Origin of the sequence: Cumulibacter soli (assembly GCF_004382795.1) — a bacterium.
Lineage (GTDB): Bacteria > Actinomycetota > Actinomycetes > Mycobacteriales > Antricoccaceae > Cumulibacter > Cumulibacter soli.
In genome coordinates this window covers 403,700-459,841 of record NZ_SMSG01000004.1, presented here as the reverse complement: position 1 = coordinate 459,841, position 56,142 = coordinate 403,700, and the positions used below count along the sequence as shown (strand labels likewise).

General features: G+C 64.9%; 56 protein-coding genes, 4 tRNA genes and 1 riboswitch (2 of these 61 only partly in view). Of the genes, 35 read left to right on the top strand and 25 right to left on the bottom strand.

The annotated features are described in order from the left end of the window. The 4 genes from E1H16_RS11490 to E1H16_RS11475 form a co-directional block, all read left to right on the top strand. A protein-coding gene (locus E1H16_RS11490) for an NtaA/DmoA family FMN-dependent monooxygenase (RefSeq protein ID WP_134323998.1) crosses the window boundary here: on the top strand, positions 1-237 show its 3' portion. It extends 1,116 nt beyond the left edge of the window; only the last 237 of its 1,353 coding nucleotides appear in the window; its start codon lies beyond the left edge, outside the window; its stop codon occupies positions 235-237. Then, positions 234-947: an alpha/beta hydrolase gene (locus E1H16_RS11485; RefSeq protein WP_134323997.1), complete on the top strand. Its 714-nt coding sequence runs from the start codon at positions 234-236 to the stop codon at positions 945-947. The genes E1H16_RS11490 and E1H16_RS11485 overlap by 4 nt, the downstream gene beginning before the upstream one ends. Beyond that, positions 944-1,960 (top strand): LLM class flavin-dependent oxidoreductase, encoded by a 1,017-nt coding sequence (locus E1H16_RS11480; protein WP_134323996.1) that lies wholly within the window; start codon positions 944-946, stop codon positions 1,958-1,960. The genes E1H16_RS11485 and E1H16_RS11480 overlap by 4 nt, the downstream gene beginning before the upstream one ends. A gap of 134 nt (positions 1,961-2,094) precedes the next feature. Next, entirely contained in the window at positions 2,095-2,949 is an 855-nt protein-coding gene (locus E1H16_RS11475) for an Fpg/Nei family DNA glycosylase (protein WP_134323995.1), read from the top strand. A gap of 127 nt (positions 2,950-3,076) precedes the next feature. On the opposite strand, the gene E1H16_RS11470 is transcribed toward E1H16_RS11475, so the two are convergent. Next, complete coding sequence (locus E1H16_RS11470; RefSeq protein ID WP_134323994.1) at positions 3,077-3,964, bottom strand: alpha/beta fold hydrolase; 888 nt, start codon at positions 3,962-3,964, stop codon at positions 3,077-3,079. A gap of 127 nt (positions 3,965-4,091) precedes the next feature. Here E1H16_RS11470 and E1H16_RS11465 point away from each other — a divergent pair, with 127 nt between their 5' ends. Both E1H16_RS11465 and E1H16_RS11460 read left to right on the top strand, forming a co-directional pair. Further along, on the top strand, positions 4,092-4,418 hold the full coding sequence (locus E1H16_RS11465; RefSeq protein WP_134323993.1) for a rhodanese-like domain-containing protein: 327 nt from the start codon (positions 4,092-4,094) through the stop codon (positions 4,416-4,418). Positions 4,419-4,608: 190 nt separating this feature from the next. Further along, positions 4,609-5,157, top strand: coding sequence for a hypothetical protein (locus E1H16_RS11460; RefSeq protein ID WP_134323992.1), 549 nt, complete (start codon positions 4,609-4,611; stop codon positions 5,155-5,157). An 86-nt stretch (positions 5,158-5,243) separates the two neighbouring features. Here E1H16_RS11460 and E1H16_RS11455 read toward each other — a convergent pair whose 3' ends face one another. Further along, positions 5,244-6,878, bottom strand: coding sequence for a long-chain fatty acid--CoA ligase (locus E1H16_RS11455; protein ID WP_134323991.1), 1,635 nt, complete (start codon positions 6,876-6,878; stop codon positions 5,244-5,246). A 144-nt stretch (positions 6,879-7,022) separates the two neighbouring features. Beyond that, positions 7,023-7,391 carry a DUF3054 domain-containing protein gene (locus E1H16_RS11450; RefSeq protein WP_134323990.1) on the bottom strand — a complete coding sequence of 123 codons (369 nt, stop codon included), beginning with the start codon at positions 7,389-7,391 and terminating at the stop codon, positions 7,023-7,025. Positions 7,392-7,486: 95 nt separating this feature from the next. Here E1H16_RS11450 and E1H16_RS11445 point away from each other — a divergent pair, with 95 nt between their 5' ends. From E1H16_RS11445 to E1H16_RS18400, 3 genes are all read left to right on the top strand, one after another. Beyond that, positions 7,487-8,383, top strand: coding sequence for a DUF5926 family protein (locus E1H16_RS11445; RefSeq protein WP_134323989.1), 897 nt, complete (start codon positions 7,487-7,489; stop codon positions 8,381-8,383). 154 nt (positions 8,384-8,537) lie between these two features. Continuing rightward, positions 8,538-10,073, top strand: coding sequence for a glycerol-3-phosphate dehydrogenase/oxidase (locus tag E1H16_RS11440; RefSeq protein ID WP_134323988.1), 1,536 nt, complete (start codon positions 8,538-8,540; stop codon positions 10,071-10,073). A gap of 101 nt (positions 10,074-10,174) precedes the next feature. Next, complete coding sequence (locus tag E1H16_RS18400; RefSeq protein WP_166741695.1) at positions 10,175-10,339, top strand: hypothetical protein; 165 nt, start codon at positions 10,175-10,177, stop codon at positions 10,337-10,339. Positions 10,340-10,390: 51 nt separating this feature from the next. Here E1H16_RS18400 and E1H16_RS11435 read toward each other — a convergent pair whose 3' ends face one another. Further along, positions 10,391-11,620 (bottom strand): MFS transporter, encoded by a 1,230-nt coding sequence (locus E1H16_RS11435; RefSeq protein ID WP_134323987.1) that lies wholly within the window; start codon positions 11,618-11,620, stop codon positions 10,391-10,393. Positions 11,621-11,854: 234 nt separating this feature from the next. Between E1H16_RS11435 and E1H16_RS11430 the strand changes: the two genes are divergently transcribed. The 5 genes from E1H16_RS11430 to E1H16_RS11410 all read left to right on the top strand — a co-directional run bounded on the left by E1H16_RS11430 (position 11,855) and on the right by E1H16_RS11410 (position 15,764). Beyond that, positions 11,855-12,337, top strand: coding sequence for a hypothetical protein (locus tag E1H16_RS11430; RefSeq protein ID WP_134323986.1), 483 nt, complete (start codon positions 11,855-11,857; stop codon positions 12,335-12,337). After that, the gene (locus tag E1H16_RS11425; protein WP_134323985.1) at positions 12,334-12,831 is read left to right on the top strand and encodes a hypothetical protein; all 498 of its coding nucleotides are present in this window, start codon (positions 12,334-12,336) and stop codon (positions 12,829-12,831) included. The genes E1H16_RS11430 and E1H16_RS11425 overlap by 4 nt, the downstream gene beginning before the upstream one ends. A 197-nt stretch (positions 12,832-13,028) precedes the next feature. Beyond that, a complete protein-coding gene (locus tag E1H16_RS11420; RefSeq protein ID WP_134323984.1) occupies positions 13,029-14,078 on the top strand; it encodes a D-2-hydroxyacid dehydrogenase in 1,050 nt (349 codons plus the stop codon). 106 nt (positions 14,079-14,184) lie between these two features. After that, a complete protein-coding gene (gene pheA, locus E1H16_RS11415) occupies positions 14,185-15,114 on the top strand; it encodes a prephenate dehydratase (protein WP_243837829.1) in 930 nt (309 codons plus the stop codon). Further along, the gene (locus E1H16_RS11410; RefSeq protein ID WP_166741725.1) at positions 15,111-15,764 is read left to right on the top strand and encodes a histidine phosphatase family protein; all 654 of its coding nucleotides are present in this window, start codon (positions 15,111-15,113) and stop codon (positions 15,762-15,764) included. The genes pheA and E1H16_RS11410 overlap by 4 nt, the downstream gene beginning before the upstream one ends. A 328-nt stretch (positions 15,765-16,092) precedes the next feature. Here the strand turns inward: E1H16_RS11410 and E1H16_RS11405 are convergent, their stop codons facing one another. The 7 genes from E1H16_RS11405 to E1H16_RS11375 form a co-directional block, all read right to left on the bottom strand. Continuing rightward, on the bottom strand, positions 16,093-16,419 hold the full coding sequence (locus E1H16_RS11405; protein WP_243837828.1) for a co-chaperone GroES: 327 nt from the start codon (positions 16,417-16,419) through the stop codon (positions 16,093-16,095). A gap of 392 nt (positions 16,420-16,811) precedes the next feature. Next, on the bottom strand, positions 16,812-18,041 hold the full coding sequence (locus E1H16_RS11400) for an alpha-hydroxy acid oxidase (protein ID WP_243837827.1): 1,230 nt from the start codon (positions 18,039-18,041) through the stop codon (positions 16,812-16,814). A 332-nt stretch (positions 18,042-18,373) separates the two neighbouring features. Beyond that, complete coding sequence (locus tag E1H16_RS11395) at positions 18,374-19,357, bottom strand: glycine betaine ABC transporter substrate-binding protein (protein ID WP_134323982.1); 984 nt, start codon at positions 19,355-19,357, stop codon at positions 18,374-18,376. Positions 19,358-19,409: 52 nt separating this feature from the next. Then, the gene (locus E1H16_RS11390) at positions 19,410-20,273 is read right to left on the bottom strand and encodes an ABC transporter permease (protein WP_134323981.1); all 864 of its coding nucleotides are present in this window, start codon (positions 20,271-20,273) and stop codon (positions 19,410-19,412) included. After that, the gene (locus E1H16_RS11385; RefSeq protein WP_134323980.1) at positions 20,260-21,582 is read right to left on the bottom strand and encodes a quaternary amine ABC transporter ATP-binding protein; all 1,323 of its coding nucleotides are present in this window, start codon (positions 21,580-21,582) and stop codon (positions 20,260-20,262) included. Before E1H16_RS11385 ends, E1H16_RS11390 begins: the two co-directional genes overlap by 14 nt. A gap of 423 nt (positions 21,583-22,005) precedes the next feature. Further along, complete coding sequence (locus E1H16_RS11380) at positions 22,006-22,344, bottom strand: metallopeptidase family protein (RefSeq protein WP_134323979.1); 339 nt, start codon at positions 22,342-22,344, stop codon at positions 22,006-22,008. 39 nt (positions 22,345-22,383) lie between these two features. Beyond that, positions 22,384-23,841, bottom strand: a complete 1,458-nt coding sequence (locus E1H16_RS11375; protein WP_134323978.1) for a GuaB1 family IMP dehydrogenase-related protein — start codon at positions 23,839-23,841, stop codon at positions 22,384-22,386. A gap of 225 nt (positions 23,842-24,066) precedes the next feature. Between E1H16_RS11375 and serS the strand changes: the two genes are divergently transcribed. From serS to E1H16_RS11360, 3 genes are read left to right on the top strand one after another with little or no spacing between them, the layout of a single operon-like run. Beyond that, positions 24,067-25,338, top strand: coding sequence for a serine--tRNA ligase (serS, locus tag E1H16_RS11370; protein ID WP_134323977.1), 1,272 nt, complete (start codon positions 24,067-24,069; stop codon positions 25,336-25,338). Next, on the top strand, positions 25,338-26,237 hold the full coding sequence (locus E1H16_RS11365) for an HAD family hydrolase (RefSeq protein WP_134323976.1): 900 nt from the start codon (positions 25,338-25,340) through the stop codon (positions 26,235-26,237). Before serS ends, E1H16_RS11365 begins: the two co-directional genes overlap by 1 nt. Next, complete coding sequence (locus E1H16_RS11360) at positions 26,234-27,028, top strand: HAD family hydrolase (protein ID WP_134323975.1); 795 nt, start codon at positions 26,234-26,236, stop codon at positions 27,026-27,028. Before E1H16_RS11365 ends, E1H16_RS11360 begins: the two co-directional genes overlap by 4 nt. Positions 27,029-27,047: 19 nt before the next feature. On the opposite strand, the gene E1H16_RS11355 is transcribed toward E1H16_RS11360, so the two are convergent. Beyond that, complete coding sequence (locus E1H16_RS11355; RefSeq protein WP_134323974.1) at positions 27,048-27,668, bottom strand: bacterial proteasome activator family protein; 621 nt, start codon at positions 27,666-27,668, stop codon at positions 27,048-27,050. A gap of 26 nt (positions 27,669-27,694) precedes the next feature. Further along, positions 27,695-28,687 (bottom strand): NAD(P)H-quinone oxidoreductase, encoded by a 993-nt coding sequence (locus E1H16_RS11350; protein WP_134323973.1) that lies wholly within the window; start codon positions 28,685-28,687, stop codon positions 27,695-27,697. Positions 28,688-28,934: 247 nt separating this feature from the next. Between E1H16_RS11350 and E1H16_RS11345 the strand changes: the two genes are divergently transcribed. The 6 genes from E1H16_RS11345 to E1H16_RS11320 all read left to right on the top strand — a co-directional run bounded on the left by E1H16_RS11345 (position 28,935) and on the right by E1H16_RS11320 (position 31,156). Next, positions 28,935-29,252 (top strand): hypothetical protein, encoded by a 318-nt coding sequence (locus E1H16_RS11345; protein WP_134323972.1) that lies wholly within the window; start codon positions 28,935-28,937, stop codon positions 29,250-29,252. Between the two features lie 17 nt (positions 29,253-29,269). Next, positions 29,270-29,578: a hypothetical protein gene (locus E1H16_RS11340; RefSeq protein WP_134323971.1), complete on the top strand. Its 309-nt coding sequence runs from the start codon at positions 29,270-29,272 to the stop codon at positions 29,576-29,578. A gap of 106 nt (positions 29,579-29,684) precedes the next feature. After that, positions 29,685-29,769, top strand: a tRNA-Ser gene (locus E1H16_RS11335). 274 nt (positions 29,770-30,043) lie between these two features. Next, positions 30,044-30,835: a CPBP family intramembrane glutamic endopeptidase gene (locus tag E1H16_RS11330; RefSeq protein ID WP_208379009.1), complete on the top strand. Its 792-nt coding sequence runs from the start codon at positions 30,044-30,046 to the stop codon at positions 30,833-30,835. Positions 30,836-30,906: 71 nt separating this feature from the next. Next, positions 30,907-30,992: transfer RNA gene (locus tag E1H16_RS11325), tRNA-Ser, on the top strand. 90 nt (positions 30,993-31,082) lie between these two features. Next, a tRNA-Arg gene (locus tag E1H16_RS11320) sits at positions 31,083-31,156 on the top strand. A 536-nt stretch (positions 31,157-31,692) separates the two neighbouring features. On the opposite strand, the gene E1H16_RS18395 is transcribed toward E1H16_RS11320, so the two are convergent. After that, positions 31,693-31,851, bottom strand: a complete 159-nt coding sequence (locus tag E1H16_RS18395; protein WP_166741694.1) for a hypothetical protein — start codon at positions 31,849-31,851, stop codon at positions 31,693-31,695. 177 nt (positions 31,852-32,028) lie between these two features. On the opposite strand from E1H16_RS18395, the gene E1H16_RS11315 reads away from it, so the two are divergent. Next, entirely contained in the window at positions 32,029-32,736 is a 708-nt protein-coding gene (locus E1H16_RS11315; protein WP_134323970.1) for a hypothetical protein, read from the top strand. Between the two features lie 73 nt (positions 32,737-32,809). Here E1H16_RS11315 and aqpZ read toward each other — a convergent pair whose 3' ends face one another. After that, positions 32,810-33,535, bottom strand: coding sequence for an aquaporin Z (aqpZ, locus tag E1H16_RS11310; protein ID WP_134323969.1), 726 nt, complete (start codon positions 33,533-33,535; stop codon positions 32,810-32,812). Positions 33,536-33,764: 229 nt separating this feature from the next. Then, positions 33,765-34,742 carry a prephenate dehydrogenase gene (locus tag E1H16_RS11305; protein WP_166741724.1) on the bottom strand — a complete coding sequence of 326 codons (978 nt, stop codon included), beginning with the start codon at positions 34,740-34,742 and terminating at the stop codon, positions 33,765-33,767. Between the two features lie 64 nt (positions 34,743-34,806). Here E1H16_RS11305 and E1H16_RS11300 point away from each other — a divergent pair, with 64 nt between their 5' ends. The 4 genes from E1H16_RS11300 to E1H16_RS11285 all read left to right on the top strand — a co-directional run bounded on the left by E1H16_RS11300 (position 34,807) and on the right by E1H16_RS11285 (position 37,210). Then, the gene (locus E1H16_RS11300; protein WP_134323967.1) at positions 34,807-35,289 is read left to right on the top strand and encodes a nucleoside deaminase; all 483 of its coding nucleotides are present in this window, start codon (positions 34,807-34,809) and stop codon (positions 35,287-35,289) included. 56 nt (positions 35,290-35,345) lie between these two features. Continuing rightward, positions 35,346-35,432, top strand: a tRNA-Ser gene (locus tag E1H16_RS11295). Between the two features lie 243 nt (positions 35,433-35,675). Next, positions 35,676-36,542 (top strand): hypothetical protein, encoded by an 867-nt coding sequence (locus E1H16_RS11290; RefSeq protein WP_134323966.1) that lies wholly within the window; start codon positions 35,676-35,678, stop codon positions 36,540-36,542. 92 nt (positions 36,543-36,634) lie between these two features. After that, positions 36,635-37,210 (top strand): DoxX family protein, encoded by a 576-nt coding sequence (locus E1H16_RS11285; RefSeq protein WP_134323965.1) that lies wholly within the window; start codon positions 36,635-36,637, stop codon positions 37,208-37,210. Positions 37,211-37,241: 31 nt separating this feature from the next. On the opposite strand, the gene E1H16_RS11280 is transcribed toward E1H16_RS11285, so the two are convergent. Together E1H16_RS11280 and E1H16_RS11275 are read right to left on the bottom strand one after the other, a co-directional pair. Next, positions 37,242-37,619, bottom strand: coding sequence for a hypothetical protein (locus tag E1H16_RS11280; RefSeq protein WP_134323964.1), 378 nt, complete (start codon positions 37,617-37,619; stop codon positions 37,242-37,244). A gap of 99 nt (positions 37,620-37,718) precedes the next feature. Then, the gene (locus tag E1H16_RS11275) at positions 37,719-38,294 is read right to left on the bottom strand and encodes a hypothetical protein (protein WP_134323963.1); all 576 of its coding nucleotides are present in this window, start codon (positions 38,292-38,294) and stop codon (positions 37,719-37,721) included. 85 nt (positions 38,295-38,379) lie between these two features. Here E1H16_RS11275 and E1H16_RS11270 point away from each other — a divergent pair, with 85 nt between their 5' ends. Next, complete coding sequence (locus tag E1H16_RS11270) at positions 38,380-39,177, top strand: endonuclease/exonuclease/phosphatase family protein (RefSeq protein ID WP_134323962.1); 798 nt, start codon at positions 38,380-38,382, stop codon at positions 39,175-39,177. On the opposite strand, the gene E1H16_RS11265 is transcribed toward E1H16_RS11270, so the two are convergent. Next, positions 39,174-39,743 (bottom strand): histidine phosphatase family protein, encoded by a 570-nt coding sequence (locus E1H16_RS11265; protein ID WP_134323961.1) that lies wholly within the window; start codon positions 39,741-39,743, stop codon positions 39,174-39,176. The two genes, E1H16_RS11270 and E1H16_RS11265, sit on opposite strands and share 4 nt — an antisense overlap. 45 nt (positions 39,744-39,788) lie before the next feature. On the opposite strand from E1H16_RS11265, the gene E1H16_RS11260 reads away from it, so the two are divergent. Both E1H16_RS11260 and cobF read left to right on the top strand, forming a co-directional pair. Next, positions 39,789-41,231 carry a cobyric acid synthase gene (locus tag E1H16_RS11260; protein WP_134323960.1) on the top strand — a complete coding sequence of 481 codons (1,443 nt, stop codon included), beginning with the start codon at positions 39,789-39,791 and terminating at the stop codon, positions 41,229-41,231. Continuing rightward, the gene (gene cobF / locus E1H16_RS11255) at positions 41,228-42,007 is read left to right on the top strand and encodes a precorrin-6A synthase (deacetylating) (protein ID WP_134323959.1); all 780 of its coding nucleotides are present in this window, start codon (positions 41,228-41,230) and stop codon (positions 42,005-42,007) included. Before E1H16_RS11260 ends, cobF begins: the two co-directional genes overlap by 4 nt. Before the next feature lie 161 nt (positions 42,008-42,168). On the opposite strand, the gene E1H16_RS11250 is transcribed toward cobF, so the two are convergent. From E1H16_RS11250 to cobN, 3 genes are all read right to left on the bottom strand, one after another. Beyond that, complete coding sequence (locus tag E1H16_RS11250) at positions 42,169-42,936, bottom strand: adenosylcobinamide-GDP ribazoletransferase (protein WP_134323958.1); 768 nt, start codon at positions 42,934-42,936, stop codon at positions 42,169-42,171. A gap of 78 nt (positions 42,937-43,014) precedes the next feature. Next, positions 43,015-44,031 (bottom strand): nicotinate-nucleotide--dimethylbenzimidazole phosphoribosyltransferase, encoded by a 1,017-nt coding sequence (gene cobT / locus E1H16_RS11245; protein WP_134323957.1) that lies wholly within the window; start codon positions 44,029-44,031, stop codon positions 43,015-43,017. An 86-nt stretch (positions 44,032-44,117) separates the two neighbouring features. Then, positions 44,118-47,738 (bottom strand): cobaltochelatase subunit CobN, encoded by a 3,621-nt coding sequence (cobN, locus tag E1H16_RS11240; protein WP_134323956.1) that lies wholly within the window; start codon positions 47,736-47,738, stop codon positions 44,118-44,120. Between the two features lie 58 nt (positions 47,739-47,796). Further along, a riboswitch (cobalamin riboswitch) is annotated at positions 47,797-47,941 on the bottom strand. Here cobN and E1H16_RS11235 point away from each other — a divergent pair. Continuing rightward, the gene (locus E1H16_RS11235; protein WP_134323955.1) at positions 47,928-49,244 is read left to right on the top strand and encodes a cobalamin biosynthesis protein CobG; all 1,317 of its coding nucleotides are present in this window, start codon (positions 47,928-47,930) and stop codon (positions 49,242-49,244) included. Its footprint overlaps the riboswitch before it by 14 nt. Positions 49,245-49,266: 22 nt before the next feature. On the opposite strand, the gene E1H16_RS18605 is transcribed toward E1H16_RS11235, so the two are convergent. After that, positions 49,267-49,485, bottom strand: coding sequence for a PASTA domain-containing protein (locus E1H16_RS18605; RefSeq protein WP_208379008.1), 219 nt, complete (start codon positions 49,483-49,485; stop codon positions 49,267-49,269). Positions 49,486-50,018: 533 nt separating this feature from the next. Between E1H16_RS18605 and E1H16_RS11225 the strand changes: the two genes are divergently transcribed. Then, positions 50,019-50,690 (top strand): precorrin-8X methylmutase, encoded by a 672-nt coding sequence (locus E1H16_RS11225; protein WP_134323953.1) that lies wholly within the window; start codon positions 50,019-50,021, stop codon positions 50,688-50,690. 25 nt (positions 50,691-50,715) lie between these two features. Next, positions 50,716-52,317 carry a precorrin-3B C(17)-methyltransferase gene (gene cobJ, locus E1H16_RS11220; RefSeq protein ID WP_243837826.1) on the top strand — a complete coding sequence of 534 codons (1,602 nt, stop codon included), beginning with the start codon at positions 50,716-50,718 and terminating at the stop codon, positions 52,315-52,317. 58 nt (positions 52,318-52,375) lie between these two features. On the opposite strand, the gene cobM is transcribed toward cobJ, so the two are convergent. Further along, the gene (cobM, locus tag E1H16_RS11215; protein WP_134323952.1) at positions 52,376-53,116 is read right to left on the bottom strand and encodes a precorrin-4 C(11)-methyltransferase; all 741 of its coding nucleotides are present in this window, start codon (positions 53,114-53,116) and stop codon (positions 52,376-52,378) included. Between the two features lie 30 nt (positions 53,117-53,146). Beyond that, entirely contained in the window at positions 53,147-54,340 is a 1,194-nt protein-coding gene (cbiT, locus tag E1H16_RS11210) for a precorrin-6Y C5,15-methyltransferase (decarboxylating) subunit CbiT (protein WP_208379007.1), read from the bottom strand. A 230-nt stretch (positions 54,341-54,570) separates the two neighbouring features. On the opposite strand from cbiT, the gene E1H16_RS11205 reads away from it, so the two are divergent. Next, on the top strand, positions 54,571-56,142 hold the 5' portion of the coding sequence (locus E1H16_RS11205) for a magnesium chelatase subunit D family protein (protein ID WP_134323951.1). Its footprint extends 510 nt past the window's final position; 1,572 of the gene's 2,082 nt are visible here — the first part of the coding sequence; its start codon is at positions 54,571-54,573; the stop codon falls past the right edge of the window.

The following is a 56,142-nucleotide window of genomic DNA, read 5'->3' as shown; positions in this document are numbered from 1 at the left end:
GAGACCGTCGCGGCTACGCTGATCGAGTGGTTTGAGTCGCATGCCGCCGATGGCTACAACATCCACATCGGTCGGCCGTCCAACTTTGCCAGGTTCGTGAACGAGGTCATTCCGATCCTGCAGGACAAAGGCGTCTACCGCACCGAATACGAATCCGACACACTGCGAGGAAATATGGGCATCCCCATCCCGGAAAACCGCTACACCGCTGCTCGTCGTACCGGAGCTCAGCAGTGAGCGCCGCGGTGATCGGGACATGGGATGAACCCGAAGGTGCCACGGCCCGCGGCACCGTGATTGTGGTCCCCGGTCGTGGTGAAGACGGGGCCGCCTACCAGCGCTTCGGTCGACGCATTTCATCGGAGAACTGGAAAGTACGGCTCATTGCGCTGAACCTCGACGATCTGGTGTCGGCTCGCTCGGCTGTGCAGGAATTGATCGGCGATGAATCATTGCCGTCGCCGAAGGTGCTCGTCGGCGCGGACGCCGGCGCCGCGTGGGTGCGTTCTGTCGTTGATGAAGTGGGCGCGGACGCGGCGATCATCGCTGGCGTGGCTCTGGCCTCGTCGGTCGGCACCGACGATTGGGAATCCGAGATCGCTGCGCGCTCGGCGTGCCCGGTGCATCGCACCGTGCTGGAAGCGAGCGACAGCTTCGAACGTGGCGCGCTCAATCGGGCGCTGCCGGAAGAATTGACGACGGTCACGGTGCCGAGCACGCCGGTGTTGGTGCTGCACGGCGAGGCCGATCCGGTAACCCCGGTCGCCGAGGCAATCGCGCCGTACGTCGACGCTGCGCAGGCGCGGGTACGGGTGCTGCGCGGCGGCGTACACGATGTTCTCAACGACGCGATCCACCGCGTCGTCGCGGCCACCATCGTGCTGTTCCTGGAGTCGGTGAAGGCTGGACCTGATCTGCCTGACATCGTGATCGATCCCGCTCGGTGAGTGCTGGCAACCTGTCGGACGCGGCACACCGGTTCACGCTGATGAGCCTGATCCCACACGGCACGGATAAGAGTGTTCACCAGCGCTACGAACAGATCGCCGATATAGCTCAGTTCGCCGAACGTCTCGGTTTTGACGGCTTCGGTGTCGGCGAGCGGCATGACGTGCCCTACCTCAGTTCGTCGCCGGCAGTGTTATTGGCATACATCGCCGCACGGACCTCGAAGATACGACTGTTCACCGCCGCATCCACGATCGCGATGCACGATCCAGTGCGCGCGTACGAGGACTACGCAACGCTCGACCAACTATCCGACGGTCGGCTGCAGCTGATCATCGGTACCGGACTCGGCCCGACTGCGCAAAACCTGTTCGGGGTGGCGCCTGAGGAGCAAACCGACATCACCGTCGCGGCGTACGAACTCTTGCGGGACCTGTGGAACAACCAGGTAGCCACGTACGACGGCCCGCTACGGCCCGCGTTGGACGGTGTTGAGTTATCACCGCGCCCGCGGCAGCTGAGGATCCCGGCGTGGCACGCGGGTCTGTCTTCGCGTGAGTCGGCTGAGCGGCCGGCCGCGTGGGGTGAACCGCTGGTCAGCGGCAATTTGATCGGCACGATCGACGACGTCGCCGGGCACGTGGCTGTGTATCGCCAGGAGTGGGCTGCACGCGGTCACGCGCCTGAAGATGCCCAGGTTGGGGTCGGCGTCGCGGGCGCACACGTTGCGGTGACCAGCCAGCAGGCGATCGAGGAGTTTCGTCCGGCATTCGCCGCGCAGATGGAGCAATTCGCGAAGATGCGCGGGCAGGCGCCGTTCGGCGACCTCGACACCTACCTGCGGGAAGGTACGGCGCTGGTCGGTAGCCCTGCCCAGGTCCGCGAGAAGTTCGAATATCTGCGGGAGCGGTGCGGGCATCAACTCACCTATCACCATGCCGATTCACCTGGCATGGACGAGCGGACCTGGCGCGCTGGTAAGGAACTGTTCGCCGAGCACGTCATTGGCTAGGGGGAATCGGGGGGCGTGAGAGCTAGAACGGTGGGGCAGACTCGCGTGCGTCGACGGCCCCGACGCCCGCATTCGCGTCGGTATCGCTGGAGTTTTCCGTTGGGCCTGGGCCCGATGCGTGGCACGATGAGCGCATGCCTGAGTTGCCCGAGGTCGAAGCCATCGCGCACCACCTACGCGAGCACGCGGTCGGAAAGTTCATCGAGCGCATCGATGTAGCGGCGATCTCCGCGATCAAGACGTTCGACCCTCCGTTCACCGCGCTGCAGGGCCTGAGCGTGACCGGCGCCGGACGCTACGGAAAATTCCTGGACCTCGACGTCGACGGCGTACACCTGGTGATTCACCTGGCGCGGGCCGGCTGGCTGCGGTGGAGCGACGCCTTGCCGAAGGCTCCGCCGCGACCCGGTAGGGGACCGCTTGCCTTACGGGTGCATCTGGACGACGGCAGCGGGTTCGACCTGACCGAAGCCGGCACCAAGAAAGGACTGGCGGCGTACGTCGTCCGTGACGTGCAAGATGTTCCGGGGATCGCTCGGCTTGGCCCCGATGCGCTCTCGCTGGACGCGGCCTCGTTGGGCGAGATCCTCGCCAATCAGGGCGGTCGGATCAAGAACACGCTCATCGACCAGCGAGTCATCGCGGGGATCGGCAACGCCTATAGCGACGAGATCCTGCACGCGGCGAAACTGTCGCCGTTCAAGATCGCGAAGAAACTGACCGAAGAGGAAGTAGCGACTCTCGCGCAAGCGATCCTTGACGTTGAGGCTGACGCTGTGGCGCGTTCGGTCGGTCAGAAGGTCGCGCGGCTCAAGGGGGAGAAGCGGTCGGGACTGAAGGTGCACGCCCGCACGGGCATGCCGTGCCCGGTGTGTGGTGACGGTGTCGCAGAGATTTCCCTGGCCGATAAGTCGTACCAGTACTGCCCGACTTGTCAGACCGGTGGAAAGAAACTCAACGACCGTCGAATGGACCGTCTCCTGAAGTAACCACCCTCGAGTCGCCAGGCGAGCGTTGTTCACCTGCGATCCCGCCCGACCGCCAGCGATCCCCGCCCCGTCGACCCGCTGGGCCGGGTCGACGGCGCGGCGGTTGGTCGGCGAAAGTGTTCTGAGGCTAGGCGGGCAGGCCCGCGATCCCAGCAAAGTCGGCGACGTAGTCATCCCACAGCTGCTCGGGCAGATTGTGTCCCATTCCGGGGTAGATCTTCAACTGCGCACCCGGGATCGCTGCAGCGGTGGCTTCGCCGCCCGAGACGTTAATCAGCGGGTCGTCCGCACCGTGGATCACCAAGGTGGGCACCGAGAGTCCGCGCAGCGCCGGTGTCCGATCTGGGTCAGCGAAGATCGCCGCCTGCTGACGGATCTTGCCAGCAGGGTGATTCGCCCGCTTGAGGATCTCGACGTGCTGAGCGCGCACCGCCGCCGCATCGAAGGGGAAACCTGGCGAACCAATGATGCGGCTGTTCTCGGTGAGCTGATCGAGCGCGGCATCGAGATCTTCCGGCAGCGGCTGCATCAGTACGGCATTGGCTTCTGGCGTCGCGCGTCCGACGGACCAATCACCGGTCGTCGACATGATCGAGGTCATCGACAAGATTCGCTCGGGGTACTCGGTGGCTAGCCGCTGCACGAGCATCCCGCCCATCGACATCCCGGCAATATGTGCCTTGTCGATCCCGAGTCCGTCGAGCAGGCCGATCGCGTCGGCCGCCATGTCTGACAGCGAGTACGGCACCGTCGAACGGTCGCCTTTCGCGATGGCGCGTACGTCCGGCGTTGGCCGATCATCGAAGTACGTCGAATGACCGACGTCCCGGTTGTCGAAGCGGATGACTCGGAACCCGCGAGCAACCAACTTCTCGCAGAACTCCGTGCGATAACCGATCATCTGCGAACCGAGTCCATTAACCAGCAGTAACGCCGGTGCCTCCTCCGGCCCGAAGACCTCGTACGCGATGGTGATGCCGTTGGCGTTGAGCGTCTGCTCGCCGGTAGATGTCATGGATGCTCCTTTCCCGGGCCGAGCCTAACGGTGGCCGACTGCAGGATCTACCCGTGGAATGGTTGATCGATCCACAATCGGTCCGGCCGGACGACAGAACGATTCGGGCCCGTGGGACCATCGGGGCATGGCAGACATTCCACAGATCACCGTCGATCAGGTTCCGGAGAACGCCGCGGTTCTCGATGTCCGTGAGGACGACGAATGGCGCGCCGGACACATCATGGGCGTCAAGCACATCCCACTCGCCGAGGTGCCGCAGCGCCTGGACGAAATTCCCGAGGCCGACACGGTGTACGTGTTCTGCCGCGCCGGTGGCCGTAGCGCCCAGGCGACGACCTGGCTGAACGGTAACGGCTTCAACGCTGTGAACGTTGACGGCGGCATGAAGGCGTGGGACGCGGCCGGTAAGCCCATGGTCTCCGAGGACGGCAGCGCCGCGGCGGTCATCTAGCAGCAGTCAGCACTGTTGGTGGGGATCTCGTCCATGCGGGGTCCCCACACGGCTTTGCGGTCGCCCAACGGCACGCGAAACGGTAGCGATCGCGACGTCAGCGGTCCAATGGCTTTCGCTGATGCCATTGACGACCGGTCCGTTCATTGGGACCGTGGCGTCACATATCTGAGTTTTGAAGGAGCAGCGCATGCGCAGCCGAAGGTTCGCGACCGGGGCGGTAGTGGCGATCGGCTCCGTCGTTTTTGCTTTGTCGGCCTGCGGGGGTGACGAGTCGAATTCGGGAGACGGTGAGCCGGATTCGTCCGCGATCCAGGAGTCGGACACCGACGGCGTAACTGACGAGGCCGATGGAAGCGGGAGTGAGTCCGGGACCGGAGGGAGCACGGAAGGCTCCGGGGACCCGAGTGACGCCGCAGTTGACATTGCGATTGACGGCGCACCAATCGAATCGGAGTGGTCGGCGCCTGTGTGCGAGGAGGAGGCTGGGGTCACGGTCATCACCAGCTCCACGGAGGACGGCGGCAAACTCGACGTCCAGGTCCCGCCCCCGGAAGCGCTGAATAATCTCACCGTGACCTTGACGCCGCCCGGTGAGGATGGCGAACTCATCAACGTCGGTGAGTCGGATGTCGACTTCACCGATGGGCACCTGACGTTCTCGGGGACAGTGGCCGAGGATCCGAATACTCCGGAAGATTCACACGACGTGATCATCGACGCGTCCTGCCCGATGTAGTTCGCGTCACCGATCCGTTCGACTGAACTGAGACGGCCGGACGACGACCCTGGGTCATCGTCCGGCCGTTCAGACTTAATCAGCGGTTACGCGGTCGGCAACGTGTAGTCGTGGAACCGGTCGCGCAGGTCCTTCTTGCTCATCTTGCCCACGCTGGTCTTGGGTACCTCGTCGATGAACTCGAACGCATCCGGCATCCACCACTTGGCGATCTGCGGGGCGAGGAACTCGCGCAGCTCGTCGACGGTCGCGTCTTGACCTGGCTCGAGCACGATGCACGCCAGCGGACGCTCATCCCATTTCGGGTGCGGAATCGCGACGACCGCGGCTTCGCGGACCTTCGGGTGGCTCATCAGGATGTTTTCGATGTCGACCGAGGAGATCCATTCACCACCGGACTTCACCAGGTCCTTGGTGCGGTCGGCGATCCGAACCGACCCGAACTGATCAATCGCGGCGACGTCGCCGGTCGACATCCAGCCGTCCTCGGTGCACAGCGTGACGCCGGCGTCCGGGTTGAAGTAATTCTTGGCGATCCACGGACCGCGCACCTGTAGATCGCCGGTGGTCTCGTCGTCCCACGGCAGCGGGTTCGTCGTGTCCGGCTCCACGATGCGGAACTCGAGGCCAGGGAAGGGAGTCCCGGCGCGGGCCCGGTGCGGCAGCAACTCCGCTTCGCTCTTGCCATCCAGACGCGGGTCGATGATCGCGCCCGTCGCGACCGGATTCGTCTCGGTCATGCCCCACGCCTGCCACACGAGTACGCCGACCTTCTGCCATTCGCTGATCAGGCCAGCCGGCACCGCCGAACCACCGCACAGAATGCGATCGAGCTTGCTGAAGTCGTACTGGTCGAACAATGGCACGACGCCCTGCCAGATCGTCGGCACACCCGCGGCCAACGTAACGCCCTCGTTCACGATTAGATCGGCCAGACCCTTCGGGGTCATATCGGATGCCGGGAGTACCAGGTTGGCGCCGGTCATTGGGGCGGAGTGGATGAAGCCCCAGGCATTCGCGTGGAACATCGGCACGACCGGTAACACCGTATCGCTGGGCTTGACGCCGACACCCGCGTTCGACGTACACGCCATCGCGTGCAGCCACATCGAGCGGTGCGAATACAGCACGCCCTTCGGGTTGCCGGTGGTGCCGGATGTGTAGCAGAACGCGGCAGCGGAATTCTCGTCGAGCTCGGGGAATTCGGCGATCGGTTCGACGTCTGCGATGAGTTCGTCGTAGTCCAGGAAGGCGTCGTCCTGAGGGGCCTCGGGGCCGTCGGCGCCCTCCGCCACATCGTCAATCACGATGTACTTGGCGACCTTCGGAAGCTTCTCACGCAACGGCAGCAGCAACGGCAGTAGTGAGCGATCCACGAAGATGACCTCGTCGCCGGCGTGGTTGGCGATGTACTCGATCTGCTGCGGGAACAACCGAATGTTCAGGGTATGCAGTATCCGACCGCTGCACGGAGCGGCGTAATACACCTCGAGGTGCTGAACGGTATTCCAGCAGAAGGTGCCCACCACGGCGTCCCGGCCCAGACCCAACTTCGTCTCCAGCGCGGTCGCGAGCCGACGCGTCCGGTCGCATACCTCGGCATAGGTAAAGCGACTCGGTTTCGGCCCGCCGGTGACGATCGTGTGGTCGGGGTAGAGCTGCTCCATCCGATGAAAGATGTTGGTGAGAGTCAGCGGGTAGTCCTGCATCAGACCCTGCATTGCGCGCTTCTTTCCTGTTGATTCGTCGGCGACTACTGCTGGTGGGCGCGCGGGTGTAGCCCGGAGCCCGGGATTAGCAGTGCGTAAATGATATTGGTCGGTGCGCCATTTGTGGGTCAGACGCCCACGATTTTCGCGGCTCGCTCAGCGCTTCGTGGCCGGACGTCGAGTGATGGCCGCAGCGATGAGGCGCCAACCGAACAAGAAGACGCCCAAGGTGATCGTCGCGACGATGATGAACGCGACCGCTGTGCCGTCTCCGGTGAGTGCGCGTAGCACCATGCCGATCAAGACTGTCCAGATCCAGACTGGCCACACCGTGCGCCAGGTTGTCGGGTAGCTCTTGACGATCATGGTGCCGATCGCCCAGCCAACGATGAGCCCGACGAGGAAGGGCCAGGCGGTGTCGGCGATTCCGCTGACGCTCACGCCCTCCTCGTGGCTGGCGCGTCCGATCGCCGCGAAGGCGATGACGAATACGACGTCGATGGCGAAAGCAGCTCCGGCACGCATGGCGCCCACCTTAGACGACCCTTGAATGAGGAATGGATTGATCGCGCGGCGACCGATCCGTTCCCGAATTCACATGGTGCATAGACTCGACGCCCATGAGTAAGAAGTCCGAACGGTTGAAGAAGAACGCCGCCCGTCACGCTGAGCAAGGCGCCGTGAAACGCGAACGCACCAAACGGATCGACCGGCCGATCGTCGTCCGCTCGTTCGCGGGTACGCCGAGTGAATGCGACTGGATCGCGCTGCGCGAACTCGTGCCCGCCGCGACCGCGCCGCTGCACTTGAAGGACCAGCCCGAGCGCGAGGTCGCACTCGGCACGGTGCTGCCGATGGCCGTTCCGGCGATGGTCCGCGAAGACGGCTCGGTGTTCGTCGCCGCGCAGACCTCAATCCCCTCCAACGACCCCTCCCGGGACATTGCGCACGCGCTGCTGCGCGCGCTGGCGGCTCAGCCCGGCGACCTGCTGCCGATCGAAACGGCACCGCTGGACGGCCCGACCCTCGCCGAGATCCTCACTGATGAACCACTCGAGGTCACCGTGCACGAGGACTTCGGTTTCTGGCTCACCGAGGCCGAGAAGCAGTCCGCTGACGTGAAAGCATCAATGGAGCGCGCCAACGAGACCGTGTTCCCGACGGTGCGGCTCTCGAGCGTCGAGGCGGCATACTGGTGCGCGCCAGGCCCGAAGGCGCATGTGCGCTGGCCAGTGCCGTACGCCGAGGACTCGCTGCTGGACGCGCTTGCTCGGTTGTCCGCGGCCGGCGAGTTGACGCTTGGCGAAGACACGAAGTTCGCCGGACAGTTCCGCGGCCACGGCCTGCTGGTACCGGTGTGGGACGTCCCGATCGACGCACACCCGGACGAATTCGAGAAGCCCATCGCTGCCATGAAGGAGCGGATCGAGGCAGCGCTGGCCGCGGACGAGCCGTTGAACGAGGCGCAGCGTCGGGCCCGCGCCGGCATCATCGGTCGCCAAGTCTCCTTGCGCTAGCCAGACTGCTGAGCCCTGCGCCCGCCAGCGTGTTGAGCTTCTCGCTAGCCAGCGTGTTGAGCGCGAGAGCGCGGCGCACGGGAGCGCCTCCGGCGTAAAGCGGCCGCAGCGGCTTAGCCTCGAAGGTATCCAACCAGCGCAAGATGAGGCTCCCGTGTCAGATCCGCAGACATCCCTGACCGCATCACGTCGAGCGTCCGAGCTCGCCGAGCTCGCGGACGGGCAGGCGGTCGACCTGCTCGTGGTGGGCGGCGGCATTACGGGCGTCGGCATCGCGCTGGACGCGGCCAGCCGCGGGCTCAGCGTCGCGTTGCTGGAACGCACGGATCTCGCCGGAGGAACCAGCCAGTCGTCCAGCCGCGTGATTCATGGTGGAACGCGCTACCTCGCTACTGGTGGACTGGGCATCGCCTACGAATCAGCGAGCGAACGCGCCGCGTTGATGCGCCGAATTGCGCCACACCTCGTCCGTCCGTTGCCGATGCTCACCCCGGAACTGCCCGACGTACCGCGCAAGACCCGGCAACTTACTCGGCTCGGTCTCCGGCTCGGGGACGTTGTCCGGCGTACGTCCGGCTTGGGCTCGGCCGTCATGCCCAAGCCGCGCCGCGTGAGCGCGGCCGAAGCTGGAGGACTGTTTGAGGGGCTGAGCCGCGACGGAGTCACCGGGGCGATGCTTTCCTTCGATGCGCAACTCGAGGACGACGTACGCCTGGTCATTGCCGTTGCGCGCACGGCAGCCGACTACGGTGCCCGCATCCTGACCCGTGTCGAGGCGCTCAAAGTTGGTCCGGACTCAGTGCTGGCGCGCGATGCGCTGAGCGGTGCCGAAGTGAAGATCGGCGCGCGCATGGTCGTCAATGCGACCGGTGTATGGGCACCCGCTCTTGAGCCGTCATTGAATGTCGCTCTGCGGCGCGGGGCGCATCTGCTGGTGCCCGGCGATCTGCTGGGCAACCCACGGACGGCGCTCGCGGTGCCCGTTGCCGACAGGCCCGAGGAGGTCGTGTTTGCGGTCCCGCAGTCCGACGGCCTCGTGCTCGTCGGCGCGACCGATACCGCCGCTGCGTCGCTGAAGCACACTGACGTCTCGGCCGACGACGTCGCATTTTTGCTGTCCACGATCAACCGAGCGTTGGCCGTTGAGTTGACTGAGGATGACGTTGTGGGCCGCTTCGCGGCCTTGCGGCCGGTTTTCGACACTCAGAAGCACGGTGACCTGGAGCGTCAGCATGCGATTGTCGTGTCGGAGTCGAGGCTCGTCACGGTGATCGGCGGCAAGTTGACGACGTACCGCAAGATGGCCCAGGATGCTGTCGACCGGGCTATCGCGGCGGGCATGATGTGGGCCGGTGAATGCCTGACGAAGGAACTTCCGCTGCTCGGCGCAGCTTCGGAGCATGCGCTGGACGCCGTCGACGCCGACCGTCGCCTCGTACGCCGATACGGCCTTGAGGCCACCGAGGTGCTCGCGCTCGCCGATGGGCACCCAGAACTGCGCGAGCGCGTCGTGCCGCAATTGCCGGTGATCCGGGCCGAATTGGTCTGGGGCATTCGGCACGAGTTGGCGCTGACGGCCGAAGATCTCATCGACCGTCGCACCCGCATCGGGCAAACGCGCTACCGCGAGCAGGGTCTGGCAGTGGCACGTCGCTTGCTGGACATGGCACCGCATCGGCCGGTCGCGTAACGCATGTGGATGGTGGGGTTAACCCCACCGGCGACCTGCGGGCAACGCCCCAAAACGTCAAGCTGCGGAACAATGCACCGCAGGGACTCGTTTGGCCCAGTATGAAGACTTTGCTGATCATCCTGGGCGTGCTGGTGGCCATTTCGGTCGTCGGCTTCGTCGTGAAGACGCTCTTCTGGATCGGCGTCATCGGTGCCATCGCGTTCGTGGCCGTCGGTGTTGCCGGAGCGTTGAAGGGCAAGAAGGGGCCGCAAGCCCTGCGTTAGCGAGGCGCAGTCGGTAGGGGGCGCTGGGCGTGGTTGCCTGCGTCGGCTCGCCTATGGTCCGGGTGTCGACATCCCGCGACGCTCCATCTCGTCCTCCAGACGCCAGTTGCTGACGCTGATCAGCGATAGCGCGTGCATGAAACCGCACAGCACCAGCATGAACACCAGGACTCCCGCCCACTGGGTGCTGTTGCCGTGGATCGTGCCCAGCAGCAGGAGTCCGGTTCCGGCGAAGATGTAGCCGACGCTCTGCATGAACCCAGACAGCGAGAGCACACCGGTGACGGTTCGCGCGCGCAGATTCACGATGTACAAGGCGATCGCGAAGTAGGTCTGTGAGGTGCCGATCAGCACCGACCACAGCGTCGGCAGCTCGGCCGGCCACAGCAGTAGCCCGAGATATCCGGCGACGCACGCAGCGAACAGCACCCACATCATCAGTGCCGGCTGCCGCATCCGGCTGAGCACGGTCGGGGCGAACATGGCCGCGATGGTTGCCGCGACCGACACGATCCCGACCTGCGTCGCGGCCGCCTGGGCGCCCAGTCCTTCATCCTGCAGCAGCGTCGGGTACCAGCCGAAAATGATGTACGCGACCATCGACTGGGAGCCCATGAACAGCGCTAGCGCCCACGCCTTCGGGATTCGCGCGATCGTGGCCAGCGGCAACCGGTGAGCGCCGGCGGACCGGCGCGAACTGGCAGTGTCGCGGACGGCTAGAGGTGCCCACGGTAGCGCTGCGAGCAGTGCGATGCCCGCCCACATGGCAATGCCGAGTTGCCAGTTGCCGCCGAAGGCATGCATGAGCGGGATCGTCGCGAACGACACGCCGGCCTGCGCGGACGCGACGACGACGGTGTAGGCGCCGGTCATCCCGGCAATCCGGTCGGGGAACATCTCGCGGATGAGGCTCGGCATGATTACGTTCGCGAGCGCGATTCCGCCGAGGGCGAGGATGGAGCCGCCGAACAGCCACGCCGCACCGGGTACCGCGCCACGGATGATTTGGCCCGTGGCGATGATGAGCAGCGTCAGTAACGCCGTCCGATGCAGGCCAAGTCGCCGTCCGACAGCGGGACCAGCCAGGCCCATCACCCCGAAACAGAATGGTGGTAGTGAGGTCAGCAGACCGACCTCGAAACCATTCAAGCCAGCACCCTCGCGGATCTCGGGGAGGAGTGCGCCAACTGAACTAACCGCCGTACGCAGGTTCGTCGCGAGCAGCAGGATGGCTAACGCAGCCAGCCAGGCTGGGTGAGGCGTGCGCGCGCGGGTGGTCACCGCCGCATCCTTTCAGCCGGGTGCGTAGCCGCGCCGTCCGGCTCCAGCATGGAGCCGTACCGCCCGGCTCCTGACAGCGCCACAGCGGTGCGCAGCGTGTCGACCGCCACTGCGCTGCACGGCGAAAAGTGTGGGAGTCGTGAAACACTGAGGAGTTGAGCAGCCCGAAGGTCTCTAGTCGTACGCGAGCTGCGGGACATATCGGCGCCGATCGAGCGCTGGAGAGGAAGTCACGTGCACGGTCCGGTCAATTCGCGATTCGCGGTCGGCCCCTTCGTCGCGGGCGCGCCGATGGTCGCTATCGGCGTCCTGTTCCTGGTCGGGCTCAGCAGCACGACCGCCGACGTTATTGGCTGGTTATTCGTCGCGGCCGGCATCGTGCTGCTTGGGTGGTCGATCGTCATGTTCCGCAAACTGTCGCACTGGAACAAGCTTCGTAAAGGTAAATGGTCGCGGGTACGGGTGTCGACGGTCGTCGACGACGCGTACGGCGAACGCGAGAAGACGCTGCTGGACACCAAGGATGGCAAGTATCGCATCGCGCTGGTGCAGTATCCGCTGGAGTTGCGCGACGAGATCGCGATGAAGAACCAGATCGAGTACGTCGGCGAGTTAGCCGATGACTCGTCGGTCCTGGTGCGGCTCTCACGCGGCAGCATCGAGTATTTCGGGCGGGTCCGGACGCTGGCGAGTCTGCGCGCCGAGGGGACTGTGTGAGTCCGGCTGCTGACGACCCTCGCACGCGGAGGCATGAACGTGCAAAGGACCGCGCGTTCATCGGCACGATCATTTTCGCCGTGGCGCTCATCGTGCTGGGGGTCATGTTGTTGCCGCAGGGCGGCGCGTGGCCGTTCCTCGGTGGCTTCCTGTTCTTGCTGGGAGGGTCGTTCGGCGCCGCGTCGTTGATTGGCCTGACGTACCGGCGTAAAGCGCGCCGGGTGTTGCAGACGCACGAATGGGTGCAGTCACCGGTCGTGGTGAAGGGCCGGCCGAAGTCGGGTCGCAATGGCCGCACGATTGTGGAGTTGACCGATTCCGCGACGACGCTGGCGATCTCCGGGCTAGATCCGGCAGTCGCGAACCGGATCGACCGCGAAGGGATGCTGGAGCACGTCGGCGAGTTGAGCGGTTCGTCGATGTTGTTCGTGCGGGTCGTCGACGGCTTCGAGGTGTACGTCGCGGTAGCACCGCGGCGCGCGCAGGCATCGTAATCTGTCCCCCACGTGAGTGGTTGATCCCTCAGCCGACGTGTTTTGCGACGTGCCGTACGAGCTGCGCTGGTGTACCGCAGCTCGATTCGTGCGAGTGGCCGATTGTGTGGCGCGGCGCACGTCTCGAATAGTGATCCGCATCGCTGTGCCTAGGATCGTCTGCAGCGCAGCTACGTGCATCGGCGAAGGAGACAGGTATGACGGCGAAGGTTCAGGTCGTGATCGGGGTACCGATGACCGCGGAGTACGTCGAACGGATCCGAGGCTTCGACCCGCGTGTCACGGTCGACTTCGACCCGTCGTTCTTCCCGGCCGAGCGGACCCTCGGCGATCACCACGGCGGCGTGACCGCATCGCTGCCGGAAGGTGAAGCGGATCGTTTCTACGACTACCTGGCCAAGGGCGAGGTGGTGTACGGGATCCCGCAGTTGCGTCCGTCCGGGCTACGCCGACTGGTCGAAGCGGACCCGGATCTGCGGTGGGTCCACGCCGTACAAGCAGGGGCCGGACCGTTCTTGAGCGGCGCGAAACTGACGGATGATCAACTCGAGCGAGTCACCGTGACGACCTCTGCCGGCGTACACGCGGAGCCCCTGGCCGAGTTCGCGATCTTCGGCATGCTCGCCGGTTCACAGGACCTCGCCAGGCTCAAGCGACTGCAGGCCGCCCGCGAGTGGCCGGGGCGGCTATTGACCGACCAGCTGTCGAAGGCGACCGTCGTCATCGTGGGCGCGGGGGAGATCGGCAAAGCGGTCGCGGTGCGCGCCAAAGCGATGGGCATGACCACGATCGGCGTGAAGCGGCGCGTCGAGTCAGTAGACGGGTTCGATGAGATCGTTAGTAGCGAGGACCTCAAGGACGTCGTGGGGCGCGCCGATCACCTCGTGGTCACGGCGCCGGGGACGCCGTCCACCAACAAAATGGTCAACGCCGAGGTCCTCGCTGCCTGCAAACCGGGTGTTGTGGTCGTGAACGTCGGACGCGGCACGGTCATCGACGAGGCCGCGTTAATCGCGGCGCTGGAGAGCGGTCAAGTGTCCTCGGCGGCGCTCGACGTATTCGAGAAGGAACCGCTGCCGACGGACAGCCCGCTGTGGGGCATGCACAACGTAATCGTCAGCCCGCACTCAGCCACGCTGGACGACGGCGAAGAAGGTCGTGTGGTCGACTTGTTCCTGGAGAACCTGCGCAATTATCTCGACGGCGCTGCGCTGCGCAACATCATTGACCCGGCCCAGGGTTACTAACCCGCCCGCGCCACATCGGTCTGCTCGTCTTCGATCGGTCGACGGCGGCAATCAACTGCACCCGGGTGGTCGGCGCAACGGCGGCTGTGGCAGTTAGGCTCGGAGGGTGCCAGACAGTTACGCCTATCTCGGGCCAGCCGGAACCTTCACCCAACAAGCGCTGCTGATGATCCCGGAGGTTCGGGACGGCGAACAGGTGCCGATGGCCGGCGTGCCGGCAGTCGCTGCGGCCGTACGATCGGGGGAAACGACGTACGGCCTGATGCCGCTCGAGAACTCTGTTGAAGGCCCCGTGTCGGTGACCACCGATGAATTGGTTGTCGGCGAGCCGTTGCAGATCGTTCGCGAGGTCTTCCTGCCGGTGTCGTTTGTGTTGGCCGCGCGCGAGCCCCTCGAACTCGACGCCATCAAGACAGTCGTGAGCCACCCGCACGCGCACGGGCAGACCCGGGCTTGGGTTCAGCAGCACTTGCCGAACGCGCAGACCGTCGTCGCGTCGTCCACCGCGGAGGCGGCGGTGCTGGTTGGTAACGGCGAGTACGACGCATCGATCAGTGCGCGGATCGCCGCCGATAACAATGGACTGCACATCCTGGCCGAACAGGTCGAGGACACCACGGGGGCCGTGACGCGATTTGCGCTGCTGAGCCTGCCCGGCACACCTGGGGAAGTGACGGGTAATGATCGGACCTCGTTCGTGGTGCATATCCGCCAGGAGCAGCCTGGGGCGCTCAGCGGGGTGCTGATTGAACTCGCATCGCGCGCGATCAACCTCACCCGGATCGAGTCGCGGCCGTGGCGCGAACGAGTGGGTGAGTACCATTTCATCCTCGAATGCGAGGGGCACGTCTCGGACCCGCGAGTGGGAGACGCATTGGCGGCGCTGCACCGCACCTGCCGCGACGTGAGATTCCTGGGGTCCTATCCGCGCGGCGACCGACAGAATGAGCAGCTGCCGGACGACGCGACCGATCACGCGTTCGTCGAGGCCGCTCAGTGGCTCGCGGGGGTACGTCGGGACGGTGCATCGTCGTGAAGTTGTACCTTGTGCGGCACGCCGAGAGTGAAGCTAATCGCGATCACGTCATCGCGTGTTCGATTCCGGGCCCCGACCTGACCGACCTCGGCCGGCTGCAAGCCGAAACCCTCGCTGACCGGCTCAAAGACGCTGACATCGAAGCGATCTATCACTCGCGAATGACCCGGACCAAGCAGACCGCGATGCCGCTCGCGCACCGACTGGGGATGGAGATGGTTGAGCTCGATGGGTTCCACGAGGTCGACCTGGGCGATCTCGGGGAGCGCGCGGACGTTGAGGCGTACGAAGCGATGGACAAGCTCGCGACGTCCTGGAACGTCAATAGCGACCTTGAGCAGGCCCGTCCCGGCGGCGAGTCCGGCCAGAACGTCGTTGATCGAATGACTGCCGAGTTCGAGCGGATCCGGAATGCGCACGGTGACAGCGACGGCGCCGTAGTCGCGGTGGCGCATGGGCTGTGCCTGCGGACGGCGACGCAGCGGTGGGCCGACGGCGTTTCGCTGGACTTCGCGTACCGCAATGTCCTGCCGAATACCGCAATTATCGAGGTCGATGTACCCGCCGACCGCTCGCAGCGACCGCGGATTCTGGAGTGGGCAGGGATCGACCCGGCGACCACCGGTCCGTCCGAAGGCGGCATTCTCTAACTCGACTCGGTCGAGCGGTTGCCGTCACCGGTCAAACCAATCCGGCCGAATAGTTGCCATCGCCAGTCAAATCACTCGGCTCGGTCGAACGGCTTGCCGCCGTCATCATTCGGCCAAGTGTCTGCCGTCGCCGGTCAAACCAACCCGGCCGAGTAGTTGCCATCGCCAGTCGACTTGGCTCGGCTCGGCGAATCGGCCCGCCACCGGCAGTCAAATCGCTCGGTCAAACGGCCTGCCAGCGTCGGTTAAGTCGCTCGGTCGAGCGGTTGCTATCGCTAGTCGAGTCGACTCGGCCAATTGGCCGCCATTGCCGGGCGATCGGGGTTCGCTAGAGGTAGAGGCCGGTGGAGACGTCGACGCGTTGCGCGGCGACGGCGTGCACCTCGCGTTCGCGCAGGATCACGTACGTTTCGGCGTTAATCTCGACCTCGTGCTGGTCCTCCTCGCCGAACAACACGCGGTCATCGATCTTCACGTGACGTACCGCGGGTCCGGCGCCTAGCACCTTTCCCCAGCGCAGCCGCTTGGCGACCTGTGCGGTCGCGGGGATCAGGATGCCGCCGCTGGAGCGACGGTCGCCGGCCTCGTCGGTGGGCTGCACCAACAGACGGTCGTGCAGCATCATGATCGGGAGCTTGGAGTCGGAGTCAGTCACCTGACGAGGGTACCCGGAGATACGGACTGCGATACTCCGCCGGCCGCCGGCTCGCCTGGCTACCGGCCTCGGTGCGTAAGCGGCGCGACAGCAGCCAGGTTGCTGGAGATGCGCGCGGCCGCAGCCACGTCTCAAGAAATGTGCGCGGCCGGAGCCAGGTCCCGGGAAATGCGCGCGAACGTGACCTGAAGGTCCACGACGGCCGACACTCACCGTGCCGACCGCTGGCCTGCCGCAAAAAACGCAGCGAAATCGGCTAGGCATCGCATATAGCGCGATGCCCTCCTGTTTTCGCTGCGTCTTTTGCGGGTCAACCGCACGTTCGGGGCGGTTACCTTGAGTACCACAACATCGCCGGGCTGGAATCCGGGTCGACCGCACGGTCGGGGAGGTTACGGAATACGAATGTGTTGCGGGCCCAACTCGGACACCTTGGAAACGCCCAGCAGTTGCATGGTGCGGATCATGTCCGAGCGCAAGATCTCCAGCGCGCGGCGTACGCCGAGGTTCCCGCCGGCCATCAGGCCGTACAGGTAGGCGCGGCCCACGAATACGGCGTCCGCGCCGGCGGCGATACCGGCGACGACGTCCCCGCCGCCCATCACGCCGCCATCGATGAACACCGGCTTGTCGCCGACCGCCTCGCGCACCTCCGGCAGCAACCGCAGCGGCGGACGCGACCGCGCCAACTGCCGGCCGCCGTGATTGGACAGGATCAGCCCGTCAGCGCCGACCTCAAACGATCGCTTGGCGTCCTCGACATTCTGGATCCCCTTGATCACTAATTTGCCTGGCCACACCGACCGCAACCACGCGACATCGTCGAACGACACCGAAGGGTCGAACATGTGGTTGATCATTTCCGAGACGGTGCCCTCCCAGTTCGACAGCGAGGCGAACTGCAGCGGGGCCGTGGTCAACAGGTTCGCCCACCAGTGCGGGTGCAGTGCCATATCGGCGAACGTGCTGGGCGTGAGTCGCGGCGGAATCGTCAGGCCGTTGCGCGCATCGCGCAATCGGGCACCGCCGACCGCTGTGTCGACGGTCAGTATCAACGTGGAGTACCCGGCATCTCGGGCACGTTCGACGAGTTCGGTACTCGCCGCGCGATCGCGCCATACGTACAACTGGAAGTAGCGCGGTACGTCCGGGGTCACGCGGGCGACATCCTCGATCGAGGTCGTCCCCATCGTCGACAGCGAGTACGGGATACCGGCGTTGTTTGCCTCGTGCCCCACCGCGATCTCGCCTTGATAGTGCATCATCCGGGTGAACCCAGTTGGTGCGAACGCTAAAGGCATCGCCGAGCGCTCGCCGAGGATGTCGGTGCTGAGATCGACGTCCGCGATATCGCGCAGGACGTCCGCCTGAAGTTCGACGCTGCGCCACAATTCGCGGGAGCGCCCGAGCGAGGACTCGTCCTCTGCGGAACCGTCGGTGTAGTCAAACACGGATCGCGGCGTACGACGCTTCGCGATCGTGCGCAGGTCGTCGATGGTGAACGCCCGCGACAGTCGACGCGCGTGCCCATTCAACTGTGGCCCCTGGAAGCCAAGTAAGGGCTTGAGTTCGGCCCAGGTGGGCATCTGACGGGGGATCTTCGGCATCGGCTCGTTGCGCATTTTCCGAGACTATCGCCGCGGTCGGGTATACGGCCAATTCCGGCCAACCCACTCGCGCTACCCGGTGCTGACCGGACTGACGTCTGCGTGTTCTGCCTGGGCCGACGGGAACCGGCGTCTGCTAGCGCTGCCCGGCGCTGACGGGACCGGCGGCGACCGGCGTCTGTTAGCGCTATCCGGTGCCGACGCGACTGGAATCTGCCAGCACCAACGGCGCTGGCGCCCCCGGGCGATGCCCGGCGGCGACGGACCGACGCCTGCGGACACGAAAGGGCGCCGCGCGTTGATCGCGCGACGCCCTTTCAGCGGGTGGGTCGATAAGACCCGAAAACTTAGACCAGCGCACCGGCCTTCAGATCATCGATGTAGTCCGGGTTGGCTTCGAGCCATTCGGCCACGGCCTTCTCGGGCTGCTTGTTGTCGTACTTGTTGACCATCAGGTCCTCGATTTCACCCAACTGGTCATCGTCCAGGGTGAAGTTCTTGACCAGCTGAGCGACGTACGGGTGATCCTCACCGAAGCCATCGGCCGCGAAGGTGTAGATGAACTCGGCGCCGCCCATCAGGCCATCTGGATCTTCTAGGTCACGCAGATCGTGCGCGGTGTATGCCCAGTGTGGGTGCCACAGGGTCACCGCGACGTTGGTGCCGTTGTTTTCCGCATTCTGGATCGCGGCGAGCATCGCGGAGGTGGAGGACGTCGTGAAGTTGAGGTCCTCAAGGCCATAACCCGGGATGACCGTGCTTTCGACCAGCTGGGTCTCGCCCGCGCCGGCTTCGATGCCGACGAGTTCGTTGTTGTACTCGTCCGCCATGTCCTTCAGATCGCCGATGGTCTGCGCCGGCGAATCAGCGTTAACCGCGATGTTCAGCGTGGCGCTGTCGTACCAGCAACCGAGGCTCTCGAAGTTCTCCTCGTCCTTCGATACGTAGTCGGCGTGCGTGACCGGTAGCCACACGTCGGTGAGCAGGTCGGCCTCACCCGCGGCGAGCGTGGTGAAGCCCGGGCCGGCGTCCAGTGCCTGAATGTCGACGGTGTAGCCGTCGGCCTCGAGCACGTTCGCGAGCAGGTACGTCGTTGCGAACGATTCGTCCCAGCCGTTGAACGCGATCATCGAGACTTCCTGGTCGGCGTCCTCGGACGGGTCACCAACCTCGGCGGCGTCCGAACCGACCGTGCAGTCGGCCCACTTCGAGTCGGCTGAGCTACCGCCGTCACCCTCGTCGTCACCGCCGCCGCCTTCGTTTGAGGCGCCGCAGCCGGCGAGCACGAGCGCCGTTGCTGTAGCGATCGCAGCGAGCGAAAGCTTCTTCATACGAATCCAACTCCTTCATCGTTCCGCGCCGAGGCGCGTGTTCACGTGTGTATTAGGCGTTTGCTTTATCTTTTTGTTTCCGCCCAGACCGGCTGCCGATCGAGTTGCTGAGCCGGTCGAGGTAGATGGCGATGATGACGACCGCGAGGCCGGCCTCCACGCCGAGCGAGACTTGGCTACGAGACAGTGCGGCAACGACCTCGCCGCCGAGCCCCTTCGCGCCAGCCATGCCTGCCAGAACGACCATCGACATCGCGAGCATGATCACCTGGTTGACGCCGGCCATGATGGTCGGCATCGCCAGCGGTAACTGAATCTGTCGCAGGATCCGGCCGGGGGTCGAACCGAATGCCTGTCCTGCTTCGACGACCTCTTTGTCCACGCCGCGGATGCCGAGTTCGGTGAGGCGGACGCCCGGAGGCAGCGAGAACACGACGGTTGCGACAGCGCCGGGTGTCGGCCCGACAGCGAAGATGATGATCACCGGGATCAAGTAGACCAGCGCGGGCATGGTCTGCATCAGGTCGAGGATCGGTTTGACGATCCGCGAGACCACGTCGTTACGTGCCGCCCAGATTCCGAGTGGGATCGCGATGAGCAAGGCGATCACCACCGACACGATCACCAGCGCGATCGTGTTCATCGCATTCGTCCACTGATCAAATCCTCGGATCAGATAGAACCCGACGGCGGTGAACACAGCCAGTTGCCACCCGCGTCCCCACCACGCCAGCGCGGCGAAGACGAGGATGATGACGTAGTACGGCGGCTCGCTGAGGATCCAGAACAGGCCCTCGTGGAAGCCTTCCAAGACGAGCTTGATGAAGTCGAATACCGCGCTGAAGGTCGACGTGATCCAGTCGATCGCGTCCGAGACCCAGTCGCCGAAAGGAATGCTGGGATTAAGCACGTCCATCGGACTGCTCCTCTCCGGCGGCTTCTGCCGCGCTGACTATGCTGTCAAGCGGAATTGATCCGGTGGTGAGCGGGCCGTGCGTGCTCTCGTAGGGGGTTCCGTCCTCGTTGACCGCGTTCATTTCTGAGTGATCGCCGAGCGATGCGATGGAGGACAGCAGTGCGATCCGCGGGATGATGCCGAGGAGTCGATTGGACTCGTCCACGACGGCCAGCGGGATCGGAGATCCTGCTGATGGCGCGAACAGATCCACGAGCGGGGCATCGGGTGACACGGTCTGCAGTTCCTCGTGCAGCAGGTAGGCGTCGATGCGGCGCTCGCCGGCCTTGACCGCGTTGACCATGTCGCTATCGCTGACGTACCCGAGCAGGGTGCGATCGCGGGCGACCACCAGCGCGCCGGTGCTCTGCCCCTTGCGCATCTGCTCCAACGCGATCCGTGGACCGGCGTTTGCGCCGACCAGGCTCAGTGGCTTCTCCATGACCGAGCGAGCGGTCAGCACGCGAGTGCGGTCGACGTCCTGCACGAATTGCGCGACGTAGTCGTTTGCCGGATCGGTGAGGATCTCCTCGGAGGTGCCGATCTGCACGATTCGACCTTCGCGCATGACCGCAATGCGGTCACCGAGGAACATCGCCTCGTTGAGGTCGTGCGTGATGAACACGATCGTCTTGCCGAGGGTGCTTTGCAACTCGACGAGCTGCTCCTGCATCTCGCGGCGGATCAATGGATCGAGTGCCGAGAACGCCTCGTCCATGAGCAGGATGTCGGTTTCGGCGGCGAGCGCGCGAGCGAGCCCGACGCGTTGCTGCATACCGCCGGAGAGTTGGCTGGGGTATTTGTCTCCCCAGCCTTCGAGCCCGACCACGTTGAGCCAGTGCTCTGCCGACGCCAGACGCTTATCGCGCTCGACGCCTTTGACCTCCAGCGCGTACGCCGCGTTCTCCAGGACCGTGCGGTGTGGCATCAGCGCGAAGTGCTGGAACACCATCGAGATCTTGTCTTGACGGATCTTGCGTAGTTCGGCGTCGCTGGCTTTCGCGATATCGACACCATCAATCTCTACGCTGCCGTGCGAGGTGGTCCAGAGGCCGTTGAGGGTCCGGATCAGAGTCGACTTACCGGATCCCGACAAGCCCATGACGACGAAGATTTCGCCCTCTTGGACGTCGAATGAGGCGTCGATGACCGCTGGGGTACCGAGCTGTCGGACCTCAGAGGTTGCCGCGCCGTCTTCGAGGCGCCGTACGGCTTCCTGTTCGCGTCTCCCGAAGACCTTGTATACGTTCTTTACACTTAACTTGGCCACGAATCAGCCCTTCCGTCTGCGGTGGTTGCCTGTGGCTCACTCAGTCGTCGACGACGACCTGTGGTGGACGCCGAGACAACACAACCCGTGGCACCGGCACGTCATCGTTACGATGCCGACCTGAGCTGCTCCGACGACCTCACAGACGACAGAGCGCACCAGTACCGGGCCTCAGCCCCGCCACGGGGTTGCTCCTTTGTCGATACAACCATCGTTCGCGCACGCGTACGACGGTTTCCGACCCTTTGTATCCGATCGGTACGGCTTTTGTTATCGAAGTTATACGGGCGCCGTGATCTATACCGCGATTTCACCTTCGGTGGGTGGAATGCCGACGGGCGACGCGTTGGCCTGCGTGGATAGACCGGTTTACCTGGCTCAGTTCACCGAATCCGCAAACCGCGCAGGCGGCGTCCGCTGCCGCTAGCTCCAGCCCAGCTCATGCAGGCGCGCATCGTCGATACCGAAGTGATGCGCGATTTCGTGCACGACGGTTATGCGTACTTCGGCGCGAACGTCGTCCTCATCTCGGCAAATATCCAGGATCGCGTCGCGGTAAATCCAGATCGTGTCTGGCAGAACACCGGCGTAATCATCGAGTCGTTCGGTAAGCGCAACCCCGTCGTACAACCCAAGAAGCGTGGGTTCCTCGTCGTTGCGTGCCGCGACTTGTACGACGACGTTATCCATCCGCTTGGTCAGTTCTGGCGGAATCTCGTCGAGCGCTTCGCTTACCATGCGGTCGAACTTCCGCCGGCTCATCGTCACCATGACGCCTGCACATTCGGGGCTTTGGGCATGTCACCAGGACGTTTCGCGTGGTCGTCCTTCGTCGTAGCCCGCAGCGCTCTGTACTCCGACGATCGCGCGATCGCGGAACTCATCGATACTGCGCGCACCCGCGTAGGTGAACGAAGACCGCACGCCGGCGATGATCATGTCGACCAGATCCTCGACGCCGGGGCGTTCTGGGTCTAGGTACATCCGCGACTGAGAAATACCTTCCTCGAACAGCGCCAAACGGGCCCGATCGAAGGCAGATTGGTCCTTCGTTCGGTTGCGTACGGCGCGTGCCGAGGCCATGCCGAAACTTTCCTTGTACAAGCGCCCATTCGCGTCGGTCATCAGGTCGCCGGCCGACTCGTGTGTGCCGGCGAACCAAGAACCGATCATCACGCTGGCGGCGCCGGCGGCCAGTGCCAAGGCGATATCGCGGGGATACTTCACTCCGCCGTCGGCCCACACGTGTGCGCCGGCCTCTCGTGCGGCGTCCGCGCATTCGAGGACCGCCGAGAACTGTGGACGTCCGACGCCGGTCATCATTCGCGTGGTGCACATGGCGCCCGGGCCGACACCGACCTTGAGGACGTCCGCGCCGGCGCGGACTAAGTCGTTGACGCCTGCAGGGGAGACGACGTTGCCGGCTACGACCTGGATGCGGCGGCCGGTTGTGTCGGCGAAGGCATCGCGCGCGGCGGTGACCAGCGGCAGGGCCTCCAGCATCTTTTCCTGGTGCCCGTGCGCTGTGTCGACGACGAGGATATCGACGCCCGCGGCCAGTAGCGCGTCGGCTTTCTCCCGCACGGGGCCGTTGATCCCGATCGCACCGCCGACCATCAAGCGTCCGGCGGGGTCGAGGGCGGGCTGGTAAATCGTCGAGCGCAGCACTCCCTTACGCGTGAGGACGCCGGCGAGCTGATCGCCGTCGACGACCGGCATGAACTCGAGATTGTGATCGGTCATGCTGTCGAACGCCGCATAGAGGTCGACGTCCTGCGCAGCGGTCACCATGTGCGTGGACATCACGTCGCCGACCGGCGTGAAACGGTCGACGCTGAGGCAGTCACGTTCGGTAACGATGCCAATCGGGGTGCCGCTCTGTACGACGACGGCGGTGCCATGTGCGCGTTTACCGAGTAGCGCAAGCACATTCGCGACGTGCTCGTTGGGGCTCACGGTGACCGGGGATTCGAAGACCGGGTGGCTGGCCTTGACCTGGCTGACCATGTCTTCGATCGCCTCGTGCGAAATGTCCTGCGGCAGGATCGCGATTCCGCCGCGGCGCGCGACTGTCTCGGCCATGCGGCGTCCGGCAACGGCGGTCATGTTGGCGACAACGAGCGGCAGCGTCGTACCCACGCCGTCCGGCGTACGCAGGTCTACATCCATTCGGGAGGTAACCGACGAACGTGACGGGACCATAAACACGTCGTTGTAGGTCAGGTCATGGGCGGGCTGGGCGTCATTCAGCAACTTCACGCCCGGCAGCCTACGCCGAGATCACCATCGATAGACCTGAAACTAGAGAAACGTGCGTGAATACCGACTGTCTGTGGACATTTGGCCCAGTCCTGGGTTGCGTGCGCGCCTGGTGCTGATCGAGGCGATCGGTTGCGCCTCGGCCGTCGATCCGTGCGGACCGGCCTCGGCCCCGTCTACCCGTGCGGACCGGCCGGGGTATCACAGGATCGTTAGACTCGTGTGGTGATCGATCTGCGAGAAGTCCGCGACAATCTCGACCGGGTGCGCGCCAGCCAGGTCGCCCGTGGTCTCGACCCGGCAACAGCCGACGAACTACGCGATGCCGACGATGCGCGTCGTACGGCGCTATCGGCGTTTGAGTCACTCCGCGCCGAGCAGAAAACCGCAGGTCAAGCGGTGAAGAAGGCGTCCGCTGAAGAACGTCCGGCATTGCTGGAGCGCGCCAAGACCCTGTCTGCGGAGGTGAAGGCGGCTGACGCTGCAGCGAACCAGGCCGAGGCCGATCTGCGTGAAGCGCACGCCGCCGTACAGAATCTGATCTTGGACGGCGTCCCCGCCGGTGGTGAGGACGACTTCAACGTACTGGAGACCGTCGGCGACATCCCGGAACTCGACTTTCCGGCCAAAGACCACGACGACCTCGGGCACGCCCTCGGTGTCTTCGACATCGCCCGTGGCGCGAAGGTGTCCGGATCGCGGTTCTACTTCCTCACTGGTATCGGTGCGCAGCTCGAGCTGGCGCTGGTGAACATGGCGATGGCCCAGGCTGCGTCGTACGGTTTCACTCCCATCATCGCGCCGGCCCTGGTGCGGCCGGAGGCGATGGAAGGTACTGGGTTCCTCGGCGCACACGCTGAGGAGGTCTACCACCTCGACTCCGATGACCTCTACCTCGTCGGGACCTCGGAGGTAGCGCTCGCGGGCTTCCATTCCGACGAGATCATCGACATCGGCGACAGCCCGACGCGGTACGCCGGGTTCTCCTCGTGCTTTCGGCGTGAGGCCGGTTCGTACGGCAAGGACACAAAGGGTGTGTTCCGAGTGCACTGGTTCGACAAGGTCGAGATGTTCTCGTACTGCAAACCGGAGGACGCTGAGGCCGAGCACGCGCGGTTGCTGGAGTGGGAAAAAGAGTTCCTCGGCAAGCTCGAACTCCCGTTCCGCGTCATCGATGTTGCCGCCGGCGACCTCGGTTCGTCGGCCGCCCGCAAGTACGACTGTGAAGTCTGGTTCCCGTCGCAGCAGCGTTACCGCGAACTGACGTCGGCGTCGAACTGCACGACGTATCAGGCTCGTCGGCTCAACATCCGTTATCGCGATGCCGACGGCAAGCCGCAGACCGCTGCGACGCTGAACGGCACTCTGTGCGCGGTCACCCGGACGATCGCGGCGTTACTGGACGCGCATCAGCAGGCCGACGGATCGGTGCGGGTGCCGGCGGCGTTGCAGCCGTTCCTCGGCGGCCTCGAGGTGATCGAGGCGAAAACGACCTGATGCGCGAGCACAAGCGGGCTGCCCGTATGCCCGGGTGGTTGCCGAAGCTCGTGGCAACCGATCTGGATGGCACTTATATCTGCCATGGGCACGGGCTTTCGGTGGCGCATCGCGCGGCCCGCGACTGGCTCGAATCAATCGGTGTTCCGGTCGTGCCGGTGACCGGACGCGGCCCTCGACTGCTGGATCTCACCCGCGCCCAGATCGGCGAAGACGGTCTGTTGATCATGGGGCAGGGTGGAATCGTGTACGACGGCCGCACCCTGCTGCACCGTGCATCGATGAGTGGCGCGGTCGCATTGCGGATATTGCGCGAGGTCCGCGAACGCCTCGACGATGTGCGCATCGGCGCAGAGGATGCGGACGACTTCACCGAGCCGCTGCGCCTTGAGCACGGGTTTGTGTGGCCGTTCTCGATGGACGAGTCGATCAACGTCGACGCGCGGGACGTCGTACCCGCCGAAGTCTTGAAAGTCTTTGTGGAGTCGCAATCCCACGACGTCGATCTGATGGTGGCGTTGATCCGGTCTTTTGTGCCGCCGGAGGTTGCATATGTAACGCATTCCGGGATCGGGTTTGTCGAGATCTCACCGCCGAATGTCAGTAAGGCTGCGGGCGTGAGATTTATCTGTGAGCGGTATGGGATCGATCACGCCGACGTGCTTTGTTTCGGGGATATGCCCAATGACCTGCCGATGTTCGAGTGGTCCGGGCGGGCGGTTGCTATGGGCGATGGGCATCCCGACGTCCTTGCTGCCGCGGACGATGTTGCCGCTCCTGCCTGTGACATCGGAATTGCCAGATATATAGCGGGACTATTCGACGGATTCCGAGTTCCCGAGGATCCTGCGCGCGAGGTGCTGGCCGTGCGCGATGAGTCCGCCGGAGGGGTGGAATGAGCAGACCGAAGTTGGTTCTTTGCGACATTGATGGAACGTTGGCGAACCGAGGCAAGATTACCGAGCGTACGTTCGCGGCGATCCGGGCGCTCGCTGACGCTGATATTCGGTTCGCGGTCGCTACCGGTCGGGCTGCTGGGTTGCTGTACCCGATGGACGACCATGACTATCAGGGCGTCGCGATTTGTGACAACGGCGCGTTCACGTACGACGTCGGCAATAACGACGTACTCGCCTGTGAACTGATCGAGGGGAGCGTCGTCGGGGCTGCTGCTGCGGCGATTTCGCACGCGCACCCGGAACTCATGTTGGGGCTGTCCCGGATCACCCCGCACCCGCGCGCGATGTACTCCGAACCCCGCCAGGTGGAACTGTTCGACTTTGGTCAGAAACCGCTCGAGATCGCCGAGTTCGGAGCGTGTGCCGCGGCCAAGATGTGGGCGGTGAACCGCGAGTACCGCAGCAGCGAGATCGCGGCGAAGGTTGCGCCGATCGTGGGTCAGTCGATGGAGATTTCCTGGTCCAGTGAAGGCGGCGGGTTGGTTGAGATGACCGCTCGCGGAGTCACTAAGGCGAGTGGGTGTGCAGCGCTCGCCGCGCGCTGGGGAATCGATGTTGCCGATATCGTGGCGATCGGGGACATGACGAACGACCTTGAGATGTTGCAGTGGGCAGGCACGGCCGTCGTCCCGGAGAACGGGAACGCCGATGCGAAAGCGCGCGCAGACGTGCTTATCGGCCACATCGAGGACGACGGAATCGCGACGTACCTCGAATCCTTGGTGAAGTAGGCGGTACAGGTACTGCCCGCTAGAGGTACTGCCCCGCCGCCGGGTCGTCGCCTGGACGGCGCTGCGGCATACCGGGCTGACCGCCCTGCATGAGCCCCGGTGGCAACGCGGCTGGCTGACCGCCGGCGCGCATCTGCTCCAACGCGACCCGCGAGGCCATCTGCTGCGCGAACAGCGCGGTCTGGATGCCGTGGAACAGGCCCTCGAGCCAGCCGACGAGTTGCGCTTGAGCGATTCGAAGTTCGGCGTCCGTCGGCACCTCGTCCTCGGTGAACGGAAGCGAAAGGCGCTCCAACTCCTCCTGTAGTTCCGGCGCGAGGCCGTCCTCGAGTTCGGTGATCGACTGCTGGTAGATGCCCTTCAACCGCTGCCGTGAGGCCTCGTCCAATGGTGCTGAGCGGACCTCCTCGAGCAACTGCTTGACCATCGTGCCGATCCGCATGACCTTGGCCGGCTGCTCGACCATGTCGGTCACCGGACGCTCGTCGCCTTCGCCGCCGTCCTCGCCCTGGGCGTCGGCCGCGATGTCGACCTGGCCGATGGGCTGCCCGTCGGGTCCGACGACGACGACCCGGCGCGTCGCCGCCTGCTCGGCCGCTTCTTCGTTGGTGGGGTCGTTGCCCTGCTCGCTGTCTGACATGGGTGGGTTCGCCAATCTATCGGGATCTAGTTGGTGAGGATGATCTTGCCGATATGCACCGACGACTCGATGCGTTCGTGTGCTTTGCGGACCTCGCTCATAGGTAGCGTGCTGTCCACGGTGGCCTTGATCTGGCCCGATTCGACCATCGGCCAGATGTCGTCGGCGACGCCGGCCACGATCGCGGCCTTACCGCGCGGCCCGTCGATCGGTCGGCCACGCAGGCTGGTCGCTGCGTAGGTGATCCGCTTGCCGAGCATCTTGCCGATTTTGAGTTCGGCGGTATTTCCGCCTTGTAGGCCGATGGTGACGATGCGGCCATCCGGTGCTGCAGCGTCGATGTTCCGGTCCAGGTACTTTGCGCCCATAATGTCGAGGATGACGTCGGCGCCGCGGCCGCCGGTCAGCTCGCGGGTGCGTTCGACGAAGTCCTCAGTTTTGTAGTTGATCGCCTTGGCGCCGAGTTTCTCGCAATACTCGGCTTTCTCGTCGTTGCCGACGGTCACGATCACGTCGTTGCCCTTGGTCAGCGCCATCTGGATGGCCATCGTGCCGATGCCGGAGGACCCGCCATGTACCAACACAGTTTCGCCCGCCGCAGCGCGGCCTGGCGAGAATGGTGCCCATAGGTTCGACCAAACAGTGCAGATCACCTCGACGAGGGCGGCTCCCTCGGCCATCGAAAGGCGCTTGGGTAACGGCAACACCTGCACGGCGGGCACGTTGACTCGCTCGGCGTACCCGCCGCCGGCCAGTAACGCGCAGACCTCGTCGCCGACCTTCCAATCGGTCACCTCGGAGCCGACCTCAATGATCGTTCCGGCTGCCTCTAGACCGATGATGTTAGTGATGCCCTTCGGGGGCGGGTAATGCCCCTGGCGCTGCATCGTGTCGGCGCGGTTTACCCCAGCTGCGGCGATCTGAATGATCACTTCGTCGGGAGCGCACGTTGGGTCGGGGGCTTCAGCCCAGGTCAGGGCGTCTAGCCCGCCGGGCTCATTCACGATCACTGCCTTCATGGCTCTACCCTAGCTACTCGTCGTGCGTCCGCGAGTGGTCAGCCTGGCACCGAAGGTGGCCGTGCAGCAATCAGGTTGATCGATATGGAGCGGCATTCGTCGTGACTTTGGTCAGACTGATAGTGAATTCGTGGTGATCTGTCAACCGGGACCGTACTGTGTTGGGTACCAGTTAGATTCGTTCCAGGGATCGTGACCCATCGCGTAGTCGGTTGGCGTCGCGTGATCCTGCTACAGGGGAAACAAGATGCGTATTAAGAAGTTCGCGGCCGTTGCGATGATGGCGGTACCGGCATTGGTGCTGTCCGCGTGTGGCGGTAAGCCAGCAGAGGGTGACTTGCACAAGGCGATTGAGAGCGCGCTCGTCGACGCCGGTGCGAGTGAAGACCAGGCCGCGGCGTACGCCGATTGTGCCGCGCCCAAGATGCATGAGGAACTGAGCGGCGACACGCTCGAGAAGATCATCGAAAACCCGATGGGTAACAAGATGGTCGATCAGGATGACGTCGCGCCGTACAACGACATCGATCAGGCGTGCCAGGAAGAGGTTCTCGGCACGGCGTAAGAACACGAGGGTTGCCTGTGCGTCTCACGAAGTACGCGCTCGCGCCGCTGCTGGCCGCCGCCGTATTAGGCGGATGCGCCAGCAAGCCGGCCGAGTCCGACCTGCGCGCGAGGATCATCGAGGATCTGAGCGCGACGGTTGCTGAGGATGATGCCGTAGCGTTCGCGGACTGCGTCGCGCCGAAGTTGCATCAGGAACTCAGCGCCTCGTCCCTTGAAGAGATCGTTGACGATGGCATTGGCGGCGCGTACATCGACGAGGACGACGCGGACACTGGCGATGAAATCATCGAAGAGTGCGCCGAGCAGGTCAGCCTAGGCGAGTAGCGCATTTCGTGTCGGCTTACGCCGGGCGCGTCACCAGTGACCTAGGTGTGGGCACCGGCGTACGGCGCGGCTAGCGTGCTCGTGCGAAACTAGTAACCGCAAGTTCGGAGGGTTCGCATAGCGGCCGAGTGCACGCGCCTTGAAAGCGCGCAATGGGAGACCATTCGTGGGTTCAAATCCCACACCCTCCACTAAATGGTGGGGCGGCCTGAGGTACGAGGGTCGCCCCACCATTTGTTTGGTTGAGCGGGATTTGGGAGGAGCGGTGAGGTACGAGCCGCGACGGTTCCCACACCCACCATTTGTTTGGTTGAGCGGGGCAGTCGTGGCTCGCACAACCCCGGGTCGGGCGGCTCGCCGGTTACGGGTGGATGAAGACGATCTGACCAAGCTGTCACCGCCGCACGTTGTTGTTGGCGGACCCGCGGATGGCCGCCGGTCGGCGTACCGGGCAGAATCAGCCAGGTGAGTGAGGCGCAGCACGCGGCGTACGCCGGGGCGAACGACGAAGCGGTGACCCTCAAGCAGCGCCGTGACTACCGGCGCGAGATCTGGATCTTGCTGGGATTGTCCCTGGGGCAGTCTGCGATCTACTCCATCATCAGTATCACGGCGAAACTGACCGCGCCGACGCGACTCGCTGACCAGACGACCACGTTGAACGCATCGCAGTCAGCGCGTCCGCTACTCGATCTGACCTATCAGCTCGCCGGGATCTTCTTCGCGCTGATCCCGGTCGCGCTCGTCCTGTATCTACTGTCGCGCGACCGACTGCCGGTGCTGGACCGGCTGGGAATGTCGGTGCGCTCCGGCCGGAGGGCTGCCGCCGACCTTGGCTGGGGTGCGGCGCTCGCGGCGGTAATCGGCATTCCGGGGCTTGGGTTCTACTTCCTGGCGAACTATCTGGGTTTCAACACCACCGTCGCCGCCAGCGGGCTGGACGCACATTGGTGGACCATCCCGGTCTTGATCCTCGCCGCGCTGCAGAACTCGGTGCTCGAAGAAGTCATCGTTGTCGGGTTCCTGATGACCCGCCTCAAGCAACTGAAGGTCCGACTCTGGATGGTGATTGCGGCCTCGGCGCTACTGCGCGGCTCATATCACCTCTACCAGGGGTTCGGCGGCTTCATCGGGAACGTCGTGATGGGCGTCGTGTTCGCCTGGTGGTTCCACAAGAAGGGGCGCGTGATGCCGTTGATCGTCGCGCATTGGTTGTTGGACATCGGCGCATTCGTCGGTTACCAACTGTTCTTCTGATCTGCTTTGCACCCGCCAACTTCGGCCCTGTACCCTTGATCGTCGCGGGCGCTCTTTGGGCGTCGGCATCAGGAGGATTCGCCTAGAGGCCTATGGCGCCGCACTGCTAATGCGGTTGGGGTTACGCCCCTCGCGGGTTCAAATCCCGCATCCTCCGCTGCGTCATGTGTGGTGTACCACCTCCCGCCCGAGGCGTGTGGTTGTTATGCGATACTGGATAACGCACTTCGCGAGGAGACTTGCGAATGGGCTCATAGCTCAGCTGGATAGAGCGTCGGTCTACGGAACCGAAGGTCAGGGGTTCGAATCCCTTTGAGCCCGCACTGGTGAGACAGTCCACGAGGGGCCCGCGCGATGGCGTGGGCCCTCGTGTTTTGCGTTCGTCCCAGCCGATTTAGGCGCCGTTTCGCCGGGTTAATGGACAAAATATGTGTATGGCTGTCGGCGTGCTGGCCAAAACCCGTTTCGCCATTACAGACGAAAGTTGCGTCGTGAGTGCGCATGCGCTTGCAAAAGACGCAGTCTGAGCGGGCCGGCATCGATGTATGTGCGATGCCCCGCCTCCTGCACTGCGTTTTTAGCGTGGGTTCGGCCGGGATGGCGGGCTGTTTAGCGCGGGTTCGGCCCGCAGGCGCGGAATTGACACGTGGGTCGTTCGCGGCACTGCCCAGGTGGTGAGAGTTTGGCCAGTTGGCAGATGTTGCGCTGAATTCGGCTGAGTTCGCCGACCAGCATCGACGAGCCCGCGCGGGGTCGATCAGCTCGGATCGGGTCGATCAACTCGGGCCGGATCGACCAACGGTGTGGGGGCGCTTAGCGGAACTCTGTTTTGGCGCCCTCGACTTAGGCGCCCTGACTTAAGCGACCTTGACGAGGCGACGTCGTTTCACCGCGTACCCCTCGGGCAGTGTCCCCTCTTTGAGCATGCGGATCGGGCAGCGCTTGCAGCGCGTCGAGGAGACGCAGCATTTGCTCTTCGGCATTCGCTGCTTCTTCGAGTGCTTCTTCGATCCCACCGGGCTAGAGTACGCCGACTCAGGTTAGGCATCCCTACCCGGGCGGTGTGATCGGTGAAGGAGCCGGTCCTGATTGCTGAGAGCGCGTGGTGTGATGAGGTGGGAGTCGGAACGGTTGGCAGCCTTTATCGCTCCTACCGCTGAAGATTGCGCAATCAGAGGACCTGGATGTTCCGCATGAGTAGTCATAAGAATCGTGTCGCGGCGGCGAGCATCGTTGCGCTACTGGCCACGCTCGCCGGATGCGATTCCGCAAGCGACGACGTGCCCACCCCGGAGGAGACTAGTTCGGCCCCGTCAGCCGAATCAGACGTCAGCCCGACCGGCCAAGTGGCGTACGCCTGCGCCCTTGTGCAAGGAATTGAAGGCGACCCGTCGACCTGGAGCACATTCGTGGGGCAGGACGCTGACGAGGGAGTGCTCGAGTTGAGTGCCGCGGCGAGTCTGTTGGGCGGCAGCGCCGCGTACACGTTGCCGGATTACCCGGAGCTGTCAGAGCACGCCGCCGAGGTGTTCAAGTCGTTGATGACGGCCGATCAGGATCTCATGGCGTCCGAGTTCGCGGCGTTGGTGACGAGCTGCGAAACTGCGCCCGCGGCCGACGATGCGGACGTGTCAGAGACCGGGCGGATGGCGTATGCGTGTGAGTTGGCGGGCTACGTGGTGGATGAACGCGGCGATGTCGAAACCTGGGGCAAGATCGGTGACGAGCCCGCGTGGCACGAAGCCGCGAGTGTCGGTGCGCTTGTCGGTGCCATGATCGGGTACCCCGGCGACGATCCGCAGACCAAGGACGGTGTCGCGATTGTTGGAGCGGTAAGCCAGATGAATCCGACGGCGCTACAGGAAGGTCTGGATGCGTTCGTGGCGAACTGCGGCGACTGACCTGCAGGTGAGGCCGCGGAGCCCGAAATGACAACGGCACCCGCCGACCGAAGCCGAACGGGTGCCGCTTCGATCAAGGTGTCGATGTGGGGTAGTCCGCTTCCTTCTCCGGGGAGTCGGAACCGAACAGAGCCTTGTACACGACAGCTCCGATGGCTCCGCCGATCACCGGTGCGACGATAAACAGCCACAGTTGGCCAAGCGCATCGCCGCCGGCGAACACCGCAGAGCCTAGGGAACGCGCCGGGTTGACCGACGTGTTGGTGATCGGGATGCCGATCAGGTGGATGACCGCGAGGGTGAAGCCGATCGCGATGCCCGCGGCTGCCGCGGTGCCGATCCTGTCGGTGGCTGCGAGGACGACGAACACCAGCAGGAAGGTGAGGACGATTTCGGCTGCGAAGGCCGCACCGAGTCCGTAACCGTCGGGGCTACCGGCGTCCCAGCCGTTCGCGCCCATTCCGTTGGTTTCGACGCTGTAGCCGGGACGGCCGTTTGCGATTCCGAAGACGATCGCGCCGCCGATGATGCCGCCGATCAGTTGCGAAACGATGTAACCGCCGGCGTCCTTGGGGGAGATCTTGCCGGTGACGAGTAGTCCGACGGTGACCGCCGGATTGACGTGGCAGCCCGAGATCGGGCCGATGGCGTAGACGAGGAACAGCAGGGTGAGTCCGAACGCGAGGGCTACGCCCAAGAATCCGACGTGTTCTCCAGCGATGACGGCCGTGCCGACGCCGCCGATGACCAGAATCATTGTGCCGACGAGTTCGGCGAGATACTTTTTGGTCGCGGTCATGTGGTTGCCTTTCTGGCGTGTGCGACTTCGCCGGGTTCCCGGCGAGGGGCACTTCCCAGTGACCAGGGACGAACCCCCGAGGGAGTCGGGTGTAACTCCCCGTCGCGCCAGTTATAACCGATCGACGACCGTTGGCGTGGGAAATCTTCACAGGCGCGCGACAGCATTTTGCTTTCGGTTGGGTGCCCAAATCGGGCGTCACTGCTCGGTTCTAGCGCGTCGGGAGTGGCTATTGCGCAAACGTAAGTGTCGCGCCATCGTGCGCGATGACGCGCCCGCCGGACATGCCGAGGTCGAGTAACCGTGCGGCGAGATCGGGAACCGACGTCGAGACCTCCGTGTGCGTGGCATCGGTCTGGTCGTCGCGGCGCGCATCCCATTCCACGCGGTGCCGGTGGCCCCAGTCGACGAATGAGGCGACGTCGCCGTCGCGCACGGCGATCGTGGCTTGTTCCAACTGATCCAGAAAGCCTTCGAGCACTTCAGTGAGCATCTTTCGGTTGCCCACCAACATTGCCTCGACCAGTTCCGGCCTGGTCTGCGCGACCCGGGTCGCGTCGCGGTAAGAACCGGCGCCGAGGGCGCCGGCCAGGCTGCGAGGTACGACGTTCGCGCTGAGTACCTCGGCGAGAACATGCGGTAGGTGGCTGATCCACGCGGTCGCGTGATCGTGCCATTCGGCGTCAGCGGGTACGACGCGTCCATCCGCACTGAGCGCCAGATCGCATACCGCCAGCCAGCGGGAGAGGTCGGTCTGCTCTTCGAGAGTGACGACCCAAGTCGCATGGGCGAGTAGGTCCGAGGAAGCCGCGGCGAATCCAGATTGCGCCGTGCCCGCCATCGGGTGTGCGCCGACATACCGGTCCGCCAGCCCGGCCTCACGGGCGGCCTCGAGTACGGCGCCCTTGACCGAGACGACGTCCGAGACCGTCAGCTCGGTGGTGTGCGCCGCAATGCGCGGCATTAGTTCAATCGCCTGCGGTAGCGGAGTGGCGATGAAAAGTACGGCGCTCGCAGGGAGCTCTCGGAGCATCACATCCAGGTCGTCATACGCCTCGATGCCATGCGCTGCTGCCATCTGCAAGGTGTCGGCGCTGACGTCGTGGGCCCGGACAATTACACCAGTTTCGCACAGCCGAAGCGCCAACGAGCCGCCGATCAGGCCGAGACCGATAATGCCGACGACCTGGCTTTGCTGAGTGCCCATGCGTCTCAGCCTACGGATGGGGTCGTTGCGTTGTTGCCTGCTGGGTGCGCCGTACGGTTGAAGCATGTTGGGGTACGACGAACAGATGCGGCTCGCGGTGATCGAGGCGCAGCACGCGCTCGAGCATGGCGACATCCCGATCGGTGCCGTCGTACTCGATGCGTCCGGGCGGGTTGTTGGGCGCGGACACAACAGCCGGGAGCGGGACGCCGATCCGACCGCCCATGCCGAAATGCTTGCGCTACGCGAGGCTGCGGCGGCGCAGGGCCAATGGCGGTTGAGCGGGCACACGCTCGTGGTGACGATCGAACCGTGCACGATGTGCGCGGGTGCGGCAGTGCTATCGCGGGTGGAGCGGATTGTGTTCGGGGCGACCGAACCTAAGACCGGCGCAGTGGTCTCGCTGTGGGACGTCGTACGTGATGCGCGGCTCAATCACCGGCCCGAAGTGTTGGGTCCCTGGGACCTTTCGGACCCCGTGGCCGACGAGTGCGCGCAGTTGATGCGATCCTTTTTCGCCGTACGCCGCCCCTGCTCAGAGGCCTGATTTCGGGATTTACCCCCGCGCTCACCTAGCGTTCAGAATGCCGTACCCTGTTTAGCGGTGGCGTGTCCGAGCGGCCGAAGGAGCACGACTCGAAATCGTGTGAGGCAACCCCTCCGTGGGTTCAAATCCCACCGCCACCGCCAATGAAAATGGCAGGTCCCTGAGGTACGAGGGGGCCTGCCATTTTCATTATCGACGCTGCGGGATTTGGGAGGAGCGGTGAGGGACGAGCTGCGACGGCTCGCACGGCGACGGCTCGCACGGCGACCGCCCTGAACACTGCATAGCCGCGCGGTGAACTCGAGCCAGGCGGGTTGAAAACTCACCGAAACCAACTCAGCGGTTGGTAGGGTCGCCGCGTTATCTTGCTGACGAAGGGCGGGCTGGTGCGACGAATTCTGACGGCTATGTTCGGAGCTGCGGTGCTTCTCGCGAGCGGCTGCTCGGACGACGAACCGGAGAAGAACGACGAACCTGCGCTGCCCGCGTTCGATTTCTCGGCCGAAGCAGTAGACGCCTTCGTACAAGAGGCCGCCGGCGACCGGCTGGACTGCGTCGACGTCGAGACCGACGCGCTGAACTTCACTACGTGCCTGTCCGACAATAGCCACACGCCGCATCTGTACGTCTTCTACGGCGAGGACGGCGCTCCCGAGCGGCTCTTTGTCGCCAACGACACCGATAAGACGCTGAACGAACTCACCGTCGCGCTGCAGCAAACGCTCCTCGCCGACGTCGAAGGCGACCCCGCGGAGTTGATCAACAGCGAGCAGATCACGGCGTACGACGGGGCGGCGATCAAGGGTGGACCGGACCATATCGTGATCGCCGCTGACGAGGCGCTCGTCGAGGAGCCGTTCCCGGAACTGCCAACGCTCGAGGTTGAAGCGACCGCTGCCGCGTTGGAGAAGAACGCGGACCTCGCCTGCGATTCGAACGGGGACTCGGTCATGTGCGACGGCGCTCTCGCGGACGTCCAGATGGGTTCGGTGGGCAGTTCTGGTCCACCGCATATGGCTGCCCAGGTGTACGTCACTACCGACAACAACTTCTTCGAGAACGTGCCGGAGTTCCTTGAAGCGGCGGAAATGCCGCTGACTGCGGAGTCGCAGCAAGTCCTCGACGACTGCGACCCGGTGAAGGATTCATGCTCACCCCGGCTGGTCACCGAGACCGGGCTCTTGGTCGAGTTGATGGCGAACTTCGAGATGACGATGACCGACGTCGGTGGGCTGCCATCATTCGGCGACTAGCGAGTGCGTCGCCAGCGGCGTTCTCGATACGTCGCTCATAATGGGAAGCCCGCTATATTGCGGTAGGAACTACTGGCCCACTCGGAGGAGACATGGGACTCATTCGCGCCATCGCCCGGCCAATGCTCGCTGCACCGTTCATCGCTGGCGGCATCAGCCAATTGCAGAATGCCGACAAACTCGCGAACGTCGCCGGGCCGTTCATCCACAAAATCGCCGAACCGGCGGGACTCCCGGACGATCCAGAACTACTGGTCAAGGCCAACGGCGCACTGATGATTACTGCAGGGGCGGGACTCGCGACGGGCATCATGCGTAAGCCGTCGGCGGCCTTGCTAGGAGCTGCGCTCGTGCCGACGACGCTGGCCGCGCATTCATTCTGGGAGTACGAGGATCCGGGGCAGCGCGCGATCCACAAGACGGGCTTCTTCAACAACGTCGGGTTGCTCGGCGGGCTCGTGCTGGCGCTCGTGGACACCGAGGGGAAGCCGGGCCTTTTGTACCGGGCCCGGAGTGCGCGGCGCACCGTGAGCCGATCGGCTGACGTGACTCGGCGGGACCTGAAGCGCACGGCGAAGTTCGCCAAGCGCGAGGCGAAGCATGCCGCGAAGGCAGCGCGCCGGGAGGCGAAAATCGCGACCCTGGAAATCCACGACGCGCTCGACTAGCGGCGCGCGTCACCGCGTCGTTGCGGACTCGTCAGTCGCGTGAGTCGTCGTCGCGGTGAGCGGAAACTCTACGTGCCGTAGCGCGTGCATCCGCCGCCATCAAGCGCAGCGCGATCAGAAAGTGGCGTACGCCGAGGGTGCGCGCCATCGCCAGGCGCATCCGTAGCCCGGTACGCACGACCGGTGGCGCAGTGGCAGTCACGATATAGGGCCTATCGCCCGGCGCATTGAGACCGTGCGAGCGCAGGTGCTCATGCAGCGCGGCGGAATCGCGTTCGGCGACGGCGATCGCATCGAGCCCGTAAATCGTGATGTGTTGCGCCAGTCCCGAGCACGCGGCGCACTTTCCGTCGTACGCGACAACCAGTCGGCCTTTCAAGGCACCAGGGTCGACCGGCATGCTGCTCATCCTCCACATTCCGGCCACTTGGGCGAAGTGACCTCGCCGGCACCGGCCTCGTGCGGCGAGTATTCCGCGCGCATGCCCACGTATTGGTTATGTGGACCCCTACGGGGCCTGCTGGGCGGTTGTTGGCACATCGACATCGCTGGCGAGGTCGACAATCGTCAGTTTCTGGTCAGCCGGCACTGTGACGTAGCGGCGGGTGGAGGTCATGAACCGCACGTGCGGCACCGGCTCGGCGTGCAGCGCCGCCTCCGGATCGGGCGTTGATTCAGGCATCGATTGAATCTGTAGCGCGCGATCTGTGCCGTCGTTGCGGCTCATCATCCAATCACCAACCGTGACGTCGGCGCCGCGGACCTGTCGCGGGTTCGACGCGGCGACCGACTTCTTGACTAGACGCCACACCGCGCGTGCGAGCACGTGGCCGATGATCGCACCGACGATTGACCCCACGATGATTCCGACCAGCAGCAACCAGAACGACAAATCGTCGTTGGTCAGCACGAGGGTGAGCGCGGTCAGCATCGCGCCGAGCAACCAGCCGATGTATCGCCCGAAACCACCGGCATCCATCTGATGAATCTGGCTCGCGCCCCACGTCGGGGTGACCCGAACGTATCCGTCGCGACCGACGGCCGAACTGACGATGGGCTGACGCCGGGTAGGTGAAGATTTCATCGAGACTTTCCTTGATTTCGAACCCGCGGTCGTTGTGCTAAGTCTATGCGTGAACCGAAATCTGAGCGTCGTCGGAGAGAAGCACATGGCAGAACTCAGCGTTGCCACCTTCAACATCCGTTTTCGGAATCTGACCGACGGTGCCCACGGGTGGCGACATCGCCGCGAATCCACGCTTCTCCAACTCAGCGACCTTGAGGTCGACGTGTGCGGGATGCAGGAAGTGCTGCAGGATCAACGGACGTTCCTCGAGCGGGGCCTGCCCGACGCGCAGTGGTACGGCGTGGGCCGCAACGACGGGCGCCGCAGTGGTGAACAGTCACCTATCCTCGTACGGCCCGGTCGGCTCGAAGTGACCTCGTGGCGGACGCTGTGGCTCTCTGAGCAGCCAGCGCGCGCCGGGTCGAAAGGGTGGGACGCCAAGATTCCACGGGTAGCGACCGTGCTGCTGGCAACGTTGGCCGGACTGAGGATCGGCATCGTGAACACCCACTTCGACCACCGTGGCCGACAGGCGCAACTGGAGTCGGCCCGACTCATCGCGGACGTCGCCAGGGGGCGGCGAGAGATTGCCGGTGTGCGCGCGGGAATCGCCCCGGCGCCACCCCAGCGACGACACTGGATCGTCATGGGCGATTTCAATGTGGAACTGTCCTCAGCGGCGATGCGCGAATTGTCAAGCGCCGGATTGCGCAGCGTACTTCCAGACGACGCGGCTGGCACCTTCCACGGGTTCACCGGTGCGACTGATCGCCAACGCATCGACCACATCCTGGTGGACGACGGGTTCGACGTACTCGACGCTCAGATCCTGCATCAGCGCCCGGGTGGGCGCCTCCCCAGCGATCATTGGCCAGTCGTTGCCCGGCTTCGGACGCGCTAACGCGTCACGACCACCGTGAGCACGGCGCCGTTGTCGACGACGTCCCACTCGACATCGCGGTGTGACTTACCGGCTAGCACGGCGCGCGCCACGCGCAGGGTGTCGCCATGCGTTACGACGATCAGGTGATCTGGCGCTGTAGGTAGTACTTCGCTGAAATATTCGCGAAGACGGGAATGTACGTCCGCCAATGACTCACCCCCGCCCCAGCGGACCTCGCTGATGTGCTCGCCGTCCCGCACTGGCTCGGCGGTAAGCTCGGAGGTCAGCCTGCCCTGCAAAGAACCGAGATGCTGCTCGCGCAGAGCCGCGGTGTGTCGCACGTCCAACGATGGGGCGAACCTCGCCGCGATGATGTGTGCGGTCTGCGCCGCGCGTTCCAGATCGCTGCTGTCGATCCTTACCGGGCGTCCTCCAACGGAGTTGAGGAGGGCTTCGGCCGCTCGCGCTGCGTCTGCGCGACCCTGCTCGGTCAACGGGGGATGCGCGGTCTGGCCCTGCAGCCGCCGTTGCACGTTCCAGGTCGACTGCCCGTGCCTGACCAGATGAACCTCCACCGTGCGCATGGGCACCACAGTAGCGATGACCCGATGGCCAGTAGACTTCCGCAGGTGGCAGGGCTATTGATCGCGGGAACCAGCTCGGACGCCGGCAAGTCGCTGATCACGGCTGCGGTGTGCCGGGCCATCGCACGTCGCGGGCTTCGTGTCGCGCCGTTCAAGGCCCAAAACATGTCGAACAATTCGATGGTCTGCCGCGACGGATCGGAGATCGGGCGCGCGCAGTACCTCCAAGCCCAAGCCGCCGGAGTCGAGCCCTCCAGCATCCACAACCCGGTGCTGTTGAAGCCGGGATCGGATCGTCGCGCCTTCGTCGTGCTGCGCGGACAGCCAGCCGGTGAACTGCGTGCTGGGGAGTACGCGACCGGACGTCGACACCTTGCCGAGGCCGCATTCGCTTGCTACGAAGAACTGCAGGCGACGCACGACATTGTCGTCGCTGAGGGAGCTGGATCGCCAGCAGAAATCAACTTGCGCGCCGGCGACTACGTCAACATGGGGCTGGCGCGGCGATTTGGCATTCCAGTCGTCCTCGTCGGCGATATTGACCGCGGTGGCGTCCTGGCGGCGTTGTACGGGACCTGGGCGCTCTTGGAACCGGAGGACAGGTCGCTGCTGCGTGCGTACCTGATCAACAAGTTCCGTGGCGATGCGTCCGTGCTTGAGCCGGGACTTGCCGAGATTACCCGGCGTACGTCGATGCCCTCTGTGGGCGTGGTGCCGTGGCTCGACGACGTGTGGATCGATGCCGAGGACGCGCTATCGGTTGGGCGATGGGGAGGCGGCGCCCCCGGCGCTGATTCGCTGCGAGTAGCGGTTGTCCGGTTTCCGCGGACGTCGAACGCGACCGATGTCGATGCGCTCGCTGCTGAGCCCGGCGTGCATGTGCAGGTCACGACCGATCCGCAGGTCTGTGACGCCGCGGACCTGGTGGTATTGCCGGGTTCGCGCGCGACGGTAAGCGACCTAATGTGGCTGCGTTCGCGAGGCCTGGATGAGGTCGTGCGCACACGCACTGCTACCGGGCGGCCAGTTTTAGGGATATGCGGTGGATATCAGATGATGGTGGCCGCGATTTCCGACGCGCACGAGAGCGGCGCGGGCGACGTTGACGGCCTGGGCGTGCTGCCGGGATCCGTCGAATTCTTCGCGGCCAAGACCCTTGGTCGACCTGTCGGGTCATGGCGAGGTTCGGAGGTCGAAGGCTACGAGATCCACCATGGCGTCGTATCCGATGATGGATCGTTCCCAGGTGGATCCGCGATGGGGGCGACGTACGGCACGATCTGGCACGGAATCTTCGAGTGCGACGATTTTCGCCGCGCGTGGCTATCCCAGGTCGCCGCCGATGCGGGTTCGCCGTGGCGACCGAGCGAGAACGCCGAAGGTTTCGCGTCGCGTCGCGAGCGGATGCTCGACGAGCTGGCCGATGCCATTACCGAACACGTGGACGTGGACCTGCTGCTGCAGTTTGCGACGGAGGGAGGCTCATGACGCGACGGATCAACGTCATCGGAATCGGACTCGGTGCGGCTGAGCACGTCACCGGGCAGGCGATCGCGGCGATGAATGAGGTCGACGTATTCCTGGTGCCCGACAAGGGTGAGTCGAAGAGCGAGTTGCTCGATGCCCGCCGCCAACTCTGTTCGACGCTCATCTCCCATTCTCGCTGGGAACTGCGCACCATCATCGACCCAGAACGCGGACCTGACGCGCAGCGCGACGCGGCGCAGTACCGCGAGGGCGTGGCGGCGTGGCACTCCGCTCGGGTTGCGCAGTACGTCGCTCAGATCGCTGCGCTGCCGGATGATGCTGTTGTCGGTTTCCTGGTGTGGGGGGATCCGGCGTTCTACGACAGCACCATCCGCATGGTCGATCAGATCGCTGCCCAGATCGATGTCGACGTACGTGTGATCGCCGGCCTGTCAGCGATTCAGGTGTTGGCGGCCGAGCACCGTATCCCGTTGAACGCGGTGGGCGAGCCGGTGCACATCACCACGGGGCGCCGCCTCGCGCAGGAGTGGACGCCGGAGATCGGGACCGTCGTCGTGATGCTTGATGGTCGACTGGCGTGCCGCGAACTGGTGAATCGCGCGCCGGATTCCTGGATCTACTGGGGAGCGTGCGTGGGTATGCCGCAGCAGCGGCTCATCGCCGGCCGTCTCGCTGAGGTGATCGGCGAGATCGAGCGGGTGCGCGCTGAGGTCCGGGCGGAACTCGGCTGGGTGATGGATGTCTACGCAATAGCCCCCGCGCCCCTAGGCCGTTAGCCCGCTGCACGGGCCCTGACGACCGCCCGCCGTTCCCGTCCTACAACTCACCCAGCTCCGCGCCGCTGCACGGGCGTTGGCAATCTCTCGGTCATCCACTGAAGCAGGGGACGAGCGGCACGGAGATGTCGCAGGCGAACGCGCCCGAGCCGATGCGGCGGCTAGGCGGCGGCGAGCGTCAATAGCAGCGCGGTGAAGGCGATCTCGATGGCGGCGCCCATCACGTCACCGGTCGAGCCGCCGAACTTGCGCACGGCCATCGCGATGAACCCGCCAGCAGCCACCAGCAGGACGCCGACCGCGACGATGCCCCACCACCAAGCGAGACCGCTGATCGACGCAGCGCCGCTGACTAAGGCCGCGGTCACGACGATGACCACAACCCACCCGCCGACCGGTACCGACCGGGCGACCACGGTACCGAGACCAGAGCCTTTCGCGGGCGGGACCGACGTACTACATACCATGGTTGCTGCGGCACGTGAGGCGCAGACGAGTACGCCCAGGAGTAAACCTGCCCACGGCAAGGAACTTAACTGTGCCAGGGAAGCGGCCTGGATCAGCAAAAGCAGCACGAGGCCCGCGACGCCCATTGGGCCGACGTCCCCGCGCTTCATAATCTCCAGCGCGCGCTCTCGGGTCCATCCGCCGCCGAACCCGTCAAGCGTGTCGGCGAAACCGTCCAGGTGCATGGCCCGCGTGACAATCGCAATCGCGGCGACTGCGAGCGCTCCGCCGGCCAGCGGCGGCAATCCAATGAGGATGGTGATCCAGAGCGTGAGCCCGGCAGCAATCCCGACCGGGAGCGCGGCCAACGGTGCGCTCATCATCGCGATCCTCGCCGCGCCTGACGGCAGTGGCTGGATGTTGCCGACCGGCACGATCGTCAGCGTGCCGACCGCGAGGCGGATGCCGGCGCCGAAGTTCATGATCGCCTAGCCAGGGCAGCGCAGGGTATTTCTGTCCGCTGGCGGGGGGAGCGTTGTGCGATCGTGGACATCGTCATCTCAGGAGAGTACGTCGGCCAGCAGCGCCATCTCGCGCATCACCAGCACGGACGAGCGCACCAGCGGTACCGCGGCGACGGCGCCGGATCCCTCGCCGAGCCGCATTCCCAGGTCAAGCAGTGGGTGTAGCCCCAACGCGGTGAGCGAATGATTGAGCGACGGCTCGGGGGAGCGATGCCCTGAGATCATCCAGGCCGCGGCCCCCGGCGCGATTGCTTCGGCGTACAGCGCTTCGGTCGTCGCGACGATCCCGTCCACGAGGATCGGGACGCCGAACTCTGCCGCGGCGATCATCACGCCGACCCCGACCGCGATGTCCGGCGATCCGATCATGCGCAGTAAAGTGCGCGGGTCGTCCACACCGTCAACCCGGTCGATGATCTGCTGCACCACCGCCTTCTTGGCGTCGTACGCCGCGTCGTCCAGGCCGGCACCGCGGCCGGTTACCTCGGCGGCAGGCAGTCCGAGTCGCGCACCGACCAGCGCCGCACACGGCGTGGTGTTGCCGATTCCGAGGTCACCGACGATGAGCAGCTGTGCGCCCGCATCGCGTTCCTGCTCGGCGATGCGGCGTCCCAGCGCCAACGCTTCATCGAGTTGTTCTGTCGACATAGCGTCGGTCGTGTCGATTGGTGGGCACGAGCGGGCGAGTTTGAACGCGCTGATCGGATCCTCGAAGCTGTCCGAATCGACGGAAATGTCCAGGACGCGCAGCGCCACGTCATGTTGGCGGGCGAGTACCGAAACGCCCGCCTGTCCGCTGGCGATCATCTGCACCATGGCGATCGTGACGGCCGGCGGGTATGCCGCCACGCCCGACGCAGTTACCCCGTGATCACCGGCGAGGACGACGGCGCGCACGTTGCCCAACGGCTTGGGCGGACAGGCACCTTGACAGGCCGAGATGAACGCGCCGACAGCCTCGAGGCGACCCAGCGAGCCGACCGGCTTCGCTAGGCCATCAAGGCGCTCCAACGCCTCGTGGCGGGCGTGAGCCGACGGTGGCGTGATCTGCATGAATACCCTCTGCTCCCTGAACCTGCGGCGAATTCACCCACGCTAAGTCGTCCATAGCGTGAGTGAATCCACCGCAGATCGCTGAACTAGTCCTCGAGGTCGCCTTCGACCTCGAGGTAAACCTGCTGCATCTGCGCCATGAGCTCGGCGTCGGGCTCGGCCCACAAACCGCGCTCGGCCGCCTCGGACAGCTTCTCCACAATTCCGCGCAACGCCCACGGATTGGCATGCCGCATGAACTGCTGATTGGTTTCGTCAAGGACGTACTCTTGCGCGAGCTTTTCGTACATCCAGTCGCCGATGACCCCTGCCGTGGCATCGAACCCGAACAGGTAGTCGACGGTTGCGGCGAGTTCGAATGCACCCTTGTACCCATGCTGGCGCATCGCGGCGATCCACCGCGGGTTCACCACGCGGGCCCGGAAGATCCGGTTCGTCTCCTCGGTGAGTGTGCGGGTTTTCACCGCGTCCGGGGTGGTCGAATCACCGACGTACGCCTTGGGCGCGTCGCCGGTCAGCGCGCGCACAGTCGAGACCATCCCGCCGTGGTACTGGAAGTAGTCATCCGAGTCCAGGATGTCCGATTCCCGGTTGTCGACGTTCTTAGTCGCGACCTTGATCCGCGCATAATTGCGCTGCATATCTTCTCGCGCCGGTGCGCCGTCCAGATCGCGACCATACGCATAGCCGCCCCACTGCGTGTACACCTCGGCCAGATCCGCGTCATCGCGCCAGTTCCCGGCCTCGATAGCCTGCAGAATGCCTGCGCCGTACGTGCCAGGCTTGGATCCGAAGATGCGAGTGCGCGCGCGTCGATCATCGCCGTGCTCGGCCGAATCGGCGCGCGCATGCGCGCGCACGTAGTTCAGATCGTCCGGCTCATCGAGGCCCGCGACCAGCGCGACGGCATCATCGAGCATCGTGATGACGTGCGGGAACGCGTCACGGAAGAAACCCGAGATCCGCACGGTCACGTCGATCCGCGGCCGATTGAGCTCGTCCAGTGGAATTGCTTCGAGTCCTACGACGCGGCGGGACTGCTCGTCCCACACCGGGATGACACCCAGCAGCGCGAGCACTTCGCCGATGTCATCGCCTGAGGTACGCATAGCCGAGGTGCCCCACGCCGACAATCCGACGGACGTTGGGTACTCGCCGGTCTCCTCGCGGTAGCGTTCCAGCAGCGAGTCGGCCATCGCGACACCCGTTTGGTACGCCAGTCGAGACGGTATTGCTTTGGGGTCGACAGAGTAGAAATTGCGCCCAGTGGGCAGTACATTCACCAAACCGCGCAGCGGTGACCCCGAGGGGCCTGCGGGGATGTAACCGCCATCGAGCGCGTGTAGTACGGCGTCGATTTCCCCTTCGGTACGCAGGAGTCGCGGCACAACTTCAGTGCAGCCGAACGCGAGTGCTGTGGCGGCCTCGGGGTTAGGAGTGCCCAGCACATCCTCGACCACTGCCGGCGCCTTCGTCGCATCCCAGCCCGTCGCGGCGATCGCCGTGACGAGAGCCTTTGCGCGTTCCTCGGCGAGGTCGGTCGCGCCCTTGTCGGTGGAGGACTCATCGTGTCCGAGCGCGGTGCGCAGCCCAGTGACGTGATTGGTGGTGCCACTGAACATCTGGTTGGCGCGCAGTACGGCGAGTACAAGATTCCGCAGGCCGTCGTCGGCGGGTGCTTGACCCAGGATGTGCAGACCGTCGCGGATTTGTACGTCCTTGATCTCGCACAACCAGCCGTCGACGTGCATCACGAACTCATCGAACTCTTCGTCGTCCGGACGCTCGTCGAGCCCGAGATCCTGGTGTAGTTTCGCGGCCTGGATCAGGGTCCAGATCTCCCCGCGCAGCGCGGGCGCCTTCGCCGGGTCCATCGCGCTGACGTTGCCGTACTCGTCCAGCAACTGCTCCAGGCGCGCGATATCGCCGTACGAATCGGCGCGGGCCATCGGAGGCACCAGGTGATCGATGATCGTGGCGTGCGCGCGACGTTTGGCCTGGGTCCCCTCGCCCGGATCGTTAACCAGGAAGGGATAGATCAGCGGCAGGCTGCCGAGCGCGGCGTCCGGGCCGCATCCGGCGGACAACGCCAGATTCTTGCCCGGCATCCACTCCAGGTTGCCGTGTTTGCCCATGTGTACGACGGCATGCGCGCCGAACTCCTGCTCGATCCACTGGTACGTCGCGACGTAATGATGGGTGGGAGCGAGGTCCGGATCGTGGTAAATCGCGATCGGGTTCTCGCCAAATCCGCGCGGCGGCTGCACCAGCAACACAATGTTGCCGGACACGATCGCGGCGGACACGATCTCGCCGTCCGCGCTGGCGGAACGGTCGACGAACAGCTCGCCGGGAGCCTCGCCCCACGCCGCGGTCATTTCGCCACGCAGATTTTCGGGTAGGGCGTCGAACCAGCCCTGGTAGGTCGCTGCCGGAATACGGATCTGGTGCTCGGAGATTTGCTCCTGACTCAACCACTCAGGATCTTGACCACCCGCCGCGATGAGGGAGTGGATCAGCGCGTTACCCGCGGTGGTATCGGGCGCTTCGCCGTCAACAGCGGGAAGTGGATCGACACCGGGAAACGCGCAGGTCTCGCCAAGGTCGTAACCGGCCGCTCGTAGCGCGCGCAAAAGCCGGATCGTAGACACCGGCGTGTCCAGGCCGACCGCATTGCCGATCCGCGAATGCTTAGTCGGGTATGCCGAAAGAATGACCGCGATCTTGCGTTCGGCCGGCGGAATGTGGCGCAGCCGTGCGTGGTTCACGGCGATGCCTGCGACCCGCGCGCACCGCTCTGGATCCGGGACATAGTGCGGAAGCCCATCGGCGTCCGTCTCCTTGAAGGAGAACGCAACGGTGATCAGTCGACCGTCGAACTCTGGTACTGCGACCTGGGTTGCCACGTCCAGCGGCGACATTCCGTCGTCCGAATCGGTCCAGCTGGCGCGGTCCCAGGTGAGGCAGAGCCCTTGCAAGATCGGGATGTCGAGTTTCGCGAGTGCCTCGACGTTCCACGCCTCGTCGTCCTCCCCGGCGCCCGCCGTGGCGGGTTTCGTGCCGCCGGCGGCCAGCACGGTCGTGACGAGAGCGTCCAGCGTGCCCAGGTAATCGAGTAGATCCTGCGGAGCGTCGCGCAGCGAGGTCGCATGGATCGGTACGCCGATACCGCCCGCCGCATCGATCGCATCGCACAGGCCGTGCACGTATGCGGTGTTGTCGGCGGCGTACTGCGCTCGGTAGAACAGCACGCCGACGCGTGGTTTATCAGCGGCCTCTGGTCGGTCCAGGACGCCCCACGTCGGGAGCGGCTCTGCTGGCTCAAACCCGTCGCCGGTGAGCAGCAGTGTGTCGGAGAGGAATCTGTGCAGGTTCGCCAGGTTCGCTGGACCGCTGAAGGCGAGATAGCGGTGCGCCTCACTGACTACACCCTGTGGCGCCGTCGACAGTTCCATCAACTGTGCGTTCGGCGCCTGCTCGCCGCCGAGTACGACCAACGGCTTGCCGAGCGAATCGATGCCCGGTATGAGGTCTCGGACATCCTGTGGACCGCCGAGAATGCGCGCGACGACGATGTCGCAGTCGCGTAGGCGGTCGGCCAGATCGACGGTGGGCCGGGTCGGGTTCGCCCAGAGATAGTCGGCGCCGCTCGCGCGGGCACACAACAGGTCGGTGTCGGACGTCGATAGCAGGGCGATGCGGCTCATTCAGATCTCCTCGCGGGGTGTCCACGCCCCGGTTCGTAGCGAGTGCCGCGTCGACGATTCGGCGCGGCGGTCGATGCGGCGTTCCTGACTTGCCTGAGGCTCACAGTGGCGGGACCGTCTCGGAATCACACCGAGTTCCGCCGGATCAACCGACATAGAGAGTACTTGCGCCGCGTAGCATCGGCACCGATGACCCCACAGACTCCACCCGCCTCCGGCGTTCGCGCTGGACACGACGCCAACGCGTCGGAAGCTCCTGCGGCGCCCGAGGCGGAGTGTGCGGTCTCGGCGGGGTTTTCGGCGCGGTTGGGGGCGGACCGTTGCCCAGGGGCCCTGCGACCATTCGCCGCTGAGGACGGATTGATTGTCCGAGCGCGCGTCCCCGGAGGGGAGGTCGCGCTCGGGACGCTCCGGACCCTGCTGCAGATCGGTGCCGACTACGGGACGCCACGTATTCAATTGACTACGCGCGGCAACCTGCAGGTGCGGGGACTGCCCGATCCGCTGCCGGACGATGTCGCTGAACGCCTCGCTGATGCTGGGCTGCTGCCGTCGCTGACCCATGAGCGCGCGCGGAATATCCTCGCTGCGCCGAGTAGCGCCGTACTGCGCGAGCGGGCTCGCGAATTGGATCGCATGCTGATCTCGAGGCCCGAGTTGGCTGGGTTGCCGGGGCGGTTTTTGATGCTTCTCACCGACACCAGCGGACTTGGTCTGGATGAGCGGTTCGACGTCGCGTACGTCGATGCCGGTGACGGGTCAGGGGTGCTGCTGCTTGGCCGAGCCGACTCGGTGGCGGGGCCTGGTGTCGGGCGCGGGGTTTCGGATAGGCAGCGGGGAAATAACCCCGCTGTCGAGGAAGATCCCCGCCGTGCAACGCATAGTCCGCTGCGGCTCGGCCGCGTCGTCTCATCGGACGAGGCGCTCGGCGCAATGCTGGACGTCGCCGCGCAGTTCCTGGCCGAACGCGCCGACGAGCGAGTGTGGAACATCCGGGATCTGCCGGAGTCGTCGCCGCTGTGCGGGAGTTTCGCGCAGGCTGAGGTGCCCGGCGATCCGGCTGGCGCCACGCTCAGCCCCGGCGTGTATGGCGCTGACCTTGTGGCTGGCATCCCACTGGGGCTGCTGGAAGCTGCGCACCTGAATGCGATGGAGTCGGTTACCGAACACGTAGTGATCACGCCGTGGCGGTCAGTACTGGTTCCCGGCGGCGCAGCGTACGACGCCCAGTTAGCCGCCGCCGGATTGATCGTTGACGATACGAGCGCCTGGGGACGGATCAGTGCATGCACCGGTGCGCCGTACTGCGGACGGGCGCAGAGCGAAACGTTGAGCCTCGCGCGCGAGTGCGCCGAGACGATCGGCTCGAAGTTGCCGCGGCTGCACCTGGTCGGTTGCGAACGACGCTGCGGCGAACCGCGCGGCGAGCACGTCACCGTCGTGAGCGCTGAATCGGTAGTGGACGTCCGCGCCGCAATCGCCGTATCCAGCGTTACGAGTGACTAATCGGCCTTTGCAGCATCGGCCGTCAGCACGTCTCGCCGATCTTGACTGCAAAGAACGTGATAATGGTGTCCTCGGAGAATTCTTCGCCAGCTGCTGGCGTCTGGGAACATACGATCCAGTTCGAGTCCATTAATTGCATGCGCCCTTGGCCACTGGCGTCCTCAGATAGCGTGACGAAAAACGGGTCTCCGGTCAGGGCCTGCATCGCGTCTTGTGCATCCTGCAGGACCGTCCCGGTCATGTCGGGCAAAGTCCAGGTCGACGATGTGGACCCAGTAGCGGTCGCGGGCGGCGCAACGGAAGTTGCGGCTGCTTCTGTGGTGGGCTCAGGCGATACAGTCTCCGCGGTCACGGTGACTGTTCGCGTCTCCGTTGCTGCCGGCTCGATATCAGAATTGCACCCGGATAGCAGCGCGCCGAGGCTTAACCCAACCATCGCGACTAAGGGGGTGAGGCGCGGACTCATACGACTCCCAGTGTTCGATCGAACTTACTGGTTTATATTTTCAGGTCGTGCCTGAATGTCTAGTCCGTGTTAGTGCGGTTCCTGCTCACGATGCTCCCTTAGCGAGTTGTTCTTACTATGCCTCCTCTGCAAAAAACGCAGAAAATTCGGGGGTGCATCGCGTAGAGCGCGATGCCATGCCAATTCTGTTGCGTGTTTTGCAGGAGCGCTGGCGAGACACGAGCCCGCGCTAACCTGCGGCGACCGTCAGCCACCGTCGGCCACCACGGGATCGCCGTCACAGCGGCCGCTAAAGTAGCCTGCTCGGCATGAACGAACCCCGTCGGCCGGCCCGCCGCTACGAGTACCTCACCGACGGCGCGGAGATCTACCGGCGCTCGTTCGCGACGATCCGCGCCGAATCCGACCTCAGCGCACTACCGGCAGACATGGACGTCGTCGCTACCCGGATCATCCATGCCGCGGGCGATGTCGACATCGTCGGCGAGATCGCCGCACACCCCGACGTCGTGTCTGCCGCCCGCGCCGCGCTGCGCTCCGGTGCCCCGATCCTCTCTGACTCCAACATGCTGGCCTCGGGGGTCACCAGGCGTCGGTTGCCCGCCGACAACGACATCATCTGCACGTTGCGCAACGAAGCGGTGCCGGCCCTCGCCGCGGACTGGTCGACGACTCGCGCGGCGGCGGCAGTCTCGCTGTGGGAGCCGCACCTGGACGGAGCTGTCGTCGCGATCGGGAACGCGCCCACCGCGTTGTTCCACCTGCTCGAGATGCTGCATGAGGGCGCACCGACGCCCGCGGCGATCGTGGGCATGCCGGTTGGCTTCATCGGTTCCGCCGAGTCGAAGCGCGCGCTGGCCGAGCACGTACTTCCCGACGGCTCGCAAATCCCGTGGGTCGTTGTGCACGGGCGCCGCGGGGGTTCGGCGATGGCAGCGGCGACGTTGAACGCGCTCGCGGTCGCCGACGAGCTGGCCTAGCCACGTACGCACGGGAACTCTAGATATGAGCGCGTTCGAAGATATGCAAGCTGAGCCGGGACACTTGTACGGTGTGGGCGTCGGGCCGGGAGACGCCGGACTGATTACGCTGCGCGCAGCCGCGCTGATCGGCTCCGCGGACGTCATCGCCTACCACCAAGGTTCGGCATCTCGTCCGTCGATCGCTCGCGGTATTGCAGCACACCTGATCGGCGATGTCATCGAGGAGTCGCTGGTCTACCCCGTTACCACCGGTGAGAGCCGCCGCGGCTACTACACCGATATGGCTGACTTCTACGAGGAATGCGCCGCCCGGCTCGAAGTTCATCTGCGGGCGGGCCGTTCGGTCGTCGTCCTCGCCGAGGGTGACCCATTGTTCTATGGCTCATTCATGTACGTACACGACCTGCTCTCGCCGCGATTCCCAAGCACCGTCGTCCCGGGTGTGACCTCGATGAGTGCGGCGTCGGCCGCCGTCGCGACTGGACTGTGCCGTCACGAGGACACGCTCACCGTACTCCCGGGAACCCTCGGCGTTCCCGAGCTCGCCCGCCGCCTGGCAGATACTCAGGCCGCCGTCATCATGAAACTCGGTCGCACCTTTCAGGACGTCCGCGAGGCCGCGAGGCAGGCCGGGGTCCTCCAGCGAGCCTGGTACGTCGAGCGCGCTAGTAGTGCGCAGCAACGAGTACTGCCGCTGGCGGACGTCGACCCGCAGACGGTGCCCTATATGTCGATCGTGGTCGTTACCGGCGAGGACCTCCGCGCCGACTCGGCCGGACGCGCCGACTCGGCCGGACGTGACGAGGCCGTCCGCGCTGAGGGTCAAGGCTCTACCGGCGGACAGAATCCCGCCGCCGACGCGCACGAGCCAGCACCGCACGACGAAACTGCCACGGTGTACGTCGTTGGACTCGGCCCTGGCCCGGACCGCTGGCTCACGCCGGAAGCCAGCGATGTCCTGAATACGGTGCAGCACGTGATCGGATACGCGCCGTACGTCGCGCGCGTTCCACAACGCGAAGGGCTACAGCGGCACGTCAGCGGCAATACGGTCGAGGTCGACCGCGGCCGGCTCGCCCTCGACCTAACGATGAGCGGCGAGTCTGTCGCGGTGGTCTCCGGCGGTGATGCCGGAGTATTCGGCATGGCATCGGCGGTCTTTGAGGCCGCTGAGGGCGACGAACGATTCGCGGGCATCGATATCCAGGTCGTCCCGGGCCTGACCGCGGCCCACGCGGCTGCCGCGCTCGCGGGGGCCGTGCTGGGCGCCGACCATGCGCTGATCTCGCTGTCCGATCGGCTTAAGCCATGGGAGGTCGTCGTACGCCGCATCCAAGCATGCGCGGCCGCTGACATCGCGATGGCGTTCTACAACCCGCGTTCGCGCAGCCGCCCGGATCAACTTGCTCTGGCGAAGACAGCACTGCTGGAGGTGGCGCCGCCCGAGCGCATTGTTGTGCTGGCGCGCAACGTCGGGCGCGATGGCGAATCGTTGACAGTGACCACGCTGGGGGAGTTCGACCCAGAGCAGGTGGATATGTCGACGTTGGTGATCATCGGCGCCTCCAGCACCCGACTCGCCCGAGGTGGCCAAGCCTGGACGCCCCGGTTCGTCACCGGCTGACGCCGACTCAGCTCGTCGGTGACATCACGGCTGGTTCGTACCCGCGCAGCTCAGACGACTAGGACGTCCGGCGAGACCGATATAGGTGTGACTCGATGAAACCTTCGGCATCCAGCGCCCAGCCCACGATGATCACCGCGGCTTGGGTGAGGCCATGTTCCTCAACCCGATCAGCGATATCGGCAAGCGTTCCGCGCAAGATCAATTCGCTCGGCTGGCTGACCTGCGAGCCGACAACGACCGGACAATCAGCGCCGTAGTACTCGACCAGTTCGCCAGCGAGCAGCCGCACGTGTCGAATCGCCAGGTGCAGCACCAGCGAGGCGCGGGTCTGCGCAAACGACGCCAACTGCTCGGTCGAGGGCATCTTGGTCGAGTCTCGCTGGGCGCGGGTTAACACCACCGACTGCGTGACCTCGGGGACAGTCAATTCGCGCCCCACGATGGCGGCCGTCGCGGCGTACGCCGGAACGCCGGGGGTGACGTCCCAGGCGATACCGGCGCGGTCGAGGCGACGCGCCTGTTCGGCGACGGCCGAGTACACCGACGGGTCGCCGGAGCACAGCCGTGCGACATCCCGCCCGGCGCCGTGCGCGCGCACCATCACCTCAATGATGTCGTCGAGGTTGAGGTGCTGGGTATCGATCAACTCCGCGTCGGGTGGACAGTGCTCCAGTACGGCCCGGTCCAGGTAAGTGCCGGCATACAGACACACCGGGCTTGACTCCATCAGTCGTACCGCGCGCAGGGTCAGCAGGTCGTGCGCACCCGGTCCGGCGCCGATGAAGTGAACGGTCATAATCCTTCGAACTGCCTCTATATAGATGATCTAGCGGGTAACGGCCCACTCGACAACTGGTCGTGCCGGTTTCCAGGCCAGGAACCGCCCCAGCGGCTCGGCCCGTTCCACCACGATGCGGCGCAGTTTGCCGCCGTACTTCCGCGCGGCCTCGATGACGAGTTGCTCAGTCTCCAGGGTGACGGTGTGGACGACGAGACGACCTCCGCAGCCGAGGGCTGCCCATGCAGCATCGATCGTGTCCGCGTCCGCGCCACCGCCGATAAAGACCGCGTCCGGCTTGGGTAGATCGGCGATCACGTCGGCGATCGCCCCGGTGCGTACCTGTACGCCGTACGCACCGTTGCTGGCGACGTTGCGTTCGATTCGTGCCGCGCGTTCGGTATTTCGTTCGACCGCGATAGCCCGACACCGCGCGTCGTGGAGCGCCCATTCGATCGCGATCGAACCCGCGCCAGCACCGAGATCCCACAACAATTGACCAGGTGCGGGGCGCAATGCCGCGAGTGCGCACGCGCGAATCTCGCGCTTCGTCAGCTGGCCGTCGTTCTCGAACGACTCGTCCGCACGCCCGGGTGAGGTGCCAACGGTTGGGCCTGCGGGCAATTCGACGGCGACGATGTTCAGCCGCGGCAGTTCCCCGCCAACGCCAGAATCGGCCACGAACTCATCGCGCGATTCGTTGTCGGCACCCAGGTTGCCCAGCACGGTCAGGGTCGCGTCTCCCCAACCCGTGTCCCGCAGTTCCGCTGCGAGCGCCGGCGGGGTCGATTCGTCCGCCGAGAGCACCAGAAGGCGCCGTCCGGGAGTGAAGTAACGCCGGGCGGCGTACACCGGCGTCGAGACCAGGGAAAGCACGTCGGCCGAGGTGCTGGACCAGCCCATTCGCGCGCGTGCCTGCGCCGCCGAGCCGACTGCCGGGTGGATGCGAATCAGCGCGGGGTCGACGCGCCGGAGCAATGTCGTACCGATCCCCGAATCCAGCGGGTCGCCGGTGGCGAGCACCACGACGGTCTCTTCGGCGAACGGCAACGTAGCCAGCAGATCGTCGAGTCCAGCCAACAACGGCCGCGGCCACTCGACGCGGCGCTGGCCATCGACTGTCGGCAGCGAATCCAGCAATCGTGGGGAACTCACCACGATTGCGGAAGTGAGCACGAGCGAGCGCAGGTCGTCGGGTAACGACGACACTCCGCTCGCCTGGACGCCGACGACCTCGATCACGGCGGACAGTCTAATGCCGACTACGCGGCGGCAGGCCGTCGCGGGAGGCACGCACCGGGCACATGGCATGATGGACCAGGTTCAACAGCGTGGAATTGCGGTCAATCCCGCAGCGGTCCCGCCACTGTGAAGCCACTGAATGTGGACGAGCCAGGACATCGCGTGAACCGGCGCCGACCATGAGGCCGGTGTGCTCGAACCGGCGAGCGAGGCACTCGCCAGGAGGACAAATGCAACAGTTCCCATTTTCTGCCATCGTCGGTGCCGACGATATGGCGTTGGCCCTCATCCTGACATCGATCTCTCCGGACGTCGGCGGTGTTTTGGTCCGCGGCGAAAAGGGCACCGCAAAATCCACGATGGTCCGCGCGCTCGCCGAGGTGCTGCCGAGGCAGCAGGTCATCGAAGGATGCCGCTTCGGCTGTGACCCACACCGCCCCGACCCGTCATGCCCGGACCGAACCGCGCACCTCGAAGCCGCCTCCGAACACCCGGCACGTCTCGTAGAGTTGCCGGTGGGCGCATCCGAAGATCGGGTCGTAGGCTCCCTCGATCTGCGTAAGGCGCTCGGAGATGGTCGCGCGGACTTCGACCCCGGCCTGCTGGCGCAGGCCAACCGCGGCATCCTCTACGTCGACGAGGTCAACCTGCTGCACGACCACCTGGTCGACGTGCTGCTGGACGCCGCCGCGATGGGCCGCAACACCGTCGAACGAGACGGAATCTCGGTGTCGCATGAGGCGAGGATCGTCCTGGTCGGGACAATGAACCCCGAAGAAGGAGAGTTGCGCCCGCAGTTGCTGGACCGATTCGGTCTCACCGTTGAGATCGCGGCCAGCCGTGACCCACAGACTCGCGTTGAGGTCGTACGCCGCCGCCTCGCGTTCGACTCGGATCCGCAGGCCTTCACCGCCCAGTACGCCGATGCGCAAACCGACCTTCGCGTGGGAATTGAGCGCGCACAGGCACTGCTGACGCACGTCGACCTGCCGATTACCGAACTGGAGCGGATCGCCCGCGTCTGCGCAGGATTCGATGTCGACGGGATGCGCGCAGATATCGTGACTGCGCGCACCGCGAAGGCGCACGCAGCCTGGTTCGGTCGCGATGCGGTGAACCGCGACGACGTCCGCGCTGCTGCCCGGCTCGCGTTACCGCACCGCCGACGCCGCAACCCGTTCGATGCCCCGGGTCTCGACGAAAACCTGCTTGAGGAATTACTCGGCGACGACGAACCGACCCCACCCGAGGATGATCCGAACCCACCTGAAGACCCTGCGGCTGAAAAGAACGACGAGGACGCAGCCGGTCAGCCCCCGGCGCCGGATCAGTCCGGGACAGGCCCACAGTCGACGCCGGACCAGCCCGAAACGCGCCAGGACTCCGGCCCGCAGAACCGTGACTCCGCGCAGAGCCAGCAGTCGCCGGATGACGCCGCGCAGCACGATCATGCCGCTGACGAGCCAGGGCCGGTTCCCGTCGCCATAGCTGATACCGCAAAGCCTTACACCGCACGTAACTTCACCATCCGTGGTCTGGGAAATGGTCAGGCTGGGCGTCGCAGTCGGGCGCTCACCGAGAACGGGCGGACCATCGCGGCGACCACTGAGAACGTACGTCGGCTGCATCTTCCGGCTACGATCACCGCGGCCGCACGCGCTCGGATCCGCTCGCCGTACGACGGGCGATTGCGGCTGCAAGCCGATGATCTGCGCGGCGCCGTCACACAAGGTCGCGAGTCCAACCTCGTGCTGCTCGCGGTCGACGCATCCGGTTCGATGGGCGCCAAGGCGAGGATGCAA

Bases quoted from the DNA above. Each gene is read 5' to 3' on its own strand.
- E1H16_RS11475 (WP_134323995.1), top strand. From the start codon at position 2,095: ATGCCTGAGTTGCCCGAGGTCGAAGCCATCGCGCACCACCTACGCGAG.
- E1H16_RS11470 (WP_134323994.1), bottom strand. From the start codon at position 3,964: ATGACATCTACCGGCGAGCAGACGCTCAACGCCAACGGCATCACCATC.
- E1H16_RS11465 (WP_134323993.1), top strand. From the start codon at position 4,092: ATGGCAGACATTCCACAGATCACCGTCGATCAGGTTCCGGAGAACGCC.
- E1H16_RS11460 (WP_134323992.1), top strand. From the start codon at position 4,609: ATGCGCAGCCGAAGGTTCGCGACCGGGGCGGTAGTGGCGATCGGCTCC.
- E1H16_RS11455 (WP_134323991.1), bottom strand. From the start codon at position 6,878: ATGCAGGGTCTGATGCAGGACTACCCGCTGACTCTCACCAACATCTTT.
- E1H16_RS11450 (WP_134323990.1), bottom strand. From the start codon at position 7,391: ATGCGTGCCGGAGCTGCTTTCGCCATCGACGTCGTATTCGTCATCGCC.
- E1H16_RS11445 (WP_134323989.1), top strand. From the start codon at position 7,487: ATGAGTAAGAAGTCCGAACGGTTGAAGAAGAACGCCGCCCGTCACGCT.
- E1H16_RS18400 (WP_166741695.1), top strand. From the start codon at position 10,175: ATGAAGACTTTGCTGATCATCCTGGGCGTGCTGGTGGCCATTTCGGTC.
- E1H16_RS11420 (WP_134323984.1), top strand. From the start codon at position 13,029: ATGACGGCGAAGGTTCAGGTCGTGATCGGGGTACCGATGACCGCGGAG.
- E1H16_RS11400 (WP_243837827.1), bottom strand. From the start codon at position 18,041: ATGCGCAACGAGCCGATGCCGAAGATCCCCCGTCAGATGCCCACCTGG.
- E1H16_RS11395 (WP_134323982.1), bottom strand. From the start codon at position 19,357: ATGAAGAAGCTTTCGCTCGCTGCGATCGCTACAGCAACGGCGCTCGTG.
- E1H16_RS11390 (WP_134323981.1), bottom strand. From the start codon at position 20,273: ATGGACGTGCTTAATCCCAGCATTCCTTTCGGCGACTGGGTCTCGGAC.
- E1H16_RS11380 (WP_134323979.1), bottom strand. From the start codon at position 22,344: ATGAGCCGGCGGAAGTTCGACCGCATGGTAAGCGAAGCGCTCGACGAG.
- E1H16_RS11365 (WP_134323976.1), top strand. From the start codon at position 25,338: ATGCGCGAGCACAAGCGGGCTGCCCGTATGCCCGGGTGGTTGCCGAAG.
- E1H16_RS11360 (WP_134323975.1), top strand. From the start codon at position 26,234: ATGAGCAGACCGAAGTTGGTTCTTTGCGACATTGATGGAACGTTGGCG.
- E1H16_RS11355 (WP_134323974.1), bottom strand. From the start codon at position 27,668: ATGTCAGACAGCGAGCAGGGCAACGACCCCACCAACGAAGAAGCGGCC.
- E1H16_RS11350 (WP_134323973.1), bottom strand. From the start codon at position 28,687: ATGAAGGCAGTGATCGTGAATGAGCCCGGCGGGCTAGACGCCCTGACC.
- E1H16_RS11345 (WP_134323972.1), top strand. From the start codon at position 28,935: ATGCGTATTAAGAAGTTCGCGGCCGTTGCGATGATGGCGGTACCGGCA.
- E1H16_RS11315 (WP_134323970.1), top strand. From the start codon at position 32,029: ATGAGTAGTCATAAGAATCGTGTCGCGGCGGCGAGCATCGTTGCGCTA.
- aqpZ (WP_134323969.1), bottom strand. From the start codon at position 33,535: ATGACCGCGACCAAAAAGTATCTCGCCGAACTCGTCGGCACAATGATT.
- E1H16_RS11305 (WP_166741724.1), bottom strand. From the start codon at position 34,742: ATGGGCACTCAGCAAAGCCAGGTCGTCGGCATTATCGGTCTCGGCCTG.
- E1H16_RS11300 (WP_134323967.1), top strand. From the start codon at position 34,807: ATGTTGGGGTACGACGAACAGATGCGGCTCGCGGTGATCGAGGCGCAG.
- E1H16_RS11285 (WP_134323965.1), top strand. From the start codon at position 36,635: ATGGGACTCATTCGCGCCATCGCCCGGCCAATGCTCGCTGCACCGTTC.
- E1H16_RS11280 (WP_134323964.1), bottom strand. From the start codon at position 37,619: ATGAGCAGCATGCCGGTCGACCCTGGTGCCTTGAAAGGCCGACTGGTT.
- E1H16_RS11275 (WP_134323963.1), bottom strand. From the start codon at position 38,294: ATGAAATCTTCACCTACCCGGCGTCAGCCCATCGTCAGTTCGGCCGTC.
- E1H16_RS11270 (WP_134323962.1), top strand. From the start codon at position 38,380: ATGGCAGAACTCAGCGTTGCCACCTTCAACATCCGTTTTCGGAATCTG.
- E1H16_RS11265 (WP_134323961.1), bottom strand. From the start codon at position 39,743: ATGCGCACGGTGGAGGTTCATCTGGTCAGGCACGGGCAGTCGACCTGG.
- cobF (WP_134323959.1), top strand. From the start codon at position 41,228: ATGACGCGACGGATCAACGTCATCGGAATCGGACTCGGTGCGGCTGAG.
- E1H16_RS11250 (WP_134323958.1), bottom strand. From the start codon at position 42,936: ATGAACTTCGGCGCCGGCATCCGCCTCGCGGTCGGCACGCTGACGATC.
- cobT (WP_134323957.1), bottom strand. From the start codon at position 44,031: ATGCAGATCACGCCACCGTCGGCTCACGCCCGCCACGAGGCGTTGGAG.
- cobN (WP_134323956.1), bottom strand. From the start codon at position 47,738: ATGAGCCGCATCGCCCTGCTATCGACGTCCGACACCGACCTGTTGTGT.
- E1H16_RS11235 (WP_134323955.1), top strand. From the start codon at position 47,928: ATGACCCCACAGACTCCACCCGCCTCCGGCGTTCGCGCTGGACACGAC.
- E1H16_RS18605 (WP_208379008.1), bottom strand. From the start codon at position 49,485: ATGACCGGGACGGTCCTGCAGGATGCACAAGACGCGATGCAGGCCCTG.
- E1H16_RS11225 (WP_134323953.1), top strand. From the start codon at position 50,019: ATGAACGAACCCCGTCGGCCGGCCCGCCGCTACGAGTACCTCACCGAC.
- cobJ (WP_243837826.1), top strand. From the start codon at position 50,716: ATGAGCGCGTTCGAAGATATGCAAGCTGAGCCGGGACACTTGTACGGT.
- cobM (WP_134323952.1), bottom strand. From the start codon at position 53,116: ATGACCGTTCACTTCATCGGCGCCGGACCGGGTGCGCACGACCTGCTG.